Source organism: Maridesulfovibrio ferrireducens (assembly GCF_900101105.1).
In the GTDB taxonomy this organism is placed as follows: Bacteria; Desulfobacterota; Desulfovibrionia; order Desulfovibrionales; family Desulfovibrionaceae; genus Maridesulfovibrio; species Maridesulfovibrio ferrireducens.
Genome location: NZ_FNGA01000002.1, coordinates 731,164 through 788,834, shown reverse-complemented (window position 1 = coordinate 788,834; position 57,671 = coordinate 731,164). Strand labels below are relative to the sequence as shown.

49 protein-coding genes (2 of these 49 only partly in view) are annotated in these 57,671 nt (G+C 41.1%); 34 read left to right on the top strand and 15 right to left on the bottom strand.

The features are described from left to right. The 4 genes from BLT41_RS08370 to BLT41_RS08355 all read left to right on the top strand — a co-directional run. Positions 1-45, top strand: partial view of a YbgA family protein gene (locus tag BLT41_RS08370; protein ID WP_092160089.1) — the 3' end only. It extends 927 nt beyond the left edge of the window; only the last 45 of its 972 coding nucleotides appear in the window; the start codon falls outside the window, past its left edge; it ends in the stop codon at positions 43-45. After that, positions 38-1,654 carry an SDR family oxidoreductase gene (locus tag BLT41_RS08365; protein ID WP_092160087.1) on the top strand — a complete coding sequence of 539 codons (1,617 nt, stop codon included), beginning with the start codon at positions 38-40 and terminating at the stop codon, positions 1,652-1,654. Before BLT41_RS08370 ends, BLT41_RS08365 begins: the two co-directional genes overlap by 8 nt. Positions 1,655-1,677: 23 nt before the next feature. After that, positions 1,678-3,036, top strand: a complete 1,359-nt coding sequence (gene phrB / locus BLT41_RS08360) for a deoxyribodipyrimidine photo-lyase (RefSeq protein WP_092160085.1) — start codon at positions 1,678-1,680, stop codon at positions 3,034-3,036. Between the two features lie 124 nt (positions 3,037-3,160). Continuing rightward, positions 3,161-3,523 (top strand): hypothetical protein, encoded by a 363-nt coding sequence (locus BLT41_RS08355; RefSeq protein ID WP_092160083.1) that lies wholly within the window; start codon positions 3,161-3,163, stop codon positions 3,521-3,523. A gap of 49 nt (positions 3,524-3,572) precedes the next feature. On the opposite strand, the gene BLT41_RS08350 is transcribed toward BLT41_RS08355, so the two are convergent. Continuing rightward, on the bottom strand, positions 3,573-4,151 hold the full coding sequence (locus BLT41_RS08350; RefSeq protein WP_092160081.1) for a tetratricopeptide repeat protein: 579 nt from the start codon (positions 4,149-4,151) through the stop codon (positions 3,573-3,575). Between the two features lie 14 nt (positions 4,152-4,165). After that, positions 4,166-6,064: a heme lyase CcmF/NrfE family subunit gene (locus BLT41_RS08345; RefSeq protein WP_092160079.1), complete on the bottom strand. Its 1,899-nt coding sequence runs from the start codon at positions 6,062-6,064 to the stop codon at positions 4,166-4,168. A gap of 301 nt (positions 6,065-6,365) precedes the next feature. Between BLT41_RS08345 and BLT41_RS08340 the strand changes: the two genes are divergently transcribed. The 4 genes from BLT41_RS08340 to BLT41_RS08325 are packed head-to-tail and all read left to right on the top strand — an operon-like array spanning position 6,366 to position 13,608. Beyond that, positions 6,366-10,193, top strand: coding sequence for a PAS domain S-box protein (locus tag BLT41_RS08340; protein WP_092160078.1), 3,828 nt, complete (start codon positions 6,366-6,368; stop codon positions 10,191-10,193). Then, complete coding sequence (locus tag BLT41_RS08335) at positions 10,180-11,433, top strand: response regulator (RefSeq protein WP_092160076.1); 1,254 nt, start codon at positions 10,180-10,182, stop codon at positions 11,431-11,433. The genes BLT41_RS08340 and BLT41_RS08335 overlap by 14 nt, the downstream gene beginning before the upstream one ends. 9 nt (positions 11,434-11,442) lie before the next feature. Then, positions 11,443-12,582 carry an HD domain-containing phosphohydrolase gene (locus BLT41_RS08330; protein WP_092160074.1) on the top strand — a complete coding sequence of 380 codons (1,140 nt, stop codon included), beginning with the start codon at positions 11,443-11,445 and terminating at the stop codon, positions 12,580-12,582. A gap of 9 nt (positions 12,583-12,591) precedes the next feature. Next, complete coding sequence (locus BLT41_RS08325) at positions 12,592-13,608, top strand: HD domain-containing phosphohydrolase (protein WP_092160072.1); 1,017 nt, start codon at positions 12,592-12,594, stop codon at positions 13,606-13,608. 17 nt (positions 13,609-13,625) lie between these two features. On the opposite strand, the gene BLT41_RS08320 is transcribed toward BLT41_RS08325, so the two are convergent. Continuing rightward, positions 13,626-16,586: a PAS domain S-box protein gene (locus BLT41_RS08320; RefSeq protein ID WP_092160070.1), complete on the bottom strand. Its 2,961-nt coding sequence runs from the start codon at positions 16,584-16,586 to the stop codon at positions 13,626-13,628. 219 nt (positions 16,587-16,805) lie between these two features. On the opposite strand from BLT41_RS08320, the gene BLT41_RS08315 reads away from it, so the two are divergent. Then, on the top strand, positions 16,806-17,708 hold the full coding sequence (locus BLT41_RS08315; protein WP_092160068.1) for a mechanosensitive ion channel family protein: 903 nt from the start codon (positions 16,806-16,808) through the stop codon (positions 17,706-17,708). Positions 17,709-17,790: 82 nt separating this feature from the next. Here BLT41_RS08315 and BLT41_RS08310 read toward each other — a convergent pair whose 3' ends face one another. Together BLT41_RS08310 and BLT41_RS08305 are read right to left on the bottom strand one after the other, a co-directional pair. Further along, complete coding sequence (locus BLT41_RS08310) at positions 17,791-18,417, bottom strand: BON domain-containing protein (RefSeq protein ID WP_092160067.1); 627 nt, start codon at positions 18,415-18,417, stop codon at positions 17,791-17,793. A 48-nt stretch (positions 18,418-18,465) separates the two neighbouring features. Beyond that, positions 18,466-18,765 carry a putative quinol monooxygenase gene (locus tag BLT41_RS08305; protein WP_092160065.1) on the bottom strand — a complete coding sequence of 100 codons (300 nt, stop codon included), beginning with the start codon at positions 18,763-18,765 and terminating at the stop codon, positions 18,466-18,468. A 242-nt stretch (positions 18,766-19,007) separates the two neighbouring features. On the opposite strand from BLT41_RS08305, the gene BLT41_RS08300 reads away from it, so the two are divergent. The 4 genes from BLT41_RS08300 (at position 19,008) to BLT41_RS08285 (ending at position 22,691) form a co-directional block, all read left to right on the top strand. Further along, complete coding sequence (locus BLT41_RS08300; RefSeq protein WP_092160063.1) at positions 19,008-19,976, top strand: glycosyltransferase family 9 protein; 969 nt, start codon at positions 19,008-19,010, stop codon at positions 19,974-19,976. 125 nt (positions 19,977-20,101) lie between these two features. Next, entirely contained in the window at positions 20,102-20,524 is a 423-nt protein-coding gene (locus BLT41_RS08295; RefSeq protein WP_211477655.1) for an STAS domain-containing protein, read from the top strand. A 72-nt stretch (positions 20,525-20,596) separates the two neighbouring features. Beyond that, entirely contained in the window at positions 20,597-20,965 is a 369-nt protein-coding gene (locus tag BLT41_RS08290; protein WP_092160055.1) for a response regulator, read from the top strand. Between the two features lie 106 nt (positions 20,966-21,071). Beyond that, positions 21,072-22,691 carry a glycosyltransferase gene (locus BLT41_RS08285; protein WP_092160052.1) on the top strand — a complete coding sequence of 540 codons (1,620 nt, stop codon included), beginning with the start codon at positions 21,072-21,074 and terminating at the stop codon, positions 22,689-22,691. A gap of 4 nt (positions 22,692-22,695) precedes the next feature. Here the strand turns inward: BLT41_RS08285 and hpnA are convergent, their stop codons facing one another. Beyond that, positions 22,696-23,688 (bottom strand): hopanoid-associated sugar epimerase, encoded by a 993-nt coding sequence (gene hpnA, locus BLT41_RS08280; RefSeq protein ID WP_092160050.1) that lies wholly within the window; start codon positions 23,686-23,688, stop codon positions 22,696-22,698. Positions 23,689-23,922: 234 nt separating this feature from the next. Further along, on the bottom strand, positions 23,923-26,862 hold the full coding sequence (locus BLT41_RS08275) for a PAS domain S-box protein (RefSeq protein ID WP_092160048.1): 2,940 nt from the start codon (positions 26,860-26,862) through the stop codon (positions 23,923-23,925). Positions 26,863-26,984: 122 nt separating this feature from the next. Between BLT41_RS08275 and BLT41_RS08270 the strand changes: the two genes are divergently transcribed. The 6 genes from BLT41_RS08270 (at position 26,985) to BLT41_RS08245 (ending at position 33,023) form a co-directional block, all read left to right on the top strand. Continuing rightward, complete coding sequence (locus tag BLT41_RS08270; protein WP_092160046.1) at positions 26,985-27,689, top strand: M15 family metallopeptidase; 705 nt, start codon at positions 26,985-26,987, stop codon at positions 27,687-27,689. 53 nt (positions 27,690-27,742) lie between these two features. After that, on the top strand, positions 27,743-28,207 hold the full coding sequence (locus BLT41_RS08265) for an EVE domain-containing protein (RefSeq protein ID WP_092160044.1): 465 nt from the start codon (positions 27,743-27,745) through the stop codon (positions 28,205-28,207). 199 nt (positions 28,208-28,406) lie between these two features. Next, the gene (locus BLT41_RS08260; protein ID WP_170830339.1) at positions 28,407-28,661 is read left to right on the top strand and encodes a hypothetical protein; all 255 of its coding nucleotides are present in this window, start codon (positions 28,407-28,409) and stop codon (positions 28,659-28,661) included. A 131-nt stretch (positions 28,662-28,792) separates the two neighbouring features. After that, positions 28,793-30,808 carry a sensor domain-containing diguanylate cyclase gene (locus BLT41_RS08255; protein ID WP_092160040.1) on the top strand — a complete coding sequence of 672 codons (2,016 nt, stop codon included), beginning with the start codon at positions 28,793-28,795 and terminating at the stop codon, positions 30,806-30,808. A gap of 157 nt (positions 30,809-30,965) precedes the next feature. Then, complete coding sequence (msrB, locus tag BLT41_RS08250; RefSeq protein ID WP_244512237.1) at positions 30,966-31,973, top strand: peptide-methionine (R)-S-oxide reductase MsrB; 1,008 nt, start codon at positions 30,966-30,968, stop codon at positions 31,971-31,973. A gap of 171 nt (positions 31,974-32,144) precedes the next feature. After that, on the top strand, positions 32,145-33,023 hold the full coding sequence (locus BLT41_RS08245; protein ID WP_244512228.1) for a glycosyltransferase family 2 protein: 879 nt from the start codon (positions 32,145-32,147) through the stop codon (positions 33,021-33,023). A gap of 14 nt (positions 33,024-33,037) precedes the next feature. Here BLT41_RS08245 and BLT41_RS08240 read toward each other — a convergent pair whose 3' ends face one another. Continuing rightward, on the bottom strand, positions 33,038-33,979 hold the full coding sequence (locus tag BLT41_RS08240; RefSeq protein WP_092160028.1) for a retron St85 family RNA-directed DNA polymerase: 942 nt from the start codon (positions 33,977-33,979) through the stop codon (positions 33,038-33,040). After that, the gene (locus BLT41_RS08235) at positions 33,969-34,847 is read right to left on the bottom strand and encodes a retron St85 family effector protein (protein WP_092160021.1); all 879 of its coding nucleotides are present in this window, start codon (positions 34,845-34,847) and stop codon (positions 33,969-33,971) included. Before BLT41_RS08235 ends, BLT41_RS08240 begins: the two co-directional genes overlap by 11 nt. A 545-nt stretch (positions 34,848-35,392) precedes the next feature. Here BLT41_RS08235 and BLT41_RS08230 point away from each other — a divergent pair. The 5 genes from BLT41_RS08230 (at position 35,393) to BLT41_RS08210 (ending at position 40,375) form a co-directional block, all read left to right on the top strand. Then, on the top strand, positions 35,393-36,676 hold the full coding sequence (locus tag BLT41_RS08230) for a hypothetical protein (protein WP_092160019.1): 1,284 nt from the start codon (positions 35,393-35,395) through the stop codon (positions 36,674-36,676). A 195-nt stretch (positions 36,677-36,871) separates the two neighbouring features. Continuing rightward, positions 36,872-37,672: a DUF3100 domain-containing protein gene (locus BLT41_RS08225; protein ID WP_092160017.1), complete on the top strand. Its 801-nt coding sequence runs from the start codon at positions 36,872-36,874 to the stop codon at positions 37,670-37,672. After that, the gene (locus tag BLT41_RS08220; protein WP_092160015.1) at positions 37,672-38,130 is read left to right on the top strand and encodes a hypothetical protein; all 459 of its coding nucleotides are present in this window, start codon (positions 37,672-37,674) and stop codon (positions 38,128-38,130) included. The genes BLT41_RS08225 and BLT41_RS08220 overlap by 1 nt, the downstream gene beginning before the upstream one ends. Continuing rightward, a complete protein-coding gene (locus BLT41_RS08215) occupies positions 38,131-39,276 on the top strand; it encodes an amidohydrolase (RefSeq protein ID WP_092160013.1) in 1,146 nt (381 codons plus the stop codon). A gap of 166 nt (positions 39,277-39,442) precedes the next feature. Continuing rightward, positions 39,443-40,375, top strand: coding sequence for a DMT family transporter (locus tag BLT41_RS08210; protein WP_092160011.1), 933 nt, complete (start codon positions 39,443-39,445; stop codon positions 40,373-40,375). Between the two features lie 14 nt (positions 40,376-40,389). Here BLT41_RS08210 and BLT41_RS08205 read toward each other — a convergent pair whose 3' ends face one another. Then, positions 40,390-41,199, bottom strand: coding sequence for an MlaA family lipoprotein (locus BLT41_RS08205; RefSeq protein ID WP_092160009.1), 810 nt, complete (start codon positions 41,197-41,199; stop codon positions 40,390-40,392). Continuing rightward, positions 41,196-42,497 (bottom strand): alpha/beta hydrolase family protein, encoded by a 1,302-nt coding sequence (locus BLT41_RS08200; protein WP_244512227.1) that lies wholly within the window; start codon positions 42,495-42,497, stop codon positions 41,196-41,198. Before BLT41_RS08200 ends, BLT41_RS08205 begins: the two co-directional genes overlap by 4 nt. Positions 42,498-42,587: 90 nt before the next feature. On the opposite strand from BLT41_RS08200, the gene BLT41_RS08195 reads away from it, so the two are divergent. From BLT41_RS08195 to BLT41_RS08165, 7 genes are all read left to right on the top strand, one after another. After that, positions 42,588-43,046, top strand: coding sequence for a MarR family winged helix-turn-helix transcriptional regulator (locus tag BLT41_RS08195; RefSeq protein WP_092160008.1), 459 nt, complete (start codon positions 42,588-42,590; stop codon positions 43,044-43,046). A 49-nt stretch (positions 43,047-43,095) separates the two neighbouring features. After that, positions 43,096-44,115 carry a class I SAM-dependent methyltransferase gene (locus tag BLT41_RS08190; RefSeq protein WP_092160007.1) on the top strand — a complete coding sequence of 340 codons (1,020 nt, stop codon included), beginning with the start codon at positions 43,096-43,098 and terminating at the stop codon, positions 44,113-44,115. 279 nt (positions 44,116-44,394) lie between these two features. Then, on the top strand, positions 44,395-46,020 hold the full coding sequence (locus BLT41_RS08185; RefSeq protein WP_092160005.1) for an ATP-binding protein: 1,626 nt from the start codon (positions 44,395-44,397) through the stop codon (positions 46,018-46,020). Further along, positions 46,017-46,709, top strand: coding sequence for a response regulator (locus BLT41_RS08180; RefSeq protein WP_092160004.1), 693 nt, complete (start codon positions 46,017-46,019; stop codon positions 46,707-46,709). The genes BLT41_RS08185 and BLT41_RS08180 overlap by 4 nt, the downstream gene beginning before the upstream one ends. Before the next feature lie 167 nt (positions 46,710-46,876). Next, a complete protein-coding gene (locus BLT41_RS08175; RefSeq protein WP_092160002.1) occupies positions 46,877-47,854 on the top strand; it encodes a TRAP transporter substrate-binding protein in 978 nt (325 codons plus the stop codon). 57 nt (positions 47,855-47,911) lie between these two features. Beyond that, entirely contained in the window at positions 47,912-48,394 is a 483-nt protein-coding gene (locus tag BLT41_RS08170) for a TRAP transporter small permease (RefSeq protein WP_092160000.1), read from the top strand. 9 nt (positions 48,395-48,403) lie between these two features. After that, entirely contained in the window at positions 48,404-49,678 is a 1,275-nt protein-coding gene (locus tag BLT41_RS08165) for a TRAP transporter large permease (protein WP_092159999.1), read from the top strand. A gap of 80 nt (positions 49,679-49,758) precedes the next feature. Here the strand turns inward: BLT41_RS08165 and BLT41_RS08160 are convergent, their stop codons facing one another. Beyond that, on the bottom strand, positions 49,759-50,178 hold the full coding sequence (locus tag BLT41_RS08160) for a hypothetical protein (protein WP_092159998.1): 420 nt from the start codon (positions 50,176-50,178) through the stop codon (positions 49,759-49,761). A 308-nt stretch (positions 50,179-50,486) separates the two neighbouring features. Next, on the bottom strand, positions 50,487-51,464 hold the full coding sequence (locus tag BLT41_RS08155) for a DUF3089 domain-containing protein (protein ID WP_092159997.1): 978 nt from the start codon (positions 51,462-51,464) through the stop codon (positions 50,487-50,489). A 208-nt stretch (positions 51,465-51,672) separates the two neighbouring features. Here BLT41_RS08155 and BLT41_RS08150 point away from each other — a divergent pair, with 208 nt between their 5' ends. Next, positions 51,673-52,485, top strand: a complete 813-nt coding sequence (locus tag BLT41_RS08150) for a substrate-binding periplasmic protein (RefSeq protein WP_092159996.1) — start codon at positions 51,673-51,675, stop codon at positions 52,483-52,485. Between the two features lie 12 nt (positions 52,486-52,497). On the opposite strand, the gene BLT41_RS08145 is transcribed toward BLT41_RS08150, so the two are convergent. Further along, positions 52,498-53,259, bottom strand: a complete 762-nt coding sequence (locus BLT41_RS08145; RefSeq protein ID WP_170830338.1) for an MBL fold metallo-hydrolase — start codon at positions 53,257-53,259, stop codon at positions 52,498-52,500. A 222-nt stretch (positions 53,260-53,481) separates the two neighbouring features. Here BLT41_RS08145 and BLT41_RS08140 point away from each other — a divergent pair, with 222 nt between their 5' ends. Then, positions 53,482-54,114 (top strand): hypothetical protein, encoded by a 633-nt coding sequence (locus BLT41_RS08140; RefSeq protein ID WP_092159994.1) that lies wholly within the window; start codon positions 53,482-53,484, stop codon positions 54,112-54,114. Between the two features lie 82 nt (positions 54,115-54,196). On the opposite strand, the gene ettA is transcribed toward BLT41_RS08140, so the two are convergent. Beyond that, positions 54,197-55,879, bottom strand: a complete 1,683-nt coding sequence (gene ettA, locus BLT41_RS08135; RefSeq protein WP_092159993.1) for an energy-dependent translational throttle protein EttA — start codon at positions 55,877-55,879, stop codon at positions 54,197-54,199. 339 nt (positions 55,880-56,218) lie between these two features. Between ettA and BLT41_RS08130 the strand changes: the two genes are divergently transcribed. Then, positions 56,219-57,671, top strand: partial view of a methyl-accepting chemotaxis protein gene (locus BLT41_RS08130; protein ID WP_092159992.1) — the 5' portion only. Its footprint extends 866 nt past the window's final position; 1,453 of the gene's 2,319 nt are visible here — the first part of the coding sequence; it begins with the start codon at positions 56,219-56,221; its stop codon lies off the right edge, out of view.

The following is a 57,671-nucleotide window of genomic DNA, read 5'->3' as shown; positions in this document are numbered from 1 at the left end:
TTGAATCCTTATCCCGCAGAACTTATGTTGAGGAATCATGTCTGAATCAAAACAGGAAGGAATAGTTACAGAGTTATCCGAAAATCTTTCACGTGCAAAGTTGCCGGATAATCTTTCACGCGATAAGCGGGCATCTTATACTGTATGTGTTCTCGGTGCGACTGGTTATGTCGGCGGAAGACTTGTTTCGCAACTTCTTGAAAAAGGGTGGCGGGTGCGTGCTGTCGGACGTTCTCTTTCCAAGCTTAAATGCCGTCCCTTTGCTATGCACGAACGTTGCGAGGTCGTGGCAGCGGATTTATTTGATACAGCCTCGTTATTAACGGCTCTTAACGGTTGTTACGCCGCGTACTATCTTGTTCATTCCATGCAGTCCGGTAGCGGAGATTTTGCGGCAAAAGATCGCATGGCCGCGCAGAACACAGTCCGTGCCGCACAGGACACGGGGCTTGCGCGAATTATTTATCTGGGTGGATTGATCCCCGACGATCCGAATATCAGCCATCATTTAAAATCCCGCGCTGAGGTTGGAGAAATTTTATCCGGCGGTACTGTTCCCTGCACCACCTTTCGGGCGGGAGTTATTATCGGTTCGGGCAGTGCTTCTTTTGAAATGATACGTTATCTGGTGGACCGTCTGCCTGTTATGATCACGCCTAAATGGGTACAGACTGAAACTCAGCCTATAAGTATCCGTGATGTGTTGTTTTATCTTTCAGGTTGTCTGGAACATCCCGAAACAATTGGGGATGCTTTTGATATCGGTGGGCCGTATATTGAAACATATGAGCGTCTTTTCCGTGTTTATCAGGAAGAAGCCGGACTCCGCAGGCGACTTATTATTCCCGTTCCTTTTCTCACTCCCAAACTTTCATCTTATTGGCTCGGCTTTGTGTCGCCCATACCCGTTGCTCTGGCCAGACCGCTGGTAATGGGGTTGCGTAATCGCGTGGTTTGCAAAGATTACCGCATTCGCGAGATTATGCCGCGCAAGTTAAGCAGTTGTCGCTTAGCTATCAGCCGGGCTTTAGATAAGGTCGCGCAACATTTGGTTGATAGTTGCTGGTCGGACGCAGGTTCAATAAATACGCCCGAATGGGCTATCTGCGGTGATGCCGGATATACCGGGGGTACTGTTTTTCACACCGCCTATCGCATCAAATTGCAGATATGCAGTGAAAAGTTATGGTCGAATATTTTAGCGATAGGCGGCGATAACGGGTGGTATGGATGGGATGCTTTATGGAGCGTGCGGGGCTGGCTTGATAAGTTTATCGGCGGAGTGGGGCTGCGGCGCGGTCGAAGGCATCCTACGCTGATTGCAGTTGGAGACGCACTTGACTTCTGGCGAGTACTTGATGTTCAGGCAGATAAGCGTTTATTACTCATTGCAGAGATGAAACTTCCCGGTGAGGCTTTGCTGGAATTTACTCTGGAAGAGGAAAAAACAGGTGATACCGTGCTGACAATGACGGCTCGTTTTTTACCGCGGGGTGTGGCCGGATTGCTTTACTGGTGGTCTGTATATCCATTTCACAGTGTGGTTTTTAAAAGCATGGCTAAAGCTTTGGCTGAGAAAACAGCGTGTAAAATTTTGGAAGGTCCGACACTTGTAAAGGGGGCCGCTCCTAAATGCCATTTACCTAAAGCTTAACATTCTAATTCAGCAGGAAGTTTATGCGGGTTCATGATAAACGTATTTATGCTTTGAATGATAAGCAAAGTTCCAAAGATGCAGAGGATAGCCGAGGTCCGGTGATCTACTGGATGAGCCGCGAGCAACGCGTTAAGGATAATTGGGGATTGCTTTATGCCCGGGAGCTTGCAGGTGAAACTCGCCCGCTTGTTGTCTGTTTTGTAATGTCTCCAAGTTTTATGTGTGCAACTTTTCGTCAGTATGATTTCATGCTCAGAGGTCTTAAGGAAGTTGCGGATAAGCTGGCTGAAATGGGTATCCCTTTTGCGCTGCGGATAGGTGGGCCTGATGCTGAAATTGTAAGTTTGGCAAATGACATAGGGGCAGGGACTGTTGTTACTGATTTTGATCCGCTGCGAACCAGCTGGTCGTGGCAGAAAAAGGCAGCTCGTGAACTTAAGGTGCCGCTTATCGAAGTAGACGGACGTAATATTGTTCCCGCACGTGTGGTTTCAGATAAACAGGAATATGCAGCCCGCACGATACGTCCTAAAATACACCGTCTGCTTTTCGAATATCTTGAAGATTTCCCTGAACTTATTCCGCAGCACGTCTCGCCGCCGGACATCCCCGAGCCGGACTGGAACGCAGCTTACCGCGCCATTAATGTGGATAGATCTATTTTTCCCGTGGACTTTCCTTCAGGCGAAAAATCAGCGCATATTGCTCTTGATTCTTTTATCAAGACCCGGCTGATAAATTATGCTGAAAAGCGTAACAATCCTAACGCCGGAGCTACTTCGCGTCTGTCAGCTTATATTCAATTCGGGCAGCTTGCGCCTCAGCGGGCCGCTCTTGATGTGGCCGCGACCGGAGCTGGGGATAGTCAGGATATGTTTCTTGAGGAGTTGATTGTGCGGCGGGAGTTGTCTGAAAATTTTTGTTTGCATAATGCCGATTACGATTCGCTTAGCGGAGCGCCTGAGTGGGCTGTTGCCACGCTTGATGACCATAGGGATGATCAGCGTTTATATCTTTATACGCGCGATGAATTTGATAAAGCGGAGACTCATTCTCTTCTTTGGAATGCCGCGCAAAACCAGATGCGGCGTACAGGATATATGCACGGATATATGCGTATGTACTGGGCTAAGAAAATTCTTGAATGGTCACCTTCTCCGGAACAGGCAGTTAAAACCGCAATGACTCTCAATGATAAGTATCAACTGGATGGAAGATCCCCTAATGGATATGTCGGAGCGCTTTGGTCTATTGCAGGGCTGCACGACCGTGCATGGAAGAAGCGTCCAGTGTACGGCTCAATACGATATATGAATGAACGGGGATGCCGCCGGAAGTTTGATGTTGATGAATATATTTCCCGCTGGAACATTGAATAATATTTTTATTCTATAAAAACAGTCTGTTGTTGTAGAAACATTTTTATAAAAAAGATGTGCACAAAAGAAAGTGTCTATGCTAGTCTTAAAACGTTAATAACTCTAAACCGTTTGGAGGCTAGTTATGGCGAATATGGATTATCCCGGACCATGCCCGAGTTGTGAAGGTATTGACGGCTGCAGCACTGAAGCTGGAAAAAAGAAGGCTGTAAAGAATTATTGCAGCGGTCTTGAAATGGAACTTAATTCGTGGAAAGCCCGCTTATATGATGTTCTGGCTGATGAGAAATCTTCAGATCTCGGAGATCAGATCATCATGATAAAATCAACAATGAAAGAACTTGAAGCCGTTGTCGATCAAATGAAAGAAATCTGCCCGACAAGTCTTGGTGAGCAGGAAAAGGTTATTACCGGTAAGCTTGAAGACTTGCGGGTTCATTACACTAAAGCATTAGAAGTTATTTCTCCCGGTTGGTTCGGTGGCTGATTAGAATTAAAAAGCCCATGCTGATTAAAATCAGCATGGGCTTTATTTGTTAACCTTTGGCCAGTTCCTTTCGGACAATATCAATAAGTTCTTTGTGATCGGGGTTAATCTCTAAGATTTTTCGCAGGTATTTTGCGCCCTTTTCTTTTTGGTTCAAGTCATTTCTAAGAATCATACCAAGGTAGTAACATGCGTGGTAGTTTTCAGGATTCAATTTTACTATCTTTTCAAATTGATCCACAGACTGCATGGTCTTATCCAGCTTAAGCAAAACTATGCCGTAGTGGTATAGCGCGCTTTCATCTTCAGGTGTAATCTTCAGCAGTCTATTCCAGAAGAATGCCGACTTCTCCAATGAACCCATACTCATGAATACTTCACCTAATCCGTTTAAGGCTTCAGTATTATCTGGATTGGTTTTTAACTGTTCCATGTAGGTTTGTATTTTGGAACTTTGTTCAGCATTCATTGACGGGCCTGCACTCTGTGAGCCAGCAGGCCGTGACTGCGCGCGTTGAACAGGCTGATGTGATTTGGACATGAACGAGAACATCAGCATTAAAACCAGTCCGGCAGCCACAGTTATGACAACAACTTGTTTCCCTTTAGGGGATGTATTGGTTTGCATTTAATTACTCCTGATTACTGCGCGTCTGGACTGTGCGATTTTTTTTTTCTTGCCGGAAAGAATACGACAAACGGGAAAAGGGTGACTAGCGTTCCACCGACCCATATCCAGTTGACCAGCGGATGGACACTGACCGTCAGCGGTTCAAGCCGACCATTTTTTATGTCGTGTATTGTCGCGTAAAGTTCCCTGCCGAAGCTGAATATTGTGGATACTTCAGAGTGCGGATGATCGTTGCCGGGGAATGTTAACTGTTCCGGTTTTAGAATTCCGACTTCCTGTCCATTTTTACTAACGACAATATTAGCCATTTTAGATGCAATGCCGTGACGTTTTGAAGCGGTCAGCTCTTTGTAAGTGAATTCATATCCTGAAAACGAAAAGGTCTGTCCTTCGGATATCGCAACTTGCTGGGTGGTTGCGTATGGACCGGAGATAGCCACTCCTATGATCATTAATGCAACACCGAGATGAGTCCCGTGGGCGATCCAGAATCGTTTGCTGGATAGAGTTTTGTTTCGCAGGGCAAGCATTATGGTGGACGCTATTATTCCCGCTCCGGAGCCGAAGGCTATAAGTGGAAGGATCATGCGGATTCCGCCGAACCATGCCGCTCCGCTAAGGCACAAAGCCGTAAAAACGGAAACAGCAAGGCCGTTCTTATCCTGAATGCCTTCGTTCCATGAAAACCATGGGCAGATTAATAGCAGCAATCCTATGAGGGTAAACAACGGCATTGTTACGGTGTTATAAAAGCCTGCGGTAACACCGACGGGGTTTGTTTCCCATCCGAGACTTATTACAGGCCACATGGTGCCTAGAAAAATAACAGTGCCCAAAGCAATAAAGACCCATACTGTTACAACGAGAAGTCCTTGGCGGCTGAAAGCATTGGCTTCCAATCTGGATTTTTTTACGTTGGCGAAGAATGAGGCTGATAGAGTTAAGAACAGATAGAATAGAATGAAGGCGAGCAGTAAACCGCCGACTCCGCCGCCGCCAAAGGCATGCACGGATGCAATGATACCGCTTCGAACAATATATGTACCGACAACACACATCAAAAAGGTGAGGTTAACCAATACAATATTGATTCGTTTGAACACTCCGTAGCGCTGACCTAGAATGGAGGTGTGCAGGTATGCTGTAGCTACGAACCATGGAATGATGGAAGCGTTCTCCACCGGGTCCCATGCCCAGTATCCGCCCCAGCCCAGTTCCATATAAGCCCACCATGCGCCGAGCACTATCCCGGCACTAAGAAATGACCATGCCGGAAGCACCCAGCCGCGAGTCAGCTTCATCCATGAATCTTCACCTTTTGTGATAGCCATTGCGATCGATAAGCAGGCGGGAACAGTAAACAGCCCGTAACCGAAAAAGAGAAGTGGCGGATGAAAAGCCATACCGGGATTCTGCAATAGTGGATTGAGTCCGGTTCCATCTGCGGGGATGTTAGCAAGCTGTGTAAATGGCGGGCTTGCATTGGTCAGGATGAATAGGAAAAAGGCCTGAATCGCAAAGTAAAGCATCCAGTATGCGACTTTTGTCTCTTCGGGCAAATCTGAATATTTTTTAGTGCCGAGAAAAATGGTTCCGCCTACAGTTATAACCAATAGCCAGAATAGCAAAGACCCCGGTCTTCCGGCCCAGAAAGCGGTAACTGCGTAGAAATTTGAAAGTTCAAGACTTGTATAGTCCGCAACATATTTAAATGAAAAATCACGGGTTATTAATGCGCATAACAGAATTATACTGGAGAAAATAACTAACGAAATAACAAGTAATTGTCCCCTTTCCAGCCATTTTATAGAGTCGGTTTGTCCTTTCCATATGTTAAGGCATCCCCATGCTGCAGCCACTAATGATACAAACATGGATAGCACTAGAGCCATTTCCATTAAAAAATGCATTAACCCTCCAAACGATCAGCTAAATTTATACGTGCAGGCGATTCAAATTTCGTCTTGCACAAAGTCAGTGATTAGCAATAACTATTCCATTCTATAATGGTATGAAATAATTGGCTAAGGTTGAGAATGTGAGTTCTATTTGTGCAGAATATAACACTATTTGCACAAATAGTTGTGCACATAAGAACAGAGGGGATAAAAAGAGTTTGTAAACGCAATTTTAATAAAAAGAGTACTAATTATTCTAAAAATCCTTTATTAATAGAGGCTAGAACGAAGTTTATCTGTTTGGGGAGAGAATATGAGAAATCTCGAATCTATGACTAAAAAAGAGTTAATTGCGGAACTGAAGAGGGCTCGCGCAGAAGTGCAGCGCTTTGAGCGGGGGCATGGCGTTTCACTTGATTACCTTTCAAGTTTGTCTGTCCCTTTATCCGCAGTAGGATTCGAGCGACTGGTTGAAGGTATATGGATCATAGATAAAGACGCTGATACTCTTTTTGCGAACAACTCAATTGCTTCAATGCTTGGATATACACCGGAAGAAATGATCGGTCGAAATTTGATGGATTTTATGTCCGAAGATCGTAAGGGAGATTGTGAAAATAATATTTCAAGGAGGGAGAGTGGTGTCGAAGAAGTTCATGATTTTGAATTTCTGAATAAGTCAGGAAATCCTGTTTATACTCGCATCGCGACTTCACCTATTTTAGATGAAACCGGAAATTATGTCGGAGCAATCGCAAGCGTTACAGATCTCAGTGATCTTCATCAAGCGCAGAAACAGTTACAGGAAAATTTTGATAATGCGCCGATCGGTATAGCTCATATGGATTTAGACGGGAAATTGTTCATGGTTAACCCAGTGTTTAGCAAGCTTTTGGGTTATTCTCAGAAAGAGTTGCACGGTATGGATTTTATATCCATGATTCACCCTTACGATCAAAAAGATTATATTATGTTTAGAGAGAAGATGCTTAGAAGGAGGGAGCAAGTTAAACTTTCCAAAAGAATGGTTACTAGATCTGGGGAAAACATATGGGTTGAGATGTCTTTTTCTATTGTTATAGATGAGTCAGAAAATCCTCATTATTTTATTGTAGCGGTATCGGTAGAGGACATCTCGGAGCAGAAACGGGCCGAAACGGTTATGAAGGCACGTCTGGAGTTGATGGATTTTTCTCTTAATCATTCTTTGGAGGAGGTGCTCATTGAAACTGTTAATTTAGTCGAGGACTTAACTAACAGTCAGATGGGTTTTCATCATTACCTTTCACCGGATCAAAAAACACTTATGCTGCAAGCATGGTCAACGCGCACATCTAGTGAAATGTGTATTTCTGAAGAAAAGGGGAAGCCTTATCCGGTTGCCGATGCGGGAGTTTGGGCGGACTGCATACATACAAAAAGAGCGGTTATTCATAATGACTATGTATCTCTTTCCAATAAAAAAGGATTGCCACCCGGACATACTCCTGTAATTCGCGAACTGGTGGTTCCAATAATTCGAAACGGTAAGGTTGTATCTATTTTAGGCGTTGGCAATAAGCCTTTCAATTATACAGATGCAGATATTGAAATTACTACAAATATTTCGGATTTTGCGTGGGACATTATTAAACACAAAAAAGCAGACATTGATTTAATGCAGGCGAAAAAACTTTTGGAGGAGGTTCAGAAGATAGGCCGTATTGGAGGGTGGGAGGTTAATGTTTCCACTGATGAGATTTTCTGGACGGATAATCATTATCAACTTTATGGATATAAGCCCAAAGAATTTAAGGATATTGACCAGTTTTTCTTTGAGAACATAATTCATCCTGACGATCGAGAAAGGATCTTCAGCATATATATGAGCTTATTTAAAAACACAGAGACTGTTTCTGCTGAATATCGGGCTATTCTCAAGGATGGTACTGAGCATTTATTTCATTGTGTAGCTGCCCCTGAGTTTGATGATGAAGGTAAACTGCAACGAGTCTATGGAGTTAATCAGGACATAACCGATCGTAAAAAAGTTGAAAAACGGCTGCGAATCAGTGAACGAAAATTTAGAAGTTATTTTGAGTTAGGCCTAATTGGAATGGCTATTGTCGGAGCTGATAAAAAGTGGATAGATTTTAATAATAAATTTTGTGAAATTTTAGGCTACAGCAGGGAAGATTTAGAGAAATTAAGTTGGCCTGATTTTACACATCCTGATGATATTGATAAGAATAAATATCTTTTTGATCAGATGGTTGCCGGTGAGCTTGATAGTTACACCATAGAGAAACGTTATATTCGAAAGAATGGCGAAATCGTATATGTGGCTTTATTAACCAGTTGTACCAGAAAACGTGACGGGTCGATTGATTATCAGATGGCTCATATCATGGACATAACCGAGCGAGTCAAAGCTGAGAAGGAAGCTGGGTGGAATCTAAAGCTGAATTCTGCTCTTGCAAGATTATACACTCCACTTGTAGCTCCCGAAGCCAATCTTAAAAATACATCTGAGGCTGTGCTTAAAGAAGTTATACAGGTTACAGGAAGTCTTTTCGGGAATGCCTCCATTATTGCTGAAGGAGGTGCGACTGTTCTGGCCTGCAGCAATATGCAGGATGAATGCTCTGTCGCAACAAAGCGCGATTCTCTTTTCTTTTCAAAAAGTGTAGACGGCACATATCCTGGGCTTTGGGGGCATTCGTTAAATACTTTGCAGCCTTTTTTCAGTAATGATCCTATGAATCATCCTAAATCCAAAGGAGTTCCTAGCGGCCATGTAGCACTAAGCAGTTATTTGTCGGTTCCAGTTCTTCTTGGGGATAAGCTGGTTGGTCAAATAGCCGTTGCTAATAAACCGGGCGGGTTTACCCAGCGTGACGTTGATGCCGTAATACGCATTGCGGCATATTACGCACTTGCTATTCAAAGGGTGAACTCTAAGCAGGAGATTGCCGCCAGTAAGGAGTTAATGGAAAACATTCTGGATGGTATTCAAGCAGGTATTATTATTGTTGATCCTGTTACTTGTGTTATAGACTCTATAAATAGTGCCGCATCAAAAATGCTGCGAGCAAGCAAAGAACAGATTATCGGTCAACGGTGCGATGTTATATGCTGGCGGGCAACTGACGGGAATGTTATTGAAAATTGTCCTGCTGCAACAAAAGAGATACGGGAACGGGAATTCAGGATGCATCGTATGGATGGAACGGGGCTCCCTGTTTCAAAAACGGTTCTTAAAAGTAAAGTCAACGGAGAAGATAAGTTTATTGAAATTATTTTTGATATTACTGAAAGAAAAGAACTTGAGCTACGTCTTAGTCTTGCGCAGAAGTTAGAATCTATAGGGCATCTTTCGGCAGGAATAGCGCATGAAATTAATACTCCGGCACAATATTTAGGCGATAATATTATATTTTTGTCTGGAGCATTTGAAGAAATGAGCGGAGTCATTAAGCGGCATAAAGCGATCTGCCAATTACAAAAAGATCCAGTATGTGAAGAAGCTTTTACCCGTTGGTATAATGAGGATATGGATTACCTTTTAGAGGAAATACCCGCAGCTCTTGCTCAATCGCAGGACGGTGTTGAGCGTATAACCAGGATTGTGCAGGCTATGAAAAGGTTTTCTCATCCCGGATTGGAATTCAGACAGATGGGTGATATTAATTTAGCTCTTGATAATACCGTTACGGTTTGTAGAAATGAATGGAAATATAGCGCTGATGTTGTTTTTGAGTTGGACCCTGATCTTCCATTGATTCCTTGTTTTATTAATGACCTTAATCAGGCTTTTTTAAATATAGTGGTTAATGCTGCCCATTCTATCAGTGCGAAAGTGAGTGGCAGTGGCGAAAAAGGAACTATCACTATTCGAACGCGCCTTGATCCTCTATGGGTTGTTCTTGAGATAGAAGATACCGGAGAGGGAATTCCGGCAGAAATATTACCGAAGATTTTTGATCCGTTCTTTACGACCAAAGATGTCGGGCTTGGCACAGGACAGGGTTTAACGTTATGTTACTCAATAATTAATGAAAAACATGGTGGAATAATAGACTTCAGCAGCAAGCTGGGTGTTGGAACGAAATGCACAATTAAATTGCCACTTGAGGAAGTTAAAGAAAATGACAGCCTATAAGATCAGCGTGTTGTTTGTGGATGATGAGCCCAATGTTCTTGCCGCCTTAAAACGTATGCTTCGTGCTAAACGCAACGAGTGGAAAATGGAGTTTGTTGACTCGGGAGTTGCCGCTCTTGCTTTGCTTGAAGATATGAAATTTGATGTTGTTGTTTCCGATATTAAGATGCCGGGAATGGACGGAGCTGATCTTCTGAACAAAGTTAAAGATAAGTATCCGGGCATGATCAGAATGGCGCTTTCCGGACAGGTCGGTTTGAATGAAGTTATCAGGAGTATAAGGGCTGTTCACCAATATATCTCAAAGCCGTGTAAGGCTGAGGAACTGATAGATAAAATCGAAGGAGCAATTAAATCCCGCGAAATATTGACAGATCCAGAAATGCAAAAGTTGGTAACTGAAATAGAGTCTTTACCGGTTACTCCGAACGTGTTCGAATCTATTGAGATAGAGCTGAAATCTACTGACCCGTCTATTAAAAAAGTTGCTGAATACATTTCGATGGATGTAGGTTTGGTTGCAAAGATTCTTAGACTTGTTAATTCCCCATATTTCGGACTTCCTACGCAGATAGGTTCCATCTCTCAGGCTATTACAATGCTTGGTCTCGAAAGTGTCAAAGCGCTGATTTTGTCCACTCATTTATTTGCCATGTATGATGAAAAAAAACTCCCTAATTTTTCGCTGAACTTGTTATGGGAGCATAGTTTTCGTGTGTCCAATATTATCAGGCTTATATGTGAGTGCGAAAAAATTGATAAGGTCGTGGCAGTTCAGGCGCGGATGGCAGGTCTTCTTCATGATATAGGTAAACTTGTTTTGGCAAATTCGTTTTCTGTTCAATATGGAAAAGTAATAAAAAAAGTTGCTGAAACTCATCAGCCTATATGTGATTGCGAAATTGAAATACTTGGTACGACCCATGCCCATATAGGTGCATACCTTATGGGGTTGTGGGGAATGTCTGGTGATATCGTCCACGGGATAGGGGCGCACCATCAATATCAGGATTTTGATATGAGTGTTTCAATGCTGGTGAGCATCGCAGATGCGATTGATCATCAGTGTGTTATTATCAATCCCGGTTATGTCAGGATTGCGTTGGATAGAAACATATTGCCTGATGGACAACATGGATTGCAGCTCGAAAAATGGATCAATTACGTTAAAGATCATTGGGAAGGTTTGGATGAATTTCAGGATCTGGATGCTGATATGCTCGCACAATTGAGAAGTTAAGGAGCATAAATGAAGTCTAGAATTTTACTGGTTGATGATGAACCGAATGTTCTTTCCGCGTTGAAAAGACAACTGCGCGGGGTTTATGACGTGGAAACGGAAGAAGATCCGACCATGGCACTGCTTTCTTTGAATAATAAAAAACCATTTGCTGCCGTTGTTTCTGATTATCGTATGCCTAAAATGAACGGCATAGAATTTTTACGGGAAGTAAGAAAGCGCAGTCCTGAAACAACAAGAATTATGCTTACCGGATATGCTGACCTTGATAATGCAATACGAGCAGTTAACGATGGTCATGTGTTCCGTTTTTTAACAAAGCCGTGTGAAAATGAAGTTCTGCTTGAAAACCTCAAGGAGGCTGTCAGTCAATATGACTTGGTAACCGGCAAACGTATTTTACTCGAAAAAACACTGAAAGGCAGTGTTGAGTTGCTCGGTGAAATTACTTCATTGATAAAGCCTGAATCCGGCGCACGTATAAATAGAGTGCGTCGTTACGTTCGTTATCTTGCAAAAAAAAAGGGTGTAAAAGATTTTTGGAGGTATGATATAGCTACCATGCTTTCGCAGTTGGGGACGCTCATCCTGCCTCCCGGAACTCTTGATGTGCTGCTTGAAGGAAAGAAGCTTAATCCTGAACAGCTCCAGATGTTTGAGATGCACCCGGTTATAGCTAAAAGCCTTGTGGCCAAGCTGCCTCGTCTTGAAGCTATTGCTGAAATGATAGCGTATCAACTGAAAGGGTTTGATGGATCAGGGACTCCTCGTGATGCGGTGAAAGGGGAAAAGATTCCTCTCGGTGGGCGAATTCTCAAAGTAGCTTTGGATTATGACCTGCATTTGCAGAACGTTGAAAATCCAAAAAAAGCATTCGACAAACTTGAAAAAGTTGCTGAAGTCTATGACCCTGAGTTGCTTTATTATTTAGAGGGAATGCTCGGTGTAGAGGCTCGGTATATTATCAAAGAGGTTGGCCTTAAACATTTATATTCAGGTATGATTCTGTATGAGGATGTTACATCCAAACAGGGAGCCATGCTGCTCAGGAAGAGTTTGGAGTTAGATAAAGATAAAATTGATCGCATTCATATGTTCGATGAGAAAATAGGAATAAAACTTCCGCTTTTAGTTCTTGTTTCGGAGTAGGGGACTGTTATGCCAAAAGATATAAACTACACAAAAGAACGCATTCTTTTTGTAGATGATGAACCGAATATCCTTCAAAGTTACAGCAGGAGTTTTCGGTCGACATTCGCAGTAAGCACAGCTCTTGGTGGCAAAGCTGCTCTTGATATGTTAGATTCTTCTCCCCCTTTTACGGTTGTTGTCTCCGATATAAAAATGCCTGTAATGGATGGGATAAAATTTTTATCCAGAGTGCGTGAACTGTATCCCGATACCGTCAGAATGGTTTTGACCGGATATGCTGATCTTAATATTGCAATGAGCGCAGTGAATCAGGGTGATATCTTCCGTTTTTTGACTAAACCGTGCCACCCTGATGATTTAATCAAAGCCATCGTTTCAGGGATTAATCAATTCAGAATGATTCATTCAGCTAGAGAGCTGGTTGTAGTCAGACGTATGAAAGATGCTTTGGAAGGGACTTTGCGCGCCTTTACCCGGTTGGTTGAATTTCGTGATCCCTACACTGCGGGGCACATGGATCGGACTGCTGAGATTTCAGCTCTTATCGCAACCAGACTCGGTTTAAATCCTGATGTTATTCAGGGATTGCATCTCGCTGCTTTGGTTCATGATATTGGTAAAATAGCAGTTCCGTCAGGCGTACTTAATAAGCCGGGACCGTTAAGTGATGCCGAATTTGCAATCATTAAAACTCATTCATTGGTAGGGTCTGAAATTTTCGAAACATTGGAAACGGATTGGCCGATTCAGCGAATTGTGCTTGAGCATCATGAACGGATAGATGGTTCAGGGTATCCGAACGGATTAAAAGAGAACGAAATTTTGTTGGAATCAAAAATAATCGCGGTAGCTGACTCTATCGACGCTATCCTGACTACACGCCCATATCGTCAAGCTTCGGGTAAGGATGATTGTATAAAGTTTCTGGAGGAAGATAAAGGGATCAAGCTCGACAGTGACTGCGTCGAAGCCGGCATTGCTCTGCTCAAAGAGGGACTTATTTTTAAAGATCTGCCATTCTGAGCAATTGGTAATTCAGTCTACTTTAAAGGCAACTTAACTGTAAATGTTGTCCCATTGCCTTCTTCTGTGTCTACATTAATAAAACCATTATGCATATTCACAATGACGTTATGGGTAATAGCTAAACCTTGTCCGGTTCCTTTGCCTACTTCTTTAGTTGTGAAGAACGGATCGAAAGCGCGGTCGACAACATTTTGGGGCATACCTGTCCCTGTGTCGGAAACCTCCAGAACCGCCCATTCCTTTTCTTTGTAAGTAGTTATGGTTATGCACCCTTTTTCCTCGGAGTCTGTGCCTATTTTAGATTCGATAGCGTGTGCTCCGTTGATTATAAGGTTTAGTACCACCTGTCCTATTTCACCTTTGAGACAATAAATTTCAGGTAAATTATCGTCTAGATTCAATTCTACCTCTGAAATATATTTCCATTCATTTGAAGAAACAGTAACCGCGTTGCGAACTATTTCGTTTAGATGATGGAGTCCTTTGTGTACTTCTCCGGGATGAGCCAGTTGTTTGACTGACTTGACTATTTCAGAGATCCGTTTCAGTCCGATTACAGATTCGGCAATAGCTTTAGGGACGTCTTCTTCTAAGTATGCAAGCTCCTCTTCATCAAGAGCCGTCTCGGCCATATCTACCAATTCATTGTGAGTGTTACCTGACTGGAGAGCTTCGATGAGGTTTTTGCAATTCTTGATCATTCCGAGCAGTGTAGCGAAAGATTCTGCCATAAATTGAGTGTTGGTGCTGACATATTGTGTCGGAGTATTTATCTCATGAGCAATCCCGGCGGCGAGTTCTCCGATAGACTCGAGTTTTTGAGCTTGCCTCAGTTGAGCTTCAATTATTAATTGTTGACTGATATCGCGTGCGACACATACAAAATTTATGATTTTACCGGATTCATCCCTGACCGGTCCGATGGTGGCTTCTTGCGTGTAACGTTTTCCATCTTTTTTGATATTAACTAATATTCCTTTCCATATATGTCCGCCTAAAATTGTATCCCACATGTTGTCGTAGAAAGTTATGTCTTGCTCTCCGCTTTTAAGAAAACGTGGATTTTTACCTATGGCTTCTTGAGGCGAATAGCCTGAAATTTCGTGGAAAGCCGGATTTACATAAGTTATTATTCCCTCGATGCTGGTTATCATAATTGCTTCGGCAGCCTGATCAACGGCAGCCGAGAGTCTTTTATGTTCCTGTTCTGCCGTTTTAATTTGAGTTATATCTGTCATTGTAACAACGTAGCCGATCATCTGGTCATCACTGTTTTTCAGCTCTACGATTTGTCCCAAAATCCATAAAGTATGTCCCTTCTGGTGAATAAGGCGGAATTCTATACGGTTTTTAGTTATGAAGTCAGCTCCGTACCAATTTATTTTTATATTTGATTTGTCTTCTTGTTGGACACTGTTCATCCACGCATGTCCTGTCTGATCTGTATAATTCATTCCGGTAAGTTCGTTCATTCTCTCATTGGCGTAAAGCAACTGTCCTTCAATATCTGTGATGATGATGCCAACCGGAGAAGCTATTGCTATTCCTCTGAATCTCTCTTCACTTTCAGCAAGTCTTTTTTCAACTTTCATGCGTTCAGAGATATCTTCGAGTGTGCCGATTACTTCGGTGGAGGACTTACCGGGCGATACGGGATTAAAGATGGCTCGGATATAGCTGGTTTTGTTTCCGGTTGTTGCAGAAAAAAGATCTTCATAGATGCTGGATTTTCCATTGAGGGCATTTCTTAAAACCTCTTGCATTTTGAGAGGGCCGTTTTGTGCTGCATTAAAGCCGATTGTTTTTTCCCGTGTTGATCCTAACATTTCAATTAATTTGTTGTTACAATCAAGGATCGTTCCTTCTGGATTAAGCCGGACCATGCCCAAAGGTGAATTTTCGAATATAATTCTATGTCGGGACTCACTTTCCAGTAAATTTTCTCTTGCGATATGGTTTGCAGTTGTATCATTGCCGATGCAAAGCAGTTCTTCAACTTCTCCTTTTGAATCTATTATTTTTCTGACTCTCCAGGAAATCCACGTGGTACTGCCGTTATTAATAGAAATGGGTTTCTCGTGGGGGCCTTCTCCCTCTCCGAAGAATGTTAAAATAGCACGAAGCGGGGCAGAACTGTTTTGATCAGTGGATTGTCCGGTTAGTACCTGCACTGCTGTAAGGCCAACCACTTTTTGTTCTTTGGATTCAAAGATTTTTTTTGAGAAACTATTAGCAAAACTAATAATTCCTTTTTGGTCAATGCGGAGAATAAGACTGTGGGCTCCTTCAACCAGGTTGCGATAATTTTTTTCACTATTTTTGATTTTATGAAGTATTGGTTCACTAAGCTTAAAGAAAAAAAACAGTCCGAAAAGGGTAAGTAGAATTCCTGAAGTAAATATTGTAAAGTTAGCTTTAAAAAAGGGATTTTTTATTTCTTCTATGTCAAGTTTAGCGACAAGGCCGATAAGTTGACCTTTAAAAACTATTGATGTGTATGCTGCTAAGACTTCTTGGCCTCTATAGTCTAGATCTATTAGTGTGCCGCGTTTTCCTGATAAAGCAAGCTGCATGGGGGTGGCGTGGGCGCTTCCAAACGGGATGAAAGCAAATTCTTTGTTTGCTGTGATTCTTTCACCATTTAAAATAAGGAATTGAATATTCTTGTCAGATCTTAATCCTACAGTGAATTCGCCACTGCTGCTCCCAATTTTGAATCTTTTGTGTGCTCGTGCTAAATGGGAAAGAAAATTTTCCGTATTATTATCTTTATCTTTTGCTAGATTAAGCTCTGTGCTTATAAAGCTTAATTCGCGAGTAAGGCTGGCTTGACTTTCGACTAATTCACTTAATCGAGCCTTTTGTTCATTAAGTGAAGTTTGGTACAGCAGCCATGTGCTGATTATGGAGACAGCACCGACAAGAAAGACCATGATCATGGCCAGTAATATAATACGCCGTTTTTGTTCAAGCATGTAGTTCCTCTCTTGATACCTATCTTATATACTGATCAAGTTGGTTTTGTCACTTTCATGTTAGAATTATTCGAGAATAATTGTGTGGTTGTTTATCGTCATGTTGAGAAAATTATAATTGAAATATTTTAAAGAAAACCAGAATTATGTATGTTCGAATCTGTTTTAGATGAACTAGTTTTGATAAATTAATAAACAATTTAAAATAAAAGAAGAAATATGAACGCAACTGACGGAATTGTTAGCAAAATTTTGGTAGATACTTCTCTGGACGAACAGTTGGGATTTTTAAATCCTGATTTTTTGAGAGATTTGTTTGAGCAGGGCATTGGATTTGTCAGCCTTTACGGGTTAAGGCTTATTGTCGCTCTTTTAGTCCTTTTTGTAGGAAGAATTGCTTCAAGGCAGATTTCAAATTTGATTAAACGGGTTATGCTTAAAGCGAAGGTTGATGATATTCTAACCTCGTTTATACAGAATATTGTTTACTACATAATGCTTGCTGCGTTTGTAGTTGCGGCGCTCGGGCAGGCTGGGATTAACATTACTTCCTTTCTTGCTGTACTCGGTGCCGCAGGTCTTGCCGTCGGCTTGGCTCTTAAAGATACTCTGTCAAATTTTGCCGCCGGGGTTATGCTTATTGTACTGCGTCTTTTTAAAAAGGGAGATTACGTCACAATAGCCGGAACTTCCGGGACAGTGCAGACTCTTTCCGCCTTTTATACAGAATTATCCACTCCGGATAATCAGAAAGTAGTGGTTCCTAATTCTTCAATTCTTAATGCGGTAATTGTTAATACCACCGCAAATAAGACAAGGCGTATCGACCTCGTAATCGGCATCGGATATGAGGACGATATTCCAAAAGCAAAAGCAATTCTTGCAGAAATTCTTGCTGGTGATAAGCGACTTCTCAAAGATCCAAAGCCTGCAATTGTGGTAGGAGAACTTGGCAATTCAAGCGTGGATCTGCTTGTACGTCCGTGGGTAAGAACTTCAGATTATTGGGCAGTTCGATGGGACTTGCTGGAAGGTATAAAGATTACTTTTGATAAAGCCGGGATCTCAATCCCTTATCCGCAGACAGATGTGCATTTGTATACGGAAGAGAAAGAGAGTTAGATTTAGCTTTAAAGATATGATTTAGATAAAAAAAAGGGAGCAAATGCTCCCTTTTTTTATTGCTGAGAAATATATCTTTTAATTAAAAAAGGTTGCGTAAAGGTCTTGGGCGGCCTCGCTTTACTTCTCGGGTGGAAGGAGCTTGGATGAAGTTTATTATTTTATCAACACCTGCGAAATTTTTAAGAGAATCCAGTGCTTTTTTCTCCTCCTCATGAGTTAAAACTCCAAGGACTACAACTACATCCTGAACTACTTTTATCGTAAGTTTTGATGAAGGATAATCAGGCTCCAGCATACTTTTCAGTTTCAATTCAAGTGCAGAGGAAGTTTCCGGCTTATTCTTTGTTTTCTTCAAAGGAAGATAGTAGCTGACACCGTTTAGTCCTGCCAGTTTTCCGGCTGCACTTACCAGCGCTTTACTCTGATTTTCACTGTCTACCTCTCCCACAAGAAATCCGTGTTCGAGGTAAACATAAGAGCTTATATTTATGATGTCTGATGGAGCTTCCAGCAGCATGGTTTTATGAAGCTGTAATTGAAGTCTAACATCTCTGGCTTGTGTTGTATAAGCACGGTCATCTTTCGCAGCTTTATACATTCTGCCATATGGAAGAAATCCGGCATGGGCCGTTTCAGTGAGAATAGTGCTGCTGAGAAGTGATGAAGAAAAGAGCACAAAGCTGAGAGCAAAAAATATTTTTTTCATAGAACAGCCTTAAGCATAGTTTCTGTTTCGGGGTTGTCTGTAATTTTTTTATTCAGGAATTCCAGTAATAAAATCATAAAAATCTATGATGGGTTCTTTCGCCAGTAAACCACCGAGCTGTTCGCCTAGCTGCTTGTAGTGAGCAGATGCGACATGAGTTTCAAACGCTGTTTGTCCCGAGTATTTTTCATAAAATAAAAAGCTGCCGTCGTTATTTTTTGATTTATGCAGTCTGTATTCTAATGCTCCTTCTTCCTGTGCCGTTTCTGACACCATATGAACGAGTATTTGTTCAACTTCTGTTTCTTTGCCTTTTTTTGCCTGAAGGGCTGCGGTTAGAATAATCATTTTGAACCTCCGTATGTGTTTTTTATCATGTGTAGCATGATGATTTAAATATATTAGCGATGTTGATGAGCTCTGTATAGTCTGTATGGAGTAGTAAAACTAGCATATTTATGACAGGGTGTATTTGATTTAAGTGTCTTGGTTAAGAATGGCTATTTCGAGTTTATTCTTTCAGATGATTAATTTTACGACTTTTTAATCTATGGTTAAAAATTCACTTTTCATCATAGATTCGGGGCAAAATGAAAAAAGTAAAATTTTCTTGCAAGGATGGCCGCTGGCTTATTATTTCTAACGGCATTTTGGGACACACTCTTCTTGTTCTTTCCGCATTAAAAGTTATTAAGAATATCTATCCTGATTCATATATAACTATGGTTGTTGATGATGGCAGTGCAGAACTTGTTAGAGCTAATCCAATGATCAATAAAGTTTGTATTTTCAATCGCAAGAAGGATTCGCTGTATCGTCAATGGGAGTTAATAAAAGAATGGCGAAAGGATAAATACGATGTTTCAGTGCACTTTCGTTCTGGGGTCCGTAATGAAATTTTAGCGTTTCTGGGCGGAGTGAAAGCTAGAATAGGTAATAAACTAAAAGGGTCTTTTCAGTTTTTGAATCACATTGGAATGGATATTAACGGTGTGCATGTCCTTGAAAAGAGAAGCCATTTTATGAGTTTTGTTCTTGATCAAAAAGTGGAGCTTGCTCCTCCCGTTCTTCATCGTGACCCACAAGCAAGGGCTGATGTCGCGAAGGTTTTGGCAGAAAAGGGCATCGAACCCGGAAAATATGTAGTTCTACATCCTGCTGGAAAAACTTCGGGAGGGCTTAAATGGTCTCTTGATTACTGGGCCGCAGAAGTCGCTAAAATCCCTGTAGAATATCCTATTGTGGTTGTTTGTGCTCCGTTTGAGCGTGAACTTGTGCAGGAAGCAATAAAGGGAGAAAATGTTTTTCATTTGGAAGGAAGTGTGGCTTTTCTTTCGGAAATTATTGCAGAATGTTGTTGGTTTGTTGGCAATGATTCTTCTCCGGGCCACATGGCTGCTATATGGGGAAAGTCACGTGTGATTGCATATAATTCATCCAGCCCGGAAGAATTTGTTAAATGGTCACCGTTCCATCCTGAAGGATGTAGGGTTGTTACTAAAGAAGAATTTATTGAAAAAGGTCTTGGTGAGCCTCTTAACTGGCTTTTTAAGCAATAATTTTTGTTTTAAGTTTTTTATCATGTTTATAATTTTGGAATATATAATGCATGATTTATTTAATGACAAACAAGCACACAACAAACAGTATTAATTTACTGAATAATCGAGTCTTTTCGGATAATTTGTCTGATCAGATTATTGACACAGGACATAAGTTCGACTCTGGGGAGGGTCGTACTGCTTCTTTGCCGTTTGATTTATTCGAAGAAATTCGAGGTGATTCGACGGTCCTTTCTCTCCATGGGGTATATAATACGCAAACTGTAAAGCATCTGAAGCCTCGTTTATATGAATTGTCCGAGGAATGGGATGGCAGAACCATCGTTGACCTTAATAAGGCTTTGTTTATAGATGTTTCGTGTCTTGCCGTATTTTTCAAGGCGCATAAGGCCGCTCTGCGTAAGGGGGGCAGTGTCGTATTTGTTAATAGAAATGAACATATCCAGAAGATCTTTCATGCTGTAAAGATGGACCGTATTTTAAATATTGTGCCCAGCCTTGAAGCCGCAGATGTTTTTTTAAATGATAAGGCTCAAGCTGTATAATATTTTATATTTTAATGATAAAACTTAAGTGTGGAGATAAAGGGAGTGGCCTTATAGCTAAGGAGAAGCAAAATGTCATACACAATATTAGTTCTTGATGATGATACTCATGTCAGAGAAAGTATGGCGATTGCTTTGGAAGATGAGGGCTTAACCGTTTATCAGGCTGAAAGTGCCGAAGTTGCTTTTCGGGTGCTTGATACTGTTCAAATTGATTTGGCTATTGTTGACTTGCGTCTTCCGGGTATGGATGGAACTGAGTTTATTGATGCGGCCATAAAGCTGTGGCCGAAATTGAAATACATCGTGTACACGGGATCTCCAGAGTACCAGATGACTTCTGAGCAGGGGGCAGCATTAAATGTTTCAAATACAATTTTTCTTAAGCCCCTTATGGACTCCAAAGCAATAATTGACGAAATCAGGCATATGCTTGGGTAGTTTATTCTGTATGGTCAGGGTTGCAGGCTGCAATAGTTATTGGAGCGGTCATATAGTTTAGTCGGCTTATTTTTGTGGTTTTTATTAACACTAGGTGGGAGAAGTCATGTCTGCGGAATTTGCGTATTTGCCAGCTGGAATAGTTAGTGAGCTTAATTTTTTGAATCTTGATGAGGTATGTCTCCATTATGTAACCCATATACGTAATTTTGTTCTGGATGAAGATCTCGGCGCCGCCTATTTTAATAGATTTGCATCTGATGCGGGCTTAAATAAAAATGTAAACGGGACAAAATGTTTCATACACTTAATTAATAAGCTGGCTAAACTTACTCCTTTCAACTCCGCAATTCAAACCATATTCCATCAATTATATCCATCTCCTGAAGCAAAACCCAAGTTGTTGTTGCTAGGAAGAGAATCCGTAGATCCTGTATTACAGCCAAAGGTGGAGCATTTTGTCAAAAGGGGGAAGTATGCTCAGGCACATGCCGCGATTCTTCTTGAACTGGAAAAAGATAAGAGCAATCTTCTCCTTGCTGATATGCTAGCTGAATTGGATATTCAGGCAGGTATTGATATTGATCCGTGGCATAAAGATATTGGTATTCATGAGATTTTTAAAAAAGATTGGATTTCTAGGTTGGCTTTTTTGTATGCCAAAAATGGACAGTCTGAAAAGGCTGTACATTATTGGAACTTGGTTAAAGATTCAGGTGGAAGGGATTCGGAAGTTTTATGTAATTATTTGGCTAGCAGTTATCTAAAAATTGGAGATCGTGAAGAAGCCTATAAGTTATTTGAAAGATCTTTGGAAATTGATCCTGTTCAGATGCCGATAAGTCTTGCAAAAAGAGAATTGGAGCAGCCTTTTGTTGTTAGCAAAGATGTTCTTGACGGTAAGGATGTTTCCGTTTGTATCTATTCTTACAACAAGGCCGAATTGTTGGATATGACACTGAAAAGTGTATGTGAATCATCGCTCGAGAAATGTGAAGTTCTTGTTTTGCTTAACGGGTGTTCCGACGGGAGTCTCGGTGTTGTGAAGAAGGTCCAGAAGGCTTATCCGAGTATTACTATCGAATTAATAAATATTCCAATTAACATGGGGGCCCCTGCGGCGCGTAACTATCTTGTTAACCATGTTTTAACTACAAAAAAAAGTGAATATATCGCGTTTCTAGACGATGATGTGACTCTCCCAGTCAATTGGCTGGAAGCTCTGGTTACAGCAATTGAGGAAGACTCGAAAATTGGAGCAGTGGGGTGCAAAGTTGTTAATCCCGATAGATCATTGCAGTATCTTTTTAGAGACGTGTCAATTGTAAAACACGGCGTTTTTCGTCTCAGCTTAGGGACTCCTTTTTGGAGTAAAGATCTTAATCTTTATGATGTTCGCAGGGATGTAGATAATGTTATGGGGTGTTGCCATTTGATGCGAAGAGAATGTTTTGAAAAAGTACCTAACTTTGATATATGTTTTTCACCGAGCCAACTTGATGACGTGGCATTTCATCTCGATTTGCGTTTGTCCGGCTACAAAGTCAGATATCTTGGACAACTTGAGTGTGTTCATCATAGGTCCACTGGATTTCAAGGCCTGCATAAGAGAGTTTATGGCAATTCTCTGGGTAATGATGTTAAATTTTATTATCGTTTTCTTGAGTCTTTTAAAGTTTTTAAGCGCTGGCAGCAAGAAAGAAATATGAGTCTTTTTTTGAAATAATTCTTTACGCAAGCATCCCGTTTTCTTTGAACCATTTGATAGCGTCTTCAACAGCTTGAATTGCCGGGCGATGGGTATATCCAAGTTCTGTTTCTGCTCTTTTGGAACTGTAAAACATTATTTTGCTGGCCATGCGGATGCTATCCATTGTGGCCACAGGCTCATCTACCAGGTTTAAGCGGGCAAGAATCTCGCTGATAATGGCAATGGGGTAGAGGGCCGCAGTGGGAACCTTGCACATGGGGCCGGGCTTACCGGCTGCTTTAGCTGTCATAGCGAAAAGTTCTTTCAAATATAAATTATCGCCGCCGAGAATGTATCTGCGGCCGATAGTTCCTTTTTCTAGAGCCAGCAGATGACCGCGGGCAACATCTCCAACATGGGCAATGTTAAGCCCTGTTTCGGCGTAGAACCTTCCACCGTCTCGGGCGGTGTTAAGTATCATGGCTCCTGTGGGTGTAGGACGGGAATCACCGGGGCCGACCGGGGTGGACGGATTAACAATAACAGCAGGAAGACCGTTTTCCTTAACCATTCTGGATACTGCTTTTTCCGCTAGAAATTTTGATTTTTTATAAGGACTGATCATGCTTTCTAAGCTGGATTTCAAGTCTTCATTCGCGGGGCTTCCGTCTGTGTGGTAGCCTAATGTGCAGACACTTGAGGTATATACAATCCTTTCAACTCCAGCTTCGAGAGCTTTTGTCATGAGCAGGCGAGTGCCGTCCACGTTGGTGAGGTACATTGCTTGCGGGTCAGGGACCCATAGTCGATAGTCTGCGGCGAGGTGGAAAAGAAACCGGCAACCTTTCAGCGCTTTTTCAATTGTTTTTTCATCATTTAAATGTCCGGGGCATATTTTTATGCCGGTGCTTAGACATCGCTTTGCTTTTTCTGGATCGCGGACGAGAACACTGATTTTATAACCCTGTTCTTGTAAGATAGGGATCAAGTTGGAGCCGATAAGTCCAGTTGCGCCGGTGACAAGTACATGCATTAATGAAACTCGTTATAAATATTTAGTACAATGAAAGGGGCAGATTTTGAATAGTCTAACATCTTTTAGCAGAAGGCTAAACGTCAAAAAGGATGCGATTTTAAACTCTTTTTGAAAATGATTATTTGAAATAAAAATATCGACAGCAACATATGACAATGATTCTTACTTTTACTTCAAAGCAATTAGTTATCTAAGGATGAGAATATGTCAAGAAAAGCGGATTCTCCTAATCTAGCTTGTGACTTCATATAGTGTTTTTTTGAGTAGTTCCCATTCAAAAGGTTTACTTATATATTCGTTCATTCCAGTTTGAATTGCGATATTTCTATCATTATTTGTTGCATGTGCTGTCAGGGCTATTATCGGGACGGAGCGATTCATATTAAATTCTTTAGATGTTCTGATTAGATGAGTGGCTTCAAGCCCGTTCATTACCGGCATCTGGATGTCCATTAAAATCGCATCGAATGTTTGCTTGCGAAGTTCTTCAAGGCACATTTCTCCATTTTCAGCACAAACGACACTGTGTCCCATTTTTTCAAGAAATCTCAGAGCCATGAGTCTGTTAACCTTTTCATCTTCAACCAGAAGAATGTGCAAGGGTTTGTTTCTAATTATTTCTTTAGTGACCTCCGCTTGTAAAGAAACCGGAGGTTCGTGCATTTCTACATGCACGCAGAAAAGTATTGTGGTTCCCATTCCGACTTCGCTTTGAAGCGAAATGTTACCGCCTATCAGGTTTACCAGCCTTTTAACTATGGAGAGTCCTAAACCTGCTCCCTGGTATTTCCTTGATAATGAGCCGTCCACTTGTGTGAAAGAATCAAAAATGTGTTCGATTTTGTCGTCTGGTATTCCAACCCCGGTATCTTCAATTGAGAAAAATAGTCGATGCTTGCCGGGGGTTGGGTGAGGAAGTGAAAAAACACTTATTGTTATTGAACCGTATTCTGTGAATTTTATTGCATTTCCGACTAGATTAAATAAAATCTGCCGGATTCTGCCTTCGTCTCCAACATAGTAATTCTGTGTGCTCGAATCGATGTTGGATATTAACTGCAGTTCTTTTTCTTCCGCTTGAATTTTAAATAAATCGAGACACTGCTTGATAAGTTCCGTCAGCTCAAAAGGTTCCTCGTAAATATCCATTTTGCCGGCTTCAATTTTTGTGAAATCAAGAACGTCGTTCAATACTCTGAGCAGGTTTCTGGAAGATTGAAGGGCTGTATCAACACAGGATTGTTCTTCTTTATTCAGCTGTGCAATCTGTAGCAGTTGCAGCATTCCCATGACCCCATTGAGTGGAGTTCTTATTTCATGGCTTATGTTTGCAAGAAATTCATCCTTTGCCCTGTTGGCTGATTCAGCCGCTTCTTTTGCTTCTGAAAGTTCAGCCTCATTTTTCAACCGTTCGGTAATATCATGAATAATTGAGATTAATCTGGTTCTGCCTCTGACTTCAAAAGGTCCGGAAAAAATTTCAACGTTTCGGTATTCACCGTTAGCCAGTCTATGTCGTCCTATTATATTCGAGATCGTTTTCTCTGTTACTTTTTTGATAATCTTCTTAACTTGTTTTTCCGATAAGCTGTTTATGTCGGAAATCTTCATTGTAAGAAGTTCTTCGCGGGAGTATCCGTAATAAGCTTCGGCGGCCTTGTTCGTATCGAGAATTTTACCGTCAGCAGTATCCAGAATATACATGACAGAGTGGTTATCTTCGAAGAAAGCTCGATAATGTTCTTCACTTTCACGAATTGAAAGTTCAGCACGTTTTTGCTCAGTAGTGTCTTCAAACGCAATACCAAGTTTGTCGTTTTGGAGTAGGAAGGTACGTACTCGATATGCTCCGGATAGCTTTTTATCTTTATAGAGGACTTCATTGGAGGTAAAATCTTTGCCGGTTTTTAAGGGGGAAAGGAATTGTTTAAAAATTTCTTGTGCGTCAAAACCGGGCCAGATGTCTAAGAATTCATGCCCTATCCAGTTTTTCAACGTAATTCCGGTAATTTTTTCCGCAGCAGGGTTTGCGTCTAACAGTTTTAATGAATCAGGTTTTGTATATTGATAAATGAAAAGTCCGGAGGGAATGTTCTGGAAAATATCGCGTGCTGATTTAGATAAATCATCATGATTCTTGCGTTCAATCGCTAAGGCAATCTGGTCAGAGCAGGCCGCAAAAAGCTGCAAATCTTCGCTGGAATAAGAACTTGGAGTATCATAATCCTGAATAACCAAAACACCGATAGGGATACCCCGGATACGCAAAGGAACACCAAGCCATACTTCCGGTATAACACCGCAAACTTCAATTATGCCTCTATCTATTAATCGCATAATTTGTGTTTTGGACATATGAACAGTTTCACTACGTCTAATTGGTAAGAGACTTAACCTTTTGCCTCCCAGACGACTGATATTCTCAATGGTGGAGCAGTGCGGAGTCGTTTTATCAACACAGTATTCAAATTTCAGAGAATCCTGATCATTATCAATTAAGGCTACAAAAAAATTATCTGCGTGAAGCTCCTTAATCATTATCTTGTGTATCGATTGTAAGAGTTCGTTTAGATTGTCGGAGGACTGTGCGTGACTGATTATTTCATATAAAACTGTCTGGATGTGACGGGAATGTTCAAGTTCTTTCACTTGGTTTTTTAGCTGCTCATTAATCCGCTCGAGTTCTCCGGTTCTTTCCGCAACCTCTGACTCAAGCTGTTTTAAGTATGTTTTTTGTGATTGCTCAACTTCTTTTCTAGCTGAAATATCCCTCACAATAGAGAGGATCATGGGGGTTCCTTCATAGTCGAATCTTCGGGCGCTGATTTCAACAGGGATTTTTCTTTTATCTTTAGCAATATGAATTAATTCAAACAGAGTTTTTTGTTCTTGAGCAAAAGTTTCAAATAAACTTGGGCTGGGTTGTCCTGTTTCTGTAAAGCTGAACTCTTCAACAGTCATTTTTAGAAATTCATCTCTGGTATATCCCAAGCGTTTACACGCGGCTTCATTTACATCGCGAATGAGGCCTCTCGTTCCATTCGGAAGAACTTCAAACATAAAAATAGCATCTTCAACTGAATCAAAAAGTAAACGGAAATGATTTTCACTTTGCGCAAGAGATGCTTCAAGTTTATGAATCCTATAATTGGTGTTTATATCGTCAGTCATTGAATTCCACTGTTTAGTTTTTTTGCGCTACACGGAAAGGCTTTATATTTACTTAATACACCAGTATACAATTCTGCGCTACAATCTGTTTGGCGACGTAAAAAGGAAAGAGGTTCACCAATATGAAAGTTGTTAACATCTTTATAGATTCTTTGGCTTTTATTTTTATTTCCGTACTTTTGGGGGTGGTGGTATCCGGTTCAGTTTTGGCCGGGCAACTTCCCGAAGGTTTTTGTTATGTTGACGAAATAATACCCGAAGCTGTGTATGATGCTCGTTATTTTACAGAAAATAATTTTGTAGGTGAGCAGATTGACGGTTATTTGTCTCCTCGTATTGTTTTGACTGTTCGGGCAGCAAAGGAGTTGACCAAAGTTCAGTCTGAACTGGTTCCTTTTGGGTTAACTCTTAAAATTTTTGATGGGTATCGTCCTCAACGGGCGGTGGACCATTTTGTGCGCTGGGGACGAAATGTATCCGATACCCGCATGAAATCTATTTTTTATCCCTCGGTAGATAAGAAGAATCTGTTTCGTGATGGCTATATTGCTAAAAAATCAGGTCATTCACGAGGGTCAACTGTTGACTTGACGATTGCAGATAAGAGTACCGGATCTGAGCTTGATATGGGAACCATATTTGATTTTTTTGGTCCTGCCTCTTGGCCTGAGAATGACAGTATGGATGTACAGATCAGAGCGAACAGGGCTTTTTTACGTCAATTAATGATAAACCACAGTTTTAAACCACTCAAAGAAGAGTGGTGGCATTTTACTCTGGACAACGAACCTTATCCTGATAAATATTTCAATTTTGTGGTAAATTAGAGATTGAATGTCCGCTTTTGTCCATGGTCCGTCTGAAAATAAAGGAGAGTATGATGACTAAATACTGGCTTATGAAGTCTGAACCGGGATGTTTTTCCATTGACGATCTTATTGCTGCCGAAGATCAGATAACTTCATGGGACGGAGTTCGTAATTATCAAGCCCGTAATTTTATGCGGGATGATATGGAACTGGGGGACATGGTTCTTTTTTATCATAGTATTACGAATCCTTCTGTCGTCGGAATCGCTGAGGTGGTCAGAGAAAGCTATCCTGACCATACTGCATGGAACATTGATGATCCGCATTTTGATCCTAAATCTTCTGAGGAAAATCCACGTTGGTTTATGGTGGATATTAAATTTTTGGAAAAGTTTACCAATCCTTTACCTCTTAAATTTTTACGAACTGTCAGCGGCCTTGAGGGGATGGAACTTCTTAAAAAAGGTTCAAGACTTTCAGTTATGCCTGTGTCCGAGGGGGAATTTAAAACCATCCGCAGAATTGGAAAGGAGTAGCTATATTCAGTATTATCAGGCTTATACTTTACAGTATGTTTAATTCCTATTTATACTCGCATCATAAGCAATTTTAGAGACCCGTGATACTGCCCCACCTTTTTTCAAAGGTCTATTTTGAATATCCACTTATACTCCGGGGCTGCAATTGTCTCAGGAGAGTATATGTTAAGCATTGCCTGCCAGGGCGGTGCTTACCGTGTCTACTAAACCATGCGTCGGTTGCGGATGGTGCTGTCTCTCAGATCCATGTGAAGTTTCACACAGGAAATATGGCTATATGGCCCGTTGTCCTGATCTTTTCTGGGATGAAAATCTAAATCGTTATATCTGTCGTCTTATGGGGGACCCTGTTGAGGGAGACGATGCCCGTCGTCAACTTTTTGAAGGGCTTGGTTGTTGTGCGCCCCTTGTTTTATGGAGAAATGATGTCCGGAATCGTGACGATGATTGAGTTATCTGGTTTCTGCATAATTAATAAAGTTTTTTAAAATTTTATATGTTAATATCAACTGCAAGTCTCTTAAAGCGAAATGCTAATCATAGTGTTCGCTGAACTTCAAAATCTTAACGATTTAATATTATATGAAAAATATTAATAAGAATATTGTTCTTGTTGTGTTTGCTTCGATCATGGCAGTAGCACTGCTCGGAGCTTTATTTCTCGCCGTTTATCTAAACGCCTCTTACGCAAAAGCTCAATTCTACAGTTCCCAGATCAGTAATGCCGCAGTGCGTTGTCAGGCTTATCAGGATGCCTTTGTGCATACCAAGAAGATTGATCACGTGCAGGGTTTTCTGCGTAGTTATGACGACCTTGTTCATAATTTGGAGCTTCTTTCCGGGGAAAGCGATGTGCTTACTAAAAGTGAAATTGAATCTGCGGAAAACAAGATCCGGGAATATCGCGATCTTTTTGTTGCTTACAAAGAAAAGTATATAGTTATCGGTTTGACAGATGAGAGTGGAGAACGCGGGGCGTTATATCGAGACACTGTTTTTGCGGAAGAAACTTTAGGAAGTCTTAAGGAATATTATTTGCTTTCCATGTTGCTTTCCTGCCGGCGCAATGAAAATAAATTTATTATTCATAAAGATATGATGTTTGTTGATAAGTTCAATGAAAATTACGATATTTTAAAAGAATCTGTACAGAGAAGTGGTCTTGATTTGCAAATTAAAGGTGAAATTCTGGCTCAGATTAAGCAATATAAATCTGATTTCAGTATACTGGTAGAGCATATGAAAGAGGTTGGCCTTAATAATTCAGAAGGAGTCAGCGGCGACCTTAAGAATGCTTTGCTTGCTATCAATAATCAAGTTCTCGATATTCAGAATACGGTTCTTAACCGATTAGGTAAAACAACAAGGACTATTTATTTGGTTCTGTGTATTTCATCTGTACTTATCTTGATGGTGTTATTTTTAGGAGTACGCCTGATCAGATTCAACCTGCGTCTTGTCAGTGAGATTCACAAGAGAAAGGTTGTTGAAGGGGAACTTGCTGAAGTAAACACCAATCTGGAAAGAACTGTTCAGAATCGTACGATGAAAATAGCCAGTCAGGTTAAGGATCAAGAGAAAATAAATAAAGAAATTTCGACCTTAAATGAGTTCAGCGACTACCTGCAACGTTGTAGTTCTTCTGATGAAGCACTGCTTATTATCCGGGATTATGCAAATCGATTATTTCCCACTGATGTGGGAGCTCTTTACCTTCTTAGTGAGGATAAAAAATCATTGATCCTCAAGACTAACTGGGGAGGTAGGCAAGGTCTTTTTAAAGAGACTTTCCGACCGGATGAGTGCTGGGGGATTCGTATGGCTAAATTTCATTATGTAAACCGGGAAGAACATGGACTTCATTGCGATCATTTTATTGGTGCGGTTGAAACTTGTTATCTTTGCGTGCCAATGCGTAATCAGGAAGAATTGATCGGATTGATGCTTGTTGTCTGTAATCAGGGTGAATGTTTAGCTGATGATAAAATGAAGGATTGCACCGTGAAACAGCGGCAGCGTTTAGTTGTGACTATTGCTGAACATTTTTCATTGGCTTTATCCAATATTCAGCTACGCGAGAATTTGCGGGAGCAGTCCGTGCGCGATTCCCTCACCGGCCTTCATAACAGACGTTATATGCTTGAAACTCTGGACCGGGAAGTCTCGAGGGTTGTACGGCATAATGAACATTTAGCAGTAGTTATGATTGATATCGATTTCTTTAAACGCTTTAACGATACCTATGGTCACGAGGCCGGAGATGAGGTGTTGAAGCGAGTCGCAGAAATTTTGCTCAGTCATGTGCGCGATGAAGATATTCTCTGCCGTATGGGCGGAGAAGAGTTTTTGGTGGTAATGTCACGCGTAAGTCGAGATGTTGTTGTGAAGCGGGCTGAGAGTATACGTCAGGCTTTTGAGAGTGTGGAAATGCACTTTGGATCATCGCTCCATGAGAAAATCACTGTATCTATCGGTATTTCATTTTTCCCTGATGATGACAGCGATATTAATGTTGTTATTAATCTGGCTGACAAAGCTCTTTATGAAGCTAAAAAAACAGGTCGTAACAAGACAGTTCTTTTCTCATTTCCCCATTGACATCCGGTGTAACCACACTATTTTCTTGTTAGGAATAATTACTAATAAGGGGAAAATTATGGATACTAAAAAACTAAGCATCGTCAGAATTTCTTTTCTAGTAATATTCATCCTATGTTTCTTTGTTGTCTGGTCTGTAATTGATGTGGAGGCCAAAATGAATAATGAATCCGAGCTCGCCATAGCAACAGTTGCCGGCGGGTGTTTTTGGTGCGTGGAATCTGATCTGGAAAAAGTCGCGGGAGTTGAAAAGGTAATCTCGGGATATGCCGGAGGAGATGTAAAAAATCCATCTTACGAGCAAGTCAGCTCCGGCACAACGGGCCACCTTGAAGCTGTTCAGATTTACTTTGATCCGCAACAGGTGAGTTATGAGAAAATTCTGGATATATTCCTGAAACATCATGACCCGACTGACCCGGATGGTTCCTTCAATGATCGGGGAAAGCAGTATTCTTCAGCAATTTTCTACCATGATGAGAATCAGAAGAAAATTGCAGGGAAGATGCTGGTAGCACTGGATGGCTCAGGACGATTTGCTAATCCTGTAGCAACAAAGCTGATACCGTTTACAGCCTTTTTTGAAGCAGAAGAGTATCATCAGGATTACTATAAGAAGAATCCGGTGCGTTACAATTGGTATAGATTTCTTTCAGGTCGCGATTCTTTTATTAAGGACCATTGGGGAGATGAGGTTAGCGTAGCTAATCCGCCTGCACAGGGTGGAGTTTATACACGACCAAGTGATGATGAACTTGAGAAGACTCTTACTCCTATTCAGTTTAAGGTTGCGCGCAAAGATGGAACAGAACCGGCTTTTACCAATGAATACTGGGATAACCATAAATCTGGAATTTACGTTGATGTGGTTTCAGGGGAACCTTTGTTCAGTTCAACTGATAAATTCAAGTCCGGTACAGGCTGGCCGAGTTTTACGCGCCCTCTTGAAAAGGAAAATGTAGTTGAACGGGAAGATAATACTTTATTTACGAAGCGTACAGAAGTGCGGTCAAAAGCGGCTGATTCGCATCTGGGGCATGTGTTCCCGGACGGTCCACCACCAACCGGACTTCGTTATTGTATCAACTCAGCTTCCTTAAAGTTTATCCCGAAGGAAGAATTAGAAGAGAAGGGATACGGAAAGTATTTGAATCTCTTTAGGTAATTAAAATATTGAATTATAAAAGCCGCCTTCGGGCGGCTTTTTTTTTTGAAGATCGGGCGATATCGGTCTTAGCTTGTTGCCGGTTTGTTAAAGATTATTTTTGCAGAATGTTTTTTATTCTGTTCATTGCGATAATCAAAAATGTTTATTAGAAAGTAAGTCTGTGGTGTCATGAGTGAGTATTCAGCAGTAATAATATTAGAATCTGTACCGGAAGATCTACCTATGACACTACTTTCGATTATCATACCGAATTATAATTACGGACGGTTCGCAGACAGGTTCTTTAGTTCTCTGATAGCGCAGTCCATGTCGTTTGATGGTGTTGAAATTTTATTTGTTGATGACGGCAGTAGTGATGATTCCATTGAGCAGGCGCAGAAATGGGCCGAGAAGATTGAGTGTGAAAAATTTGAAATTTTGACACCGGTTAGAACTGGAAAACCCGGTTTTGTCCGTAATTACGGTCTCGAGCGCGCGAAAGGTAAATATTTAATCTGTCTCGACCCTGACGACATTCTCCATCCTGATTTTATTCCCTCATGTATCGAAACTCTTGATCAGAATCCTGAAATTGATCTCGTATATACTGACTACTTGGAAAACAAGTTGGACGGCTCACGGGAAGTGCGTCTTCCTAAATTTAGTCAGGCTCATTTACGGACTCAAAATACAATATCACCTGCCGCGATGTATCGTCGCAAATTATGGGACAGCGGAATAAGATACAAAGATAATAGCCGTTATGAGGATTGGGATTACTGGGTGCAATGTCTTATGGCCGGTGCAAAATTCCAACTTATTCCACAGGTTTTGTATAATTATGAAATCCACGAAACAAATTTTTCGATTCAGGCAGTTAAAGATGACGGCGTAGCCAAGGCACAGATAGTATTGAATAATCCTGACTTTTTTCATCCGATGGTACAGCACTGGGCGAGTGACCATATGCGTGGAAGGATACATGCCTCAGCTTTTCAAAGGGGCTATATTCCCAGACCTGAGGATATTAAAGCTCTTTTGATTAAAATTGAAACAGGTCTGAGTTGATTTTGTCTTTTCTTTTATGATTCTTTTATTGAATAAAAGTGAACACCATATTTCAGAGCAAGTGTGTTGTAAAATTCAGGTTCGCAATCTTGTATAAATGCCAGAAGTCCTCTTGTTTGTAAGAGTTCTTTTCCCATAAGTGCTGTTTGGGAGTGTTTGTAGATTAATGATTTTATCTGTGTTTTTCTTTTTCTTCCTATGGAAACTTTTCCATTTGGCGTAACGAACAATCCGTTGACTACCCTTTTCGTTCCTTTGGATAAAAATAAAGTTTTATTTGTATTAATTTTAAGTCTAGGCGAATCTATTCTTTTCAAAAGTTGAAAAATTTCATCATAAAAAAGTTTGCAACAGCCTTTAATGTTCGTTGAAAAATAAATGTCGTCAGCATAGCGAGTAAGAGCTGAATCTCGATCATGTTCTTTTGATGTTTTTAAGAGAAGCTCATCCAAATTGAACATGACTATATTGCTTATTGTTGGAGACGTTGGAGCCCCGATGGGTAAAATTGGACGAGATCCTCTGTTTTTTTGATAAAAAAGCACTGTTCTTAACAAGTATTTATCTGTTTTTGATAATATAAAATTTTTATTAATTTGTAATTCTAAATCTTCGGGGCGAATTGAAGGGAAAAAATTTTCAAAGTCAATTCTAATTGTGTATTTATAGTTAGTGTGAGCTTTTGCAGATTGTTTGAGTGGAGATTTTTGGTTAGGAACATACGCATGTGCTATAGGGTGGACTTCAAGTTTGTTAAGTAATACTTCGTGTATTGCATATTGTAGAGCTTTTAAAGGTCTGCAAGGATGTAATATTGTGCGGCTACCGCCATTTTTTTTGGGTATTTTGTATTGTTTATATTTGCGAGACATAGAATTTGCGCTTGTTTTGATGTCTTCTTCAGATGCACCAAGGAAAAATGATAATTTTCCAACTAGGTTTAATTTATCGGGCATCACTTGAAACCTTGCCTAGAAGTCTAAGGCGTTGTGGGTCTTTCTTTTTGTAATGTATAATAATTTCTGATTTTAGTTGAAAATAACTGTCTGTGGCAAAGTCTATAAATCTTAGCCCTGGTCTTGAAGAAAAATAGAAGCCATCAAATTCTTGTATAAATCCCAAGGTTACCAGGAGAAGCACGTCGAAATTTATTTTGTCAAAACGTTTAGATCCGTAAATAGATTTAAAAACGTTTATAATCTCGTTTTTCTTTATCGGTGCAAATATATTAATAATGTCATATATTAATAGTAAGCGTTCTTTGTCATTAGTAATAAAAGAAGAGTATTCGTTAATTTTTAGACGTTTTCGTCTACGCATTTGAATTTTATTCAGCCGTGTTTGTACCTCTGAAAAACAATGGGCAAATGAGTCCATATTTGCATGGATTGTGGGGCCTAGACCTTTTTTGTATGAATCAATTTTTTCAAGAGGACCTAAATTAATGAAAGAATCAGATTTTTCGAATGATTTATCGTTGATAGGTAGGATTATCTTACATAAATCGTCTAGTACGGCGAAAGCTCCTAGCTCAGCAAAAGCACTTTCACTTTCAAGAATAATTATTATGCAATCAGAGTAATTAGCTAAATCCTTCTCTGTTGTTAGTAAGTCACTTCCTCTTGTCCCTCTTACTTTGAAAAGATCTTCCGCTAATAAAAAATGAAATCCTTGAATGTGTTTGCGGGCATAGTCAAGAAACAGCTTGCGCTTTGATCCACTGGCGGAGAGAGCTCTTCCACACACAAAAACAATTAAGGCATCTTGTCGAAGAAAACATTCGTTTTTTCTAATTTGGTCTGTAACGATAGAATGTGGCAACATGAAAAGTCCTTAAAACCTACTTTGGTCAACGACCTCTGGGATGTTACCAGAGGTTGGAACCGGCCTTTGGGAACATCCCAGAGGTCGTGAATTTCAGAAAATACAATTGAGGACGATTTACATCGTCCTTCTAGATTCCTCTAACAAGGGTAATTCTAATAAAGAATGATTTCATTCTTCTAGGTTCGCCATAATTAGAGATACTTCTAGAAAAAGCTAGGTCTTAAGGCTAGGTTTTATTAAATGATCTTGTTTCGTGGTTATGTCAAGAATCAAGCCATATAATCGAATATTAGAGTTTTTAAATGAAAATTGAGTTCTTTGTTTTTTTAACGAGTATGTTAAAAGATAAGCATAATTTTGCGATAAAGTTAATTTGTTGTAAGAATATTTAGCAAAACATTTAAAATGATGTAAAAGTTACTTCCTTCAACTTAATGAAGCCAGCTCCCTTGACACAATAATTATGACAGTGCAGTATTATCCAAATTTTGGTCACATTAGTGACATAGCCGAAATTACGATTAAAAGTGCAGGCGGCTCATATGAAAATAGGATGCATCGGCCCTTCCGACTCAGTTGAACTTATCAAAGAAGTTGTCGGTCGCTGCTGCCCTGAAATCACCCTGCTCACATATGTCAGAGAGCGCATCGCCGATTCATGGGAAGTTCTGGAAGAATGCCAGCGGGAAACAAAAGGGATACTTTTTACAGGTATAGGCGTTCAGGAAGCCGCAAAAGCCCGCGGGGACGTAACTCGTCCTTATAGGCATATACCGCGCGGAGGCTACAGCCTGCTGCGTGTTCTTTCCGAAATGCTCCGCCGGGGAATAAAGTCCGGCAAGGTCAGCATTGATGTTGTCAGCGATGATATTCTTACCGAGGTTGTCAAAGAGTTCGGTGTTGAATTTGAAAATATCCATTCCATGCCTTTCGCGATTCACCACGGCGAACAGGATTATCTTGATCGTCATATAGAGCTTTATGAAAACGGACAGACTGATGCCATCGTCACCGGGTTCGGGTATATTTATAAAGAATTGAAAGAGAAGGGGCTGCCTGTTTTCAGGCTTTATGCCAGCACTCTCCAGATTCGTGATTCTCTCGAAAAGCTTGTTGATAAAATTAATTCCCGCAATCTACGTTCTGCCGGCATAGCTATTCAGCTCGTCAAACTTAAATCCATCACCCGCAATTCTATTAATCAGTATGATGATATGAAAAACGGCGGGATATTTTATCTGGAATTGCTTGAATATGTACGTGCTATTCAGGGCAGTCTTTTTAATTTCGGCACCGAAGAATACGTTATATTTTCTACTCGCGGTATAATTGAAAGTCCGCTTCATAGGGATCATTTCAGGCGTTTGCTGGCATGGGGAAGGGATCGCAATATCATTTTTTCATCTGGCATAGGTATCGGGTCTACAGCTTTTGAAGCTGAAAAGTCAGCCCGTAAAGCTTTAGATAATGCCATAAAACTTCCCAAGGGCGGTTTTTATATTGTGGAAGGGCAGCATATTCGCGGCCCTATTGGTGAGCAGGATGAGCTTAAATACAAGACTCATATTGTTGATTCAAAGTTCCTTAAGATGTCCAGTGAAATAGGTATCAGCCCGAGCTACTTGGATAAAATTAAAGCACTTATGACTAAATCTCATAAAGATACTTTTGATTCCACTGATCTCGCGGCCTGTCTTGGAATCGGTGAAAGAAGCGCTCGCCGTGTTTTAAAAAAGTTTTTAGACAGCGGCTATGCAGAACTTAACGGAACAGAGGTCTCTGCTCAGGTGGGAAGACCTAAAAAAATGGTGCGTATTTTGATCTAAGATATATTTTTTATTTCGGCGGAGTTTCGGACGTGATTGTGTCGTGTCCGTAATTCCTTTTGGTTGAAGTTATGTTTTTGGGTGAAGCAGTTTTATGGTGTTGCGAGGTGAGGAACCGTCATTTTGGACGGATGGAGTTTAAGTTTTGCAAATCGTTTAATTTTATTAAGCAGTTTGCCTTAATTGGAGTGAGTTATGAATGATGCTTTGAAAAATGTGAAACTGCACCTGCTCGTGTTGGCGCTGGTTGTAGTTTCGGAGTTAATCGGAATCGTTACATTCAACGTTGGACCGGGTAAACTCGTTCTTCTGCCTATGTTGTACGCGATGTTTATGGGTATCTTTATGGGCCCGAAATTTCTTAAGGTAGTAAAAGAAAAAGATATGATTCAGGCAAGTACTCTTGTCGGTCTGACTCTGCTTTTGCTTATGGCAAGATACGGAACTCTTGTCGGTCCTAAATTCTACGAAATCCTTAAAGCCGGACCAGCTCTTGTTCTTCAGGAGTTCGGTAATATTGCAACTTTGATCATCGGTATTCCTCTTGCCATGTATCTCGGTCTCAAGCGTGAAGCTGTAGGGGCGGCTCATTCAATTGCCCGCGAGCCTAACGTTGCACTTATCGGTGATGTTTACGGTCTTGATTCCGCTGAAGGACGCGGCGTAATGGGCGTTTACATCTGCGGAACTGTATTCGGTACAATCTTTTTCGGATTGATGGCTTCCTTTCTTGCTGCATTCGAAATCTTCCATCCTTACGCGCTGGCAATGGCTTCCGGTGTAGGTAGTGCAAGTATGATGACTGCTGCGGTTGGTAGCCTCAGTGCAAGTTACCCTGCAATGGCTGAACAGATTCAGGCTTTCGGTGTTGCAAGTAACACCCTTTCCGGAATTGACGGGGTGTACATGTCTCTCATTCTGGCTCTTCCTATGTCCAATAAGCTCTATAACTATCTTTACAAGCTTAAATACAAAACTTGTTCGGAGAATGTATAATGACTAAACAACAAACTCTTTTTGAATCATTTCTCGTGCTTCTTATCGTGAGTGCTATGACTCTCGTAGGTAATCATGCCGGCTTTAATAATAATATTATTGATGCTCTTCCAGGTATGGGAATATTGTTGTTGCTTTGCATTTCAGGCGTAGCAACCAACATGTTTTTGCTTAAAAAAATACCTTCCGTACTTTTTGTCATCACATATGGTGTAATTATTACACTCCCTACTTTCCCTTATTCCGCAGTGACTAACGCATATGTTGCAAAAGTTCACTTTCTGGCTCTTACCACTCCTATTCTTGCTTATGCAGGTGTCGCTATCGGTAAGGATCTGGCTGCATTCAAGAAGAGCGGCTGGCGTATTGTGGTAGTAAGTTTGTTTGTCATGGTTTCCACCTATATCGGTTCTGCTGCAATTGCTCAGGCTGTCTTGAAGTATATGGGAGATATCTAAATGGGATTGAATCCGGATGTGACAGCACTGCTTGATGAGTTTAAAGCGATACGTCATCAGATTCATAAAAACCCTGAAATAGGGCTTGAAACAGTTGAAACTTTAGCTTTGGTAAAATCAAAGCTGGATGATTACGGTATTTCGTATGAAAATATCGGTGTTAATTCTCTTGTCGCTAAAATCGACGGCAGAGAAGGCGACACAACTGTAGCTTTCAGGGTTGATATGGACGCGCTTGAGATGAGTGAAGAAAACGGTTTCGCTTATAAATCTCAAGTTGAAGGACGTATGCACGCATGCGGACATGACGGGCATTGTACTTCTCTTCTCGCTCTTGCCGCTTATCTCTCTAAAAATAGAGATTTCAACGGTACTGTCCTGCTTCTTTTTCAGTCCGGCGAAGAGGGCTATGAAGGCGCATTACGGGTCATCGAGGATTCATTCTTCGACAAATATAAAGTTGATTATCTGTTCGGTTATCATGCGTGGCCCGGCCTTGCTTCCGGTAAAATCGCGGTCCATAAGGGCGCGTGCATGGCCTCCGAAGATCGTTTTGAGATTATGGTGACAGGGAAAAGCGGTCACGCTTCAATGCCTCATGTCTGCAACGAGCCTTTTGCCGCAGTCGCGGATATTATTAAAGGTTTGCAGACAATTGTCGGACGTAAAATTCCTTCACATGAGCGCGGAGTTGTCAGCATAACTCAGGTTCACGGAGGCAGTCTGCGTAACGGAATTCCTGACAACGTAATGGTTCAGGGTAACGTTCGCACCTGTAATGAAAGTGTGCAGGATTTAATTGAAGAATCAATAGCACAGACCGTTGCAGGCGCAGCCGCAATTTATGGAGTGAAAGCGGAACTGGATTATGTTCGTAAACATCCGGTTCTTGTAAATTCTGTTCCTGAAATTGCAATAAAAGCGGCTCAAAAAGCCGTGGGCGCAGAAAATGTCGTAACAGATATGGAATCATCAATGGCTGCCGAGGATTATGCTTTCTATATGAAACATACCAAAGGCTGCTATGTGTGGATCGGAAACGGCGTAGATTCGCCACCTCTGCACAACAGTAAGTTTGATTTCAACGATGAAATTCTGGCCGTTGCGGCAAGCTTTTTCATCGAAGTTATCGAGGAACTTTTATAAGTTCCCGTTCTGAAATAAACTTAGATGGATTATTAAAAGTCCCGACTCTTTAACGAGAGTCGGGACTTTTTTAGTTTAAATTGAATCGTCATAGACAAATATTTACACAATGTTTATCAATTCAAAGTCCTTAATAAATAATCCCCGGCAAAGCATGGAGCGCAGCATGAAAATTATAATGATAGGAATTTTAGCTGCATTTTTTTTCAGTACGACTTTTGTTCTGAACCGGGCGATGAGCCTTGACGGTGGGCACTGGGTCTGGTCTGCAAGTTTGCGCTATTTCTGGATGCTCGGTTTTTTGTCAGTGGGGCTTTTTGCTTTACGCAGGAAATTGTTCATTGAATCCCTGAAACTGTATATCCGCCACTGGGTGTTTTGGACCGTTGCCGGCGGGATTGGTTTCGGGCTTTTTTACGCTTTAATATCATTCAGCGCCTCTTATGCTCCCGGATGGGTGGTCGCCGCAACATGGCAGACAACTATTCTTGCCACGCCGATAGTCTTACTTTTATTCGGTAAAAAGATTCCGCTGCGGGCCATGTTTTTGACCTTGATAATTTTTGCGGGAGTATTGCTCGTAAATTTAGAAAGGGCAGGAGTGAATCCGTTAAATGAAATTTTACTGGGCGCAATTCCTGTTTTTATAGCTGCTTTTGCTTACCCGTTTGGTAATCAGCTAGTGTGGGAAGCGCGGCAGGGTGGTGTGCGTTTTATACCGCACCTTGATAGTCCCGCCATGGATGATCCGTTTTGTAGGGTACTGCTTTTAACGCTTGGTTCACTTCCATTATGGGGTGTGCTGATAGCTGTTTTTTCCCCGCCTGCGCCAGCAATGAATCAGATTGTTAACACTGCTCTGGTTGCCGTCTTTTCCGGTGTTGCAGCAACAAGTCTGTTTCTTTATATCCGCCATAAAGCCCGTTCTGCGGCAGAACTTGCTGCGGCAGATTGTACTCAGTCTATGGAAGTGGTTTTTTCTCTGCTCGGAGAAGTTTTGCTGCTTGGCGGGGCTTTGCCAGGAGCATTAGGCTGGGCGGGTATTGCGCTCACTATGCTGGGATTGGCTCTTTATATTCGAGTTCAGAACGTCAGATAACTATTTCAAGAAGCTTACTGCTTTTCAATATCCAGTTCACGCTTTGTCGAATAGAGAAAGCGCACTAGGTCATATTCGAAGGGTGAACCTGTCTGATAGTACCGGAAGGGGACCTTTGAGCGCAGGTTGAGTCCACGGATTGTGGCTTCACCTGCTCCTATGAGTGTTCTACCTTCTTTTACGCCCAGGATGTCATAAACATAATTCATCTGTACCCACAGCAGGGCAGAGTCTCCGGCAAGTCCGGCGGAATCACGCACACTGGAGGGGCCGAAGAGTGGCAGCACTACATATGGTCCGGGACCCATTCCCCACACTCCCAGAGTATCTGCTGTGCTCGTTACAACCCTTTTGATTCCCCAGTCATCAGCTACATCCATAATGCCGAGAATTCCGAATGTTGAGTTGAGGAGCAAACGGTAAAAAGATCTTAAAACTTTTTCACCCCGTCCTTGCAACGAGCTGTTAAGGATTACATTTACTTCATTCAGGTTATTTACGGCGTTGGTTACGCCTTTGCGAACCGGTTTAGGCAGAACGGTTGTGTATATATTGACCGCAGGGATATATATTGCCCGGTCAAATTGAGCGTTGAAAGAATAAATATTGCGGTTCATTGCATCCCACGGATCGTAGACATCAAGAAATTCTAAATCCGCTTCTTTGCGCATGATGTTGGTCGGTGTCGGAGCGTGTGACACTGGAGTCATAAAACCAGTGGGGGGCAGTGTCATATCCGGGGCTTCTTTTTTTATGGTAGCGCAGGATGGAATAAGCAGGAACAGGCAAAGGACCATCACATATTTTATAGTAGTATTCATCATTTCAGCATCTCCTGCGCTTTAGCCGCAAAAGGTTTGAACATGATGTTACCGCAGTGTCCGCCGCGCGGGAAAAATACAGCTCGTTCTCCGAATGTTTTACGCAGGAAATTTACTTCACTTTCATCAAGAATGATATCGTCCGAATTACCGAGCACAAAAATCTTTTGGGAGGTAGCAAGATACTCTTCAATGCTTTTCAGGCTGCAACGGCGGATAAGCTCTTCTTTTGTTATGCCGGGAGTAATGAATTGCTGATACGGCAGCAGGTACTCATTTATATAGGTTTCAAAAGTGATGGCGGTAGCTACTCGAGTGTAGGGCAGCAGGTTGTCACCGGTAGATAATGTTTTGCTGACAGGGACAATATATCCGGCATTTATACATACATCCGAGGTGAAAAGCATGTTGGCAGAACTAAGTCTGAATGACGCGGCAATGATGGCTCGAAGGTCCATTTCTGAAAAATGAGTATGCTGCGAAAGTCCATATAGAAAGTTATCATCGAAGTCGGTTATGTCAGTATGCAGATACATTTCTGAAAAAGCATGAATCAGCTCGTCGATTACTTCGCGTGGTTTTTTGTCACCGAGGTTTTCAGGACTCAGCCATGAATCAAAGCGCAATGCCGAGGTGTAGAGGCTTACAGGCGGGTTGATCATCAGAACTTTGTCAAAGGAGAAATCTTTGCGTGTTTCGTCCAGATTAGCAATAAAGGCTGAGTGCATAGCCCCGAGGCTATACCCTGTAACGTTGTAGCCGCTGATTTTATGGTCTTCTTCGAGGTTGTTTTTTATCCATTTCATGACCCTGTATAAATCTTCAACATCATTTGGAGCATAACCCGGTGCGGCATATCTGGATGCGCTGACAATAAAATTCATATGAGTGGGAGATGAAAGGGCAACAACATGAAATCCGGCTTGATAAAAAAGCTGAGTCAAAAATTTCATTTTCGTTGAGTCGTGCTCTGAGCCAGTTCCTGCGATGATGAAGAGGAGCGGAGCTTCTTCTTTCTGCATGGCGGTAGTGTAGTAGAAGTCTTCATTGTACCAGAAAATATCTGGAATTCTGCGATCTTCTATTACAATTTCACATTCCTCGGTTTTAACCGGTTCAGGGAATGTCTGTACGAGGTCACGGGGTGTTCCGAAAATAGTAGCCTTGAAAGGATCGGCTATCGGGAATTCTGGTTCAGGATTAGAGGCAAAAGTGGAAGAGCAAAAAAACAGTGCTATAAAGAGTGTTGCAACACATGTTGCTACAGTTGATTTTACTTGATTATATTTACTTTTACCCATTTTTATTAAATAGCAGTGAGCTGGCTATTTGTAAATAAAATGTAAAAAGTGTGGTTGACATGGAAAGAGTTTAGTTGCTAAACAGTTTTCATGCGCAAAGTTAAAGATGTAATTCCGAATATGTGTTCACTGGGTAAAGTTCTGTCCCAATATACAATGGTTGCACAGAAATCTTTTGATTTCGGGATAGGCATGCAGTTGTATCCTGCCGAAATCCACACACTTTCAACTGTAGAAAGGCTTGGCGGGGGCGGAGTTACCGAGATTGCTCATGAATCCGGCGTTACTAAAGGGGCTGTCTCGCAGTTAATATCTAAACTGGTGAAGAAAGAACTTTGCGTGAAGGAGAAAGATCCCGAAAACGGGGCGCGTGTGGTTATCAAACTGACCGCTCTCGGCAAGATTGCTGTAGACAATCATTATAATTTTCACCTTGAGCATGATCGCGTTTTTTTGGAATATTTGAGATCTATGGATGATGAAAAACTTCAGGTATTTGATGATATCTGTCGTAATATGAATAAGTGGATGGATAATTATTTGAAGTAAATTTTTTTAACCATAGGGTTTAGGTGCTAAACTCTATTCAGGAGTAGTTATGAATATTCCGTTCCCTAAAGAAAGTTTTACACCGATCAATGATATTATTCTTCAAAGTGTTACTGCTCCGGCAATAATTGAAGCCATAAAAATAAAGATGTTCGACGTCTTGGAAAACCAAGAGAAATCGTTGGATGATCTGGCTCAGGAGTTTGGATTTATCCCTTATAAATTAGAGACAGTATTGAACTTGCTTGAAGTTCGTGGGCTTGTCGAAAAAAGAGATGAGAAATATTCAAATTCAAAAATAGCATCAGAATTTTTAGTAAGCACAGCACCACTTTATCAAGGGTTGGCAGCCATAGTGTCCATGGGGTTTTGCGAGACAGTGAATAGTTCACTGGGAGAAATGTTAAAAAAAGATAAACAAGAACGTAAAGATACTGATAAAAAGTGGTCAACAGAAGAAGCGATGGAAGGAACAGCTCAGAATGCTGTTGCCGGTGGATTGCAAAAAGCTGTGGAAATTATAAGCGAGTTGCCCGATTTTAATTCTTTTAAGTTGATGGCAGACCTTGGTGGTAATCACGGAACATATACAATGTCGATACTTGATAAAAACCCTGATTTAGCCGGAATTATTTGTGATTTACCTAAGGTTGCCGATGTAGCCGAAAAAAGATGTGCACAGATGGGATATGCTGGACGAATCACAGGATATGGCGTGGATTTGCGTACAGGCGCACTGCCGGATGAAAAATTTGACCTTATTTTAACATCCCATTTTTTGTATTCTTGTCAGGACAACCTGGAACCGCTGTTTGAAAAAATAAATCAGGCATTGCTTCCGGGCGGGTGGTTTGTAGCCCATCATCATGCTCATCGGGGTAGTGATATGTCCAAAGAAACAGTTGTTGCGTTAGAAATGATGACAAGACTTTGTGGATATTTTTCGCATTTTATAGAGGCCGAAGTTTTGGAAACAAAATTAGCAGCTAGCGGTTTTGGAAATTTTCAGCAAAAATGGACTGATCATGATAATGGATTGTTGCTCTTCGCAGCTCAAAAGGAAAAATAACTGAATATACTTATTGCTCAATGTTATTGCTATAAGCAAATTTAAGCGGCTTATATATATTGATTGAAAGCTGATCAGATGTTCCTGTCACCGGGGAATACATCTGGTCAGCTTTTTTGCGTTAATAAAGTCCATTTAATCATAACGTTCGTGTTTTATGCGTTTTTCTAAAATTAAGTTGTTGTGCCCGTTTTTTTAAATTAGATTATTTAAAAGATAATTCTGGCTATTGAAAATTATTAATTCTTAATGTCCGGTTGATTCATCAACGGAGTTCCTATGAAAAAATTAAAATTTCTTGATTTTATAAAGCCGAAAACAATCCAGTTATATCTTGTTTACATGGTAACCGGAATGGTTTTGGTCCAGATCGGTATCACATGGTTTCTAGTCTCGGATCTCACTTCTAATATTCTTAAGGAGCAGATAGGACTTCGTGCCTTGCAGACTTCGCAAGCTGTAGCCGAGGTCCCTATGATTCGTGAAATGTTGCTCAAAAAAGATCCTGAAGGCCAAATTCAGGCTATGGCTGAAGATATCCGTCTCAAAATCGGGGCAACCTTTGTTGTTGTAGGGGATTCAGCGGGGATTCGTTATTCTCATCCTGTTCCCGAAAGGATCGGTAAATATTTTGTGGGCGGCGATACCGGGCCGGTCTTAATGGAAGGTAAGTCGTATGTTTCGGAGGCGGTCGGAACTCTCGGGCCTTCGATTCGTAGTTTCGTGCCTGTATTTGGTGCCCCTTCAGAGATTATAGGTTTTGTATCAGTCGGATATCTCACTGAAAATGTTCAAAAAAATATTGCAGCACATCTGGATAGACCTTTATGGTTTGTTTTGGGTTTGACTCTGATTGGTTTTTTCAGCACCGCATATATTTCCCGTCATTTAAAAAAGGTTACTCTTAACCTTGAACCTGCTGAAATTACGAATCTTTACCTCGAGCGCGGGGCCGTTCTGGAGACAATCCGTGAGGGTGTTATCGCTACTGATCATAGGGGTGAAATCCGGCTGGCAAATAAAGCCGCGTTAAAATATACCTGTTTTAATTCAGCTGAACTTGTCGGTAAAATGATAGGTGATGTAATTCCCTGTGCGGGACTTAATTACGCTCTTACAACCGGTGAAGGTGAATACGATCAGGAACGGATTGTTAACGGGCAGGAGCTTATTTTCAACATTGTACCGGTGTTGCAGGGCGGCGAGATTAAAGGTCTTGTTGCAAGTTTCCGCCGTAAAGATGAGCTGGATAGAATCGCGCATGAGCTGTCCAGTATTCAGGAATATTCCGAACTTTTGCGCGGCCAGACTCACGAATATTCTAATAAGCTGCACACCATTGCCGGGCTTATTCAAATAGAAGCATATCAGGAAGCTCTCGATTTGGTAACGTGCGAATCTTCCGGTTACGAAGACCTCATCATGTTTCTTAATAAAGCAATTCCGCATCCTGTCATTGCTGCAATTGTTCTGGGTAAATTTAATAGAGCCAAAGAGCTTAAGGTTCAGTTTGATGTTGATCGTGAAGGCACTATGGTCGATGTTCCCGATTGGATTAAACAGGAAAAAATTGTTACCATTGTAGGCAACTTACTTGATAATGCTTTCGAGGCAGTACTTGGATGCGATAAAGTCGATTGCAAGGTACAGCTTTCCTTCACTGACCTTGGAAATGATATTGTTTTTGAAGTTGAAGATTCAGGTCCGGGAATACCGCCGGATCAGATTGATCATATTTTTGAGAAAGGTATTTCTTCGAAAGGGACAGGCAGGCGCGGGCTGGGGCTTTATCTGGTCAAGCAGCGACTCGATGAGCTGGGAGGTTTTGTCTCGGTTTCATCTGATGGATCAGAAGGAACTTTGTTCTCTGTAATCATTCCTAAAATCAGGCGTAGTGGAATATGAACCCGATCAAAGTCATGATTGTTGAAGATGATGCTAAAATAGCTGATCTTCATCGTAGATTTACCGAAAAGGTAGAGGGTTTTGAAGTCGTTGCCATTGCGCAGGGGCTTGATGACGCTAAAGAAATGATCGAAATATTCGAGCCTGATCTGATTTTGCTGGACCTATATTTCCCTGAAGGAACAAGTCTCGAGATGCTGCGAGAAATACGTACGAAAGGACTCGAAACTGATGTGATATTAATCACTGCTGCACGTGAAATGGGGCCACTTAAAGAGGCTCTGCGTGGGGGAGTTTTTGATTATATAATAAAGCCTGTTATTCTTGACAGGTTTAAAGCGTGCCTCTTCAGATTTGGAAAATATCACAGCCGTTTGCGTAATCCTGAAACGCTCGAGCAGAAAGATGTCGATAGCATGCGGCATCCTTCTTCATCTGCCTCAGCTGTAACTCCGTCAGAAGATTTACCGAAAGGCATAGATCCGCTCACCCTTAAAAAAGTACAGGATGTATTTAAAGATCCTGATATTGAAAACGGTTTAGGTGCCGAGGATGTTGGTTCGTTGATCGGAGCAAGCAGGTCTACCACACGTCGTTATCTTGAATATCTAGTGTCAGTCGGTTTCATATATCCTGATTTAGTATACGGAACAGTCGGTCGGCCCGAGCGAAAATATTTCCGTAATTAGCCCCATGAACATTATGAACAAAATTCTCTTAAAAGATTAAATACTCATTAAACCCGCAATAAGTTTTTTAAGTGCTTTTTAGATAAAGTCCGGTTTACAGCCAGATTTTGTTTTGAAAGGTGCTGTTAATTAAAGAACTTAACATCTGTTCACTCAGAGGAGGGTCTATGAAACGTTTAATCATCATCATGTCTGTTGCTCTTTTAGTAGTAACAATGGCAGTCCCCGCATTCGCCGGAAAAGTAGTACTAAAACTTGGTCACATTGCTGAACCTGTTCATCCTTACGGACAGGGAGCTGAAAAATTTGCTGAGCTGGTTAAAGAAAAATCAGGCGGCGAAATTGTTGTTAAAGTATTCCCCTCCTCACAGCTCGGTGGACAGAAAGACCTTATTGAAGGTCTGATCTACGGAACCATTGATATGGCTCTGGTCGGAACTGCCGTTTTAGGACAGTTCCAGCCGCAGATTTCCCTTTTCGATATGCCTTTCCTCTTTCAGGACAGAGAGCATACTTACAAATCTCTTGATACCGTAGGTATGGATCTTGGTAAGCCTCTTGAACCAAAAGGTATCAAACTTCTCGGTTACATGGAAAATGGCGTTCGCCACCTTACCAATAATGTTCGTGAAGTAAAAACTCCTGCCGATATGGCTGATCTTAAGATCAGAGTAATGACCAATAAAATTTACATCGAAATGATGAAGTCACTCGGTGCTTCTCCTACCCCTATGGCTTTCGGTGAGCTCTATTCTGCAATGCAGCAGGGAACTGTTGACGGTCAGGAAAACCCAAGCGCTCACATCTGGACCAAACGTTTTTTTGAAGTTCAGAAATATGCTTCAAAAACAGCTCACTCCTACGCACCGGAACCTCTCGTAATGTCTATGATCAGTTGGGGAAGACTTGACGGAAAACAGCGTCAGATTCTCATGGAAGCAGCGAAAGAAGCCATTGACTGGCAGCGCGCACTTTCAACACAGAAAGACGATGAATACTGGAAGCTTATCGAAGCAACCGGAAAGATCAAAGTTATTGAAGTTGACCGTACTCTTTTTGCGAAAGCTACCAGGCCTGTTTATGAAAAATTCGCATCTGTCGTAGGACAGGATAATATTGATAAGGTTAACGCCCTAAAAAAATAGTCATTATAATTCAGGGCCGGATTTGGTTCCGGTCCTGTTTATTAAGGAGGGCTTCTGATGGATAAATTATTTGATAAATTACGCTTTGTTCTTTACTGGATTTCCGTATCATCGATGACTCTAATGCTCGGGCTGATCTTTTTTCAGGTCGTCTCCCGTTACTTTTTCGGGCACACATTTGAATGGTCGGAGGAATTGGCGAGATTCCTGTTCGTATGGGTTGTCTTCTTAGGTTCCGCTCTCATTATGGGCGAAAGCGGGCATCTGGCAGTACAAATTCTGCCTAATAAATTTAAGGGCACAGGCATAGGCGTTGTTATTGAGATTCTTATAAATCTTTGCAGTTACGCATTCACATTGCTTCTCCTTATTCAAGGGGCGAAAATGACCTCCGTAATGACATTCCAGATAGCACCGGGTCTCGGAATTTCAATGAGTGTAGTTTATTCAATCATCCCCATCAGTGCCTCACTTATGATGCTCTACCTGTTTAAAGATACAGTGCGAATTGTCAAAGAAATCTCAGCACGTAAAAACTAGGAGCGCATCATGGAAGTAATTTTATTATGTACCTTTTTAGGTTTGACTTTTCTTGGGGTTCCAGTTGCTTACTCACTCGGACTTTCCGTTTCAGTAATTCTTTATCAATATCTTAATATTCCACAGGTCATGATCACTCAGGTCATGTATTCGGGAATTGATTCTTTTTCCTTTATGGCAGTTCCTTTCTTCATGCTTGCAGGGGCATTCATGTCTGCCGGAGGCGTAACTAAAAGACTGGTCAACTTTGCACAGTCACTGGTTGGTTCCTTCACAGGCGGCCTTGCTCAGGTTGTTGCCGTTTCAGGTATGTTCTTTGCGGCTATTTCAGGTTCCTCCGCAGCCACAACTGCGGCAATCGGCTCAACAATGGTCGATGAAATGGAAAAGAAAGGATATAGTCGTGAACTGGCAACAGGGATTGTTGCAGCGGGTGGAACGGTAGGAATTGTCATCCCGCCTTCCATCACATTGGTTGTTTTCGGTGTTATTGCCGGGATTTCAATCGGCGATCTTTTTGTCGGAGGCTTAGTTCCCGGACTTTTCATGGGTGCAACCATGTGTATAGTCAGTTACTTTATTGCTAAGAAACAAGGCATTCCTGCGGAAGGATCTTTTTCCATAATGAATGTTTTGAGATCCTTTAAAGAGTCCTTTTGGGCACTTATGACACCGGTAATTATTATCGGTGGTATTTATGGCGGGATTTTTACTCCTACAGAAGCTGCCGCGGTAGCCGCTGTCTACGGAATCTTTGTCGGTTTCTTTATTTATAAAGAACTGACTATCAAACAATTTCCGAGGATTATCTTTCAAGCTGTAATGGGAACCACAATGATCATGTTCATTGTCGGAGCCGCAAAGGTTTTCGGTTGGATGCTTACCAATCTGGAAATTCCTCATCAGATCGGTGCATATATTGTTTCCCTGACAAGTTCTCCGATCGTATTCCTTTTATTAATGAACGTGTTACTGCTGTTTATCGGAACACTCATCAATGCTTCGGCTGCGATTGTTATTCTTACTCCGATTTTCCTGCCGGTAGCAATTACGCTGGGAATTGATCCATTGTTTTTCGGTGTGTTGATGGTCGTCAACCTCGCAATTGGATGTATTACCCCTCCGGTAGGGCTGGATCTCTTTGTCGCTAGTGCGATAACAAAGGTTCCGCTGGAAAAAGTAATCAAGGCCTCAGCTCCATACCTCATTGCTTTGCTCACATCTTTGCTTGTGATGACGCTTTGTCCCGCAATCATCACTTTCCTCCCTAATCTATTAAGATAGATTGCACAGGTGCGAGTGAGCAAACTGGCGCTCCGGTGTTAAATCGGAGCGCCTTTTTTGTTTTTTAGTGAAGGGGTAATTTATAAGATGACGTGAGGTTCAGGCAGGTATTCTACAATCCATTTAGTCCACATTTCCGGCTTAACCAGTTCAAGAATTTTAGCGGAAACTTCAAACGGTGCGAAAGGTTCTTTAAAGTCATCAAGAATGACCGGGCCTTTAAATACCGGAGAAAATTCTCCCCGGCAGTAAGGTTCTATTGTGAAATCAAACATATCAATTAAGTAACCATCAAGGTTACCGTTCGCTATCCAGTCGAAACATATTTCAAATCCCGGTTTGCTATGCCTTGAAAATCCAAGAACGTATGCTTCCTTTTCAATTCCCTCGTCTTCATTTTCCATTTTGAAAGAAGATTCGGTCACTTCAATGTAAGGCTGTAAGGATATAACTTCTTTTACTATATCTTGAAATTGCTTAAGCGTTAAAACCTTTTTCATATATTGGAACCTTAACTTTCGTATTGTTGATGTCAGAATCTGTTTATGTTGAATACAGGTTTATATTGCGCGTGCCAATCAGCATATTGAGTAAAAAATGGAATACGGTGGTTCTTTATGAGTTATTGTTTCACTCGGGGTTGCCATGGCGGATGAGGCTATGTATCGAGCAAAGAGTGAAAGTCGTAATCGCGTAGGAGTTCAAGCTGAGTCGTAGTATGACAGGTTGAGGTTTGTTGATTGTAGAATTGGTAAATCGCAGCATAAATAAGACCGATATCTTTTTGAGGTATCGGTCTTTTTCTTTGTTATTTATGGTCTTTTTGATAAGCCTTGATTCTTTCCGCCACGTTGGCTTTTAAATTATCGAAGAACAAGGAGTAGTCATAAACATGGTATACACCTTCTCCGAAGGGCATACGTTTCATTGGTGCTGTATTCTTCATATCAACAACAAGTCCGCCGTCTTTAATTTCAGCTGAGCAGTAGTTCGGGATTGTTTCCGATTTAATACCGTCTTTGTCGAAAAAAACAGCGCCTTTGTTTTTATCCGCAGAAACTTTTTCAGAATTTGTAGTCCAGTCAAGCGGGTTAACAACAAGAGTTCCCGGCAGAATAGTCGGAGCCGCTTTCTGATATCCATCCGCTACACAGTTATAGGTCACAATACATCCGGTTTGGTCTGCCTTTTCGCAGACTTTAAGGAATGTGAAGTTGTTTAAATCATCTTGAGTAATTCCCCAGCCGATCGCGTATGCTGCAACCAACTTGTCGCGAAGATCAGGATTCTCCATCAATTCTTTCATTAATGCGGTAACAATAACGGAACCCTGACTATGTGAGGCTAGAATAAAAGGCCGTCCGTTGTTAAATTCCCGTAAATAATGATTGAATGCTGCGCGGACATCAGATTTACCCACATTTAGAAATTGATCTTTATGAAGGTTATCCTGTCCCAGAATGGACATGTTGGCTTGTCTGTATAGTGGGGCAAAAATATTTGCACTATCCTTGAATACAGCCGCTTGAGTGCGGAGAGTCAGTTTTGCTCCGTCACGCATTTGGGAATCATTTATGGAAGCAATGGGGGCTTTTCCTGTGTAAACTGTCGGGTATACCCAAAAGACATCGATATTTTTATCTATGGAAGCGGGAAGAGTAAGCCAGTTGTCGGATATAGAGTAATCAGGATCAATTCTTGTCTGATCTGCACAATGACCCGCTGTTGTGATCGTGCATAAAAGAAGTAAAAATAAAACATTTATGATTGAGATCTTTTTTAGCATAAGACACCTTTTTTAATTGTGTTTTAAGTGTGGCAATGGTTATATTCTTTATTGAATTCTAATAGCTGAACAATATTCTAAGTGTAAAGATTATATTTTAAAAACAATCGGTAGTGAGTAATAATAGGCAAGATATAGCTTTTCGTAATGAAGTAGAAATAAATGATGTATAGATTATTCTTAAAAGTATTATGAGCAGGTGTTTTGAGTGAAAAATTTATTGTTTAGCTGGAAATTAGTTAAGTCGAAATTGAAGGATAATGTACGTTTAGCATTAATTGTTAAGATTTTTGCGTGTTCTCTGGTGTGCAGTTTTCTTTTTGTCGGATCAGCGTGGGCTGGTGAGAAAGTGGTTATTCTCAGCTCCTTGGAGTGGCCTCCATATACTGGGGAGAACCTGCCGGATAAGGGGAGAAGTTCAAAACGTGTGAGTGCTGCTTTCGCTGCAATGGGATATAAGGTTGAATTTAGATTTGCACCTTGGAAAAGAGCGATTCGTAGTGTGCAGAAGAATAAAGATATAATGGGCTATTTTCCGGAATATTATTCAAAAGAAACGGCAGAGGAATTTATCTTTTCTGAAAGCATAGGATGCAGCCCTCTCGGGGTTTTGATGAGTAAAAAAAGACCGATATTCTGGGATACTTTTCAAGACCTTGCTAAATATAAAATAGGCCTTGTTTCCGGTTATACTAATACTGCTGAACTTGATGCCTTAGTTCTTAGTGGAAGTATGAATATTGATTATGCGTCGACTGATGAAAGTAATATAAAAAAATTAATAAAAGGACGTATTCGCGGGGCTGTCGTTGATTGTAATGTTTATGATTATATTTCAATGTCAAAGCCGAAACTTACCAAGTACCGCTCTGAGTTGACCTTTTTTAATAAAGTGATTGGCATGAACAGGTTGCATGTTTGTTTCAGAAAAGATGGGAAAGGATGTGCTCTTGCCCGTATTTTTAATGAAGGATTGAAAAGAATCGGTCAGGATGATTTCAGTGATGATGTCTGTAAATAGAGATATGATTTCTTATCGGCGTTTATTTTGTTCAGAGGCGAAGGCCATATTTTCTAAGTGAGTTTCTTTATAGAAAGAGCTTAAGGACGCAGATATTTCAATCTTATCTTTATTAAGAAGACTTTTAAGATATTGTAAATTTTTACTTATTATTTCAGGTCCACTTACTTTGCCGTGAGCCGGTATAACAATCTTAAGATCTTTATTACCCACCCATTTTTCAAGTTCGGAAATCCAGTTTGCTATCGGAGAATTTTTGTTGATGCAGGGGAAGGGAGTTTCAACCGCATCACCCGCTAAAAGGATTCCCTTTTCCGGGATAAATCCGACTATGGAATCTTCGGTGTGTCCCGAAAGCTGTGAAAGTTGAATTGTGATTCCACCGAGGTCTATTTTCATCTCAGAATCAAAAACAGTATCAGGGGGAATCAATTCAACTGAGTTATATAATTCGGGTTGATTTTTTTTATATTCCTTTAATGTTTCAGGTACATCCTTTGAAAATCTGGCAAGACACGAACTGTGGGCAATGATTGATTTGATAGACATCTTAAGCCCCGCAGTTCCCCATATATGATCCCAGTCAGCATGGCTGTAGATGATGATTAATTCACGATCCCCGATAAGTTCTTCATATTCAAGCATGTCCTCCGGACGGGAAAGAGTGTCGAAAATTACAGCTTTCTCAGAGCCTAAAATCAGGGCGCCGCGAACATCATAACCTTCGAGCTGGACATTCTTTAAATAGATTTCGTTATCAAGTCGTTCAAGCAAATTGGAGTACTCCGTCATGTCTTCGAGATGTTTAATTTTTGATACGATAATTGTTAAAAAGAGGAAGTGCAAACGAAACTGAATCAAGGTTAATGTGTTTTTTATAATTAATTCAGTGCGTAGTTTGATTCATTCTTCCATTTGCGAGGACAACAGGGTAATTCTTAAAAAAATGATGCCATGCACTAATCAGATTAGTAAATTTTAATAAGGAAAACGCAAATGTATCCAGCCGGATTGACCTCATTAAGTTTTGAAAAACCTGTTCTTTATCTTCTTTCTGTTCTGCTTGATGATAAGTTTGAACCTGTTCACGAGTTGATAATTCCATCAGAGATGGGTGAGCTTCTTTTTAAATCCATGGATCTTCTTCAGGATCGTGGCAAAATTCCATTACTTAAGCTGGAGTTTGAAGATATCCAAAACAAATCCTTGTTTGAATTTCAATATTTTGGACATGTTGCGCCCCAAAAATTCCATTCAGTAAAAGTTGTGAAGGATGATGAAAACTTAATCGAACACACTTTTGCAGATGTGAATAAAGATTGTGCAAAGCTGGAAGCGAATTATGATCAAGAAGTCAGCCTTGGCTCTTTAGACAACAAGATTTTATGTGGCAGTCTTTATCTTTGGAGGTCTTGTGTTGCATTACCGAAAAGATGTGAAGAGTCTCTTTCTAAATATTTTGGTAAAATGAAAACGGTTTCACGGTATCAGTGGGAGATGGAATCATATTCTGTTGAAAATGATATTATAGTTGAAAAATGGTCGTGTGTTGTTCCAATTGAAAGTTATGATAAAGGGGTTGTCACTGTTACATTACGTAATGGGATTGTGGATAAGATTGGATCATAAAGAGATTATTCAAATTACAAAAAACGGCCCTCATAAAATTATATTTATGAGGGCCGTTTCAATTTAAGCTGAGAGCAAATACTTAACGGGTAAGTTTGCGGTACTTGATGCGATGAGGCTGGTCAGCGTCTTTACCAAGTCTTTTCTTTTTGTCTTCTTCATATTCAGAGTATGAGCCTTCGAACCAAAATGTCGAAGAATCTCCTTCAAAAGCAAGAATATGTGTAGCGATGCGGTCGAGGAACCAGCGGTCATGGCTGATTACCAGTACGCAGCCGCTGAAGTTGGACAGACCTTCTTCAAGGGAGCGCATTGTGTTAACATCAAGGTCGTTGGTAGGTTCATCAAGGAGGAGTACGTTTCCGCCTTCCTGCAGCATGAGTGCAAGATGAACGCGGCTTCTTTCTCCACCGGAGAGAACAGAACATTTTTTCTGCTGTTCAGAACCGGTCAGATTGAATTTTCCAACATATGCGCGCGCATTAATTTCCCGGTCACCAAGTTTAATGAATTCATTACCGCCGGAAATAACTTCATAAACTGTTTTGTCTGGATCAAGAGCATCACGGTGCTGGTCCACATGAGTAACCATGACAGTTTCCCCGACAGACATTTCGCCTGCGTCAGGTTTTTCCTGTCCGGTGATCATTTTGAAAAGTGTTGTTTTACCGGCTCCGTTAGGGCCGATAATACCAACTATTGCACCCGCAGGAATGATAAAGTTCACGTCATCGACAAGTAGTTTATCTCCGGCCTGTTTGCGGATTCCTTTTGCTTCGATAACTTTCTTACCAAGACGTGGTCCCGGTGGAATGTAAAGCTCAAGATCTTTTGCCCGTTCATTGGAATCTTGATTTGCGAGTTCTTCGTATGCCTTAACTCGAGCTTTGCTTTTTGCATGTCGTCCTTTGGGAGACATGCGTATCCATTCAAGTTCGCTGGCAAGAGCTTTTATTCTTTTATCGTCAGTTTTTGCTTCGTTGGAGAGTCGTTTTTCTTTCTGTTCAAGCCATGAAGAGTAGTTGCCTTTCCATGGAATACCACGGCCTCTGTCCAGTTCCAGAATCCATCCTGCGACGTTGTCGAGGAAGTAACGGTCATGGGTTACGGCAATGATTGTTCCTGCATAATTTTGCAGATGTCTTTCAAGCCATGCGACTGATTCAGCGTCAAGATGGTTGGTCGGTTCGTCAAGAAGAAGAATATCAGGTTCCTGAAGAAGTAGACGGCAGAGAGCTACACGGCGTTTTTCACCACCGGAAATAACTGACACAGGCGTGTCACCCGGAGGGCATCGCAGTGCGTCCATTGCCATTTCGAGTCTGGAATCAATATCCCAAGCTCCGCACGCATCCATTTTTTCCTGAACATTAGCCTGCTTGTCCAGCAGGGCATCCATTTCGTCAGGTTCCATTGGTTCAGCAAATTTAGCGTTGATCTCGTTAAACTCGTTAACAAGTGCTGTGATGCTTGCGACACCTTCTTCAACGACTTCACGGACTGTACGGGTTTCATCAATCAGAGGTTCCTGCTCAAGGAAACCTATTGTGTAACCTGCTGAAACATGGGTTTCGCCTTCAAAGCTTTCGTCAACTCCAGCCAATATTTTTAGGAGTGAACTTTTACCGGAACCGTTCAGTCCCAGCACGCCGATTTTGGCGCCATAGAAATATGAAAGAGAGATATCTTTAAGGATCGGCTTCTTGTCAAAATATTTGCTGACCCTGACCATCGAATAAATGATCTTATCAGGTTCGGTACTCATTTTTAATTACCTCTTTAAATAAACGTTTCGAAGACTCTTCTTTTGTCAGAAAAACAGCTAGTAAGCAATGAAGGATTAAGATGGATGCCCGGATAAATAATTCGGCATATGCAGTAAATGAGAGTGAAATCTATTTTAATTAAGTGAAAACTCAGAAATTAATAGAAGTTTAATCTTTTTATGTTATAGTTCTCTCTATTGTTCTTTTTATAAGGCATCATGCTAATTTTATGCTATATAATTATTGTGTTGAGTTTTGTTTATATGTTATTGTTTAATAACTTTAGACTCGGTGGCGGAAGAATTGCTGTAACAAGAATATAACAAAGAGAGCGTCTTATGAAAGTTAAGAGCATTAATACGGTAATGACTATTATCGTGTTTGCCCTCGTCGCAACAACTTTTTCAGTTTGTGTGTGGTGGGTGACAAGCAGTACTTATGATGCAGTCTTTAAAGAGCAAAGACATTCAATGCTCAGCATGGTTGATGAGTCTATAAGTGCTCTTGAACTTTACATGGGGCAGACTTCTGATGTTGTTAAGATGATAGGAAATGACCCTAATTCCGTAGAAGCTCTTTCCGGGGGAAGTTCTAGGAGTTCTGATAACCTTTTAAAGTCTCTTATGGGAGCGTCTAAAGATTATTGGGCTGCGTTTCTTTTTGATGCGAACGGAAAGGTTGTCACCGGGTATAACGCCAAAGGCGAAAGCATGGCCGGGGCAGATAGGTCATCCCGTGGTTATGTGAAAACGATTTTATCCGGGAGAGATTTTTTTATTGCAGATGAAATTTTACAATCGAAGAGTGGCGGCGGAATTCTCATTTTTGCAATAGCCCACTCAGTTCGCGATGCCAGCGGTAAGGTTATAGGCGGAGTTGGCGTTTTCCCTAAATGGGATAGATTTACTTCTGCGTTTGTGGACCCGTTCCGAATTGGTAAAGACGGGTATAGCTTTATGATTGACAACAAGGGAAGAATTATTGCCCATGCTGTGGATAAAAATTTATATCTGAAAGATCTTTCGAAGTTTGATTTTATCAAGAGTATCCTGAAAACAAAGAACGGCGGGGAAGCTTACGACTGGGAAGGGCGAATGAAGTACATGGAGTACAAAACTTTTCCTCTTACCAACTGGACGGTTGTTGTAAGCGCATACGAGTCTGACTTGACTTCCGCAGCTATACATCAGCGTAATGTTCTACTCGTTGCCGGGGTGATCGTTGTTATACTCCTCAGCGGAATAATGGTTGCGCTTTTGAGATTTCTTATTGTTAAACCGGTTTCAAATATTCTCGATTTTTCCGGTGAAGTTGCCGGAGGTAATCTTAGAGCTGAACTCAAGGGTTCTTATAAGTACGAATTTGAGATTTTGGCTGAAAAAATCAGTCTTATGGTCGACGAGTTGAAGGAAAAACTTGGATTTTCCGAAGGAGTGCTTAACGGCTTGGTTCTTCCGTGTGGAATTGTCGGTCCTGACGCTAAAATGCTTTGGACGAATAAAGACTTATGTGATTTGATTGAGAGTAAGTATAGTCCAGAAGACGTTGTAGGACTTTCTACTGGAGAGTTTTTCTTTCGCGAAGAAACAAAGGTGACGCTGTCTGATGTTGCACTTAAAGAGCGCATAAAGAAAGAAGAGGAGATTGAGTATCGTACTGCTGCTGGAAACATAAAAAATGTTCAAATAACAGCAACGCCTTTCTATGATATGGATAAAAATCTTCTTGGCTCTGTAACTATCTGGATTGATATGACAAGTATCAGGCAGCAGGCCAAAGAAATTGAGACTC

Coding starts and splice junctions, on each gene's coding strand:
- BLT41_RS08365 (WP_092160087.1), top strand. CDS start 38: ATGTCTGAATCAAAACAGGAAGGAATAGTTACAGAGTTATCCGAAAAT.
- phrB (WP_092160085.1), top strand. CDS start 1,678: ATGCGGGTTCATGATAAACGTATTTATGCTTTGAATGATAAGCAAAGT.
- BLT41_RS08355 (WP_092160083.1), top strand. CDS start 3,161: ATGGCGAATATGGATTATCCCGGACCATGCCCGAGTTGTGAAGGTATT.
- BLT41_RS08350 (WP_092160081.1), bottom strand. CDS start 4,151: ATGCAAACCAATACATCCCCTAAAGGGAAACAAGTTGTTGTCATAACT.
- BLT41_RS08345 (WP_092160079.1), bottom strand. CDS start 6,064: ATGCATTTTTTAATGGAAATGGCTCTAGTGCTATCCATGTTTGTATCA.
- BLT41_RS08340 (WP_092160078.1), top strand. CDS start 6,366: ATGAGAAATCTCGAATCTATGACTAAAAAAGAGTTAATTGCGGAACTG.
- BLT41_RS08335 (WP_092160076.1), top strand. CDS start 10,180: ATGACAGCCTATAAGATCAGCGTGTTGTTTGTGGATGATGAGCCCAAT.
- BLT41_RS08330 (WP_092160074.1), top strand. CDS start 11,443: ATGAAGTCTAGAATTTTACTGGTTGATGATGAACCGAATGTTCTTTCC.
- BLT41_RS08325 (WP_092160072.1), top strand. CDS start 12,592: ATGCCAAAAGATATAAACTACACAAAAGAACGCATTCTTTTTGTAGAT.
- BLT41_RS08320 (WP_092160070.1), bottom strand. CDS start 16,586: ATGCTTGAACAAAAACGGCGTATTATATTACTGGCCATGATCATGGTC.
- BLT41_RS08315 (WP_092160068.1), top strand. CDS start 16,806: ATGAACGCAACTGACGGAATTGTTAGCAAAATTTTGGTAGATACTTCT.
- BLT41_RS08310 (WP_092160067.1), bottom strand. CDS start 18,417: ATGAAAAAAATATTTTTTGCTCTCAGCTTTGTGCTCTTTTCTTCATCA.
- BLT41_RS08305 (WP_092160065.1), bottom strand. CDS start 18,765: ATGATTATTCTAACCGCAGCCCTTCAGGCAAAAAAAGGCAAAGAAACA.
- BLT41_RS08300 (WP_092160063.1), top strand. CDS start 19,008: ATGAAAAAAGTAAAATTTTCTTGCAAGGATGGCCGCTGGCTTATTATT.
- BLT41_RS08290 (WP_092160055.1), top strand. CDS start 20,597: ATGTCATACACAATATTAGTTCTTGATGATGATACTCATGTCAGAGAA.
- BLT41_RS08285 (WP_092160052.1), top strand. CDS start 21,072: ATGTCTGCGGAATTTGCGTATTTGCCAGCTGGAATAGTTAGTGAGCTT.
- hpnA (WP_092160050.1), bottom strand. CDS start 23,688: ATGCATGTACTTGTCACCGGCGCAACTGGACTTATCGGCTCCAACTTG.
- BLT41_RS08275 (WP_092160048.1), bottom strand. CDS start 26,862: ATGACTGACGATATAAACACCAATTATAGGATTCATAAACTTGAAGCA.
- BLT41_RS08270 (WP_092160046.1), top strand. CDS start 26,985: ATGAAAGTTGTTAACATCTTTATAGATTCTTTGGCTTTTATTTTTATT.
- BLT41_RS08265 (WP_092160044.1), top strand. CDS start 27,743: ATGACTAAATACTGGCTTATGAAGTCTGAACCGGGATGTTTTTCCATT.
- BLT41_RS08255 (WP_092160040.1), top strand. CDS start 28,793: ATGAAAAATATTAATAAGAATATTGTTCTTGTTGTGTTTGCTTCGATC.
- msrB (WP_244512237.1), top strand. CDS start 30,966: ATGAATAATGAATCCGAGCTCGCCATAGCAACAGTTGCCGGCGGGTGT.
- BLT41_RS08245 (WP_244512228.1), top strand. CDS start 32,145: ATGAGTGAGTATTCAGCAGTAATAATATTAGAATCTGTACCGGAAGAT.
- BLT41_RS08240 (WP_092160028.1), bottom strand. CDS start 33,979: ATGCCCGATAAATTAAACCTAGTTGGAAAATTATCATTTTTCCTTGGT.
- BLT41_RS08235 (WP_092160021.1), bottom strand. CDS start 34,847: ATGTTGCCACATTCTATCGTTACAGACCAAATTAGAAAAAACGAATGT.
- BLT41_RS08230 (WP_092160019.1), top strand. CDS start 35,393: ATGAAAATAGGATGCATCGGCCCTTCCGACTCAGTTGAACTTATCAAA.
- BLT41_RS08225 (WP_092160017.1), top strand. CDS start 36,872: ATGAATGATGCTTTGAAAAATGTGAAACTGCACCTGCTCGTGTTGGCG.
- BLT41_RS08220 (WP_092160015.1), top strand. CDS start 37,672: ATGACTAAACAACAAACTCTTTTTGAATCATTTCTCGTGCTTCTTATC.
- BLT41_RS08215 (WP_092160013.1), top strand. CDS start 38,131: ATGGGATTGAATCCGGATGTGACAGCACTGCTTGATGAGTTTAAAGCG.
- BLT41_RS08210 (WP_092160011.1), top strand. CDS start 39,443: ATGAAAATTATAATGATAGGAATTTTAGCTGCATTTTTTTTCAGTACG.
- BLT41_RS08205 (WP_092160009.1), bottom strand. CDS start 41,199: ATGATGAATACTACTATAAAATATGTGATGGTCCTTTGCCTGTTCCTG.
- BLT41_RS08200 (WP_244512227.1), bottom strand. CDS start 42,497: ATGGGTAAAAGTAAATATAATCAAGTAAAATCAACTGTAGCAACATGT.
- BLT41_RS08195 (WP_092160008.1), top strand. CDS start 42,588: ATGCGCAAAGTTAAAGATGTAATTCCGAATATGTGTTCACTGGGTAAA.
- BLT41_RS08190 (WP_092160007.1), top strand. CDS start 43,096: ATGAATATTCCGTTCCCTAAAGAAAGTTTTACACCGATCAATGATATT.
- BLT41_RS08185 (WP_092160005.1), top strand. CDS start 44,395: ATGAAAAAATTAAAATTTCTTGATTTTATAAAGCCGAAAACAATCCAG.
- BLT41_RS08180 (WP_092160004.1), top strand. CDS start 46,017: ATGAACCCGATCAAAGTCATGATTGTTGAAGATGATGCTAAAATAGCT.
- BLT41_RS08175 (WP_092160002.1), top strand. CDS start 46,877: ATGAAACGTTTAATCATCATCATGTCTGTTGCTCTTTTAGTAGTAACA.
- BLT41_RS08170 (WP_092160000.1), top strand. CDS start 47,912: ATGGATAAATTATTTGATAAATTACGCTTTGTTCTTTACTGGATTTCC.
- BLT41_RS08165 (WP_092159999.1), top strand. CDS start 48,404: ATGGAAGTAATTTTATTATGTACCTTTTTAGGTTTGACTTTTCTTGGG.
- BLT41_RS08160 (WP_092159998.1), bottom strand. CDS start 50,178: ATGAAAAAGGTTTTAACGCTTAAGCAATTTCAAGATATAGTAAAAGAA.
- BLT41_RS08155 (WP_092159997.1), bottom strand. CDS start 51,464: ATGCTAAAAAAGATCTCAATCATAAATGTTTTATTTTTACTTCTTTTA.
- BLT41_RS08140 (WP_092159994.1), top strand. CDS start 53,482: ATGTATCCAGCCGGATTGACCTCATTAAGTTTTGAAAAACCTGTTCTT.
- ettA (WP_092159993.1), bottom strand. CDS start 55,879: ATGAGTACCGAACCTGATAAGATCATTTATTCGATGGTCAGGGTCAGC.